The sequence below is a fragment of the Caldimonas mangrovi genome (assembly GCF_023721835.1).
Classification (GTDB): Bacteria; Pseudomonadota; Gammaproteobacteria; order Burkholderiales; family Burkholderiaceae_C; genus Caldimonas; species Caldimonas mangrovi.
Genome location: NZ_JAMKFE010000004.1, coordinates 278,774 through 332,713, shown reverse-complemented (window position 1 = coordinate 332,713; position 53,940 = coordinate 278,774). Strand labels below are relative to the sequence as shown.

The window sequence follows — 53,940 nt, the reverse complement described above, 5'->3', positions numbered from 1 at the left end:
CCGGCAAACGTGGGGTCCTTGCCGGTGCAATGCGCCACGTCGATGCGAAAGCCGTCCACCCCGCGGTCCAACCAGAAGCGCAGCACGTCGTGCATCGCCTGGACCACCTCGGGGTTGCGCCAGTTGAGGTCGGGCTGCTGCGGCAGGAACAGGTGCAGGTAGTACTGCTGGCTGTGCTCGTCCCAGGTCCACGCGCTGCCGGCATTCAATGCGGCGCGCCAGTCGTTGGGCTCGTCGCGCCAGATGTACCAGTCGCGCTTGGGGTTGTCGCGCGAGGAACGTGACTCGACGAACCACGGATGCTGGTCGGACGTGTGGTTGGGTACGAAGTCGAGCAGCACGCGCAAGCCGCGTGCATGCGCTGCCTCGAGCAGCCGGTCGAAGTCGGCCAGCGAGCCGAACACCGGGTCCACGTCACGATAGTCGCTGATGTCGTAGCCGGCGTCGGCCATCGGTGACCGATAGATCGGCGACAGCCACAGTGCATCGACGCCCAGCCGCTGCAGATGGTCGAGCCGGTCGTGCAGGCCGGGCAGATCGCCGACGCCGTCGCCGTTCGCATCGGCGAACGAGCGCGGATAGACTTGATAGATGACCGCGCCCTGCCACCAGGGCAAGGCCGGCTCAGGAGGGGTCGCGGATGCCGGGGAAGCCATGCTTCCCCGTTTGGCAAACGGGATGCCGGGGGCTCAGGGTCTGCCGTGCAGCGCCGGCGGGGCCGCCGTGACCGCCGGCTCCTGCCGGCCCCATACCAGGTCGCGCAGCGACGACAGGGCCAAGGCCAGGAAGGCGATCGCGCAGGCGCGGTAGGTGATGCGAGCCCAGTGCTGTCCGACGCTGCGGAACACCCGGTCGACCAGCGCCGCGCAAATGAAGCACCACAGCACCGATGAGGTCATGAAGCCGGCGAAGAAGACGCCGTATTGGGTGGCCGATGGCTCGTGCACACCGACCGCCCCCATCGCGCTGCCCAGAGCGGCCCAGTAGGCGACGTTCTGTGGGTTGGTCACCGACAACACGACACCGGTGCGCAACGCACGGCGTTTGCCGGGCGCGCGGCCGTCCGGTTGCACCGTGAACTCCTGGTTGGCGGCGCGCCAGGCGTCCCATGCCAGCCACAGCAGGTAGACGACACCCGCGATACCGATCGGAGTGCGCAGCGCCGCGCTCTGCACCAGCAGGCCGACGCCCGCCAGTCCGAGCACGGCCCAAAGCGCGTCGCCGACCAGCGAGCCGACCTGCACCGCGAAGGCCGGACGAAAACCGCCGCGCACCCCCTGGCGCACCGTTTCGGCGAACACGGCACCCGGTGCGGCATTGAACACGAAGCCGAGAACGACGGCGGCGGTGAAGAGCGTGAGCATGGCGGCAAGAATGACGATGAAGCCTCGAACGATAGCATCTCCTGCTTGCCGCGCCGCCGCCGTGCGATGGGCGCACCCACTACACTGCGCCGTCGTTTTCGCCCTTGCCCATGCTCGAAGCCCTGCTCGTTTCCACCGGTGTGGTCGCCGCCAGCGAGATCGGCGACAAGACGCAGTTGCTCGCGCTGCTGCTCGCCGCCCGCTTCCGCAAGCCGCTGCCCATTGCCGCGGGCATCCTCGTCGCGACGCTGGCCAACCATGCCGGCGCCAGCGCCTTGGGCGCGCTGATCCAGAACCTGATCAGCGAGACCGTGCTGCGCTATGGGCTGGGACTGTCGTTCATCGCGGTCGCTGCCTGGACACTGATCCCCGACAAGGTGGACGAGTCGGCCACCACGCTCCGCGGGCACTGGGGCGTGTTCGGCATCACCACCATCGCCTTCTTCCTGGCCGAGATGGGCGACAAGACCCAGATCGCCACCGTGATGCTGGCCGCGAAGTACGACGCCATCCTGACGGTCACGGCCGGCACGACGCTGGGGATGATGCTCGCCAACGTGCCGGCTGTGTACCTGGGTGACAAGGCCGTGAGCTTCGTGCCGTTGCACTGGGTTCGGCGCGTGGCGGCCGCCCTCTTCTTCACGCTCGGCGTGCTGGTGCTGGCCGGAGTGGGCGCCCTGTAGAACGTGACGCCGGCCGGTCAGGCCGCGCTCGGCGCCAGCCGCACCGGCGCCTCGCGGATCGGCAGGTGTACCAGCGCCGCGCCGACCGCCAGCACGATGTCGGCGTACCACATCCAGTCATAGCTGCCGGTCCATTCGAAAGCCTTGCCGCCCAGCCAGGCGCCGAGGAAGCCGCCGACCTGGTGCGACAGCATCACGATGCCGAACAGCATGGCCATGTGCGCCGGTCCGAACAGCTTCGCCACCAGCCCGGCCGTTGGCGGCACGGTCGACAGATAGGTCAGGCCGATCACCGCGGCGAACACCAGCATCACCGCCTCGGTCTTGGGCGACAGCAGGAACACCAGCACCGCCACCGCCCGGGCCGCGTAGACCAGCGACAGCAGCGACTTCATCCGCCAGCGCCCCACGGCCCAGCCCATCGCGAAGCTGCCGACGATGTTGAACAGCCCGATCACCGCCAGCGACCAGGCCCCGACGGCGGGCGGCAACTGGCACGACGCCACCACGCCGGGCAGGTGTGTCCCAATGAACGCCACATGGAACCCGCAGACGAAAAAACCGGCGCACAACATGCGGTAGCTCGGGTCCGCCAGCGCGGTACGCAGCGCCTCGCGCGTACTTTGCGGCCGGTGAGTCGTACCCGTCACGGCGTGCACCGCGTGGCCGCGCAGTACCCAGGCGGCCGGCAGCACGAGCAGCGTGATGAAGGCCAGGCTCTGCAGTGCCGCCACCCAGCCGGCAGCAGCCGTCAACCCTTGCGCGATCGGTGCGAAGACGAACTGCCCGAACGAGCCGCCCGCATTCACGACACCGGTCGCGATGCCGCGTTTCTCGGCCGGCACCAGACGCATCGTGGCGGCCATCAGCACGGACGGCCCGGCCATCCCGGCGCCGCCGGCGGCGAGCACGCCGATTGCAAGCACGAGACCCCAGGTGGTCGTCATGAAGGGGATCAGCGCCGTGCCGAGCGCCACCAGCAGCATGCCGGTCAGCAGCACGCGCCCGGTGCCGATGCGGTCCGCGACCATGCCGGCGAAGGGCTGCGTCAACCCCCACCAGAGCTGGCCGAAGGCGAAGGCCAGGCTGATGCTGGCGATGCCCAGGCCGGTCGCGCTGTTCAGCGGGCTGATGAACAGCGCCATCGACTGACGGGCCCCCATCGTGACCGCAAAGATGCCGGCCGCCGCGAGCAGCACCCAGCCCACACCGACGTGCCGGCGGGCCGGCGGCGCAGAGTCACTCATCATCGTCTCCCGGATCGTCGGCATCGAGCCGTTGCAGGCATTCGTCGACCAGCGCATGCAGTTGCGAGACGCGTTCGCCGCCCAGCCGTTCATTGAGTGCGACTTGGGCCTGCTTCCAGGCGCGTTGTGCCTCGATGCGTTTCGCGAGGCCGGTTTCGGTCGCCACCACCAGACGGCTGCGGGCGTCCTCGCCCGGCCGCAACTCGACCCAGCCTTGGGCGACCAGCGGTTGCAGGTTGCGCGTGAGCGTCGACGCCTCGAGCTGCATGCGCGCGGCCAGGTCCGAAGGCCTGACCGGCCCAAGCAGCACCACGTGCGACAGCAGCGAGTACTGCGTCGTTTTCAATCCCGTGGCGCCGACGAACGCATCGTAGTGGCGGCTGACCCGGCGCGCGATCTGGCGCAGCTTGAGGTTGGTGCAGCCTCGCGGCGCTGCTGCGGGTGTCTGCAGTGGGGATTTTGCGGCCGGCTTCGACATGGCTTATATTGTAGCTACAATACTTGCATATACAATCATCAAGTGCCCTGCATACACCAGGAACATCGATGAGCACGACCGCACCGCATGACGTCCTTGCCGTATGGCAGCAACGCGAAGCCGAATTGCGCGCGCGCTTCGCGAAACCGGGCCTGAGCCGGCTCGATCAGCTGCAGGGCAAGACCGGGCTGGACATCTTTCAGGCCATGATGAATGGCGAGCTGCCGCCCCCGCCGATCACAGAGACGCTGGACTACCTGCTGGTCGAGGCCGAGCACGGCCGCGCGGTGTTCCAGGGCAAGCCGCTGTTCCGTCACTACAACCCGCTAGGGACGGTGCACGGTGGCTGGATCGCCACGCTGCTCGATTCGGCCGTCGCCTGCGCCGTGCACTCGACGCTGCCGGCGGGGAAAACCTACACCACGGTCGAGCTGAAGCTGAACTACGTGAAAGCCTTGACCGACAAGGTGCCACTGGTGCGCGCGATCGGGCAGGTGATCCATGTCGGCGGGCGCATGGGCACCGCCGACGGCCGCTTGGTCGGGCCCGATGGAACCCTGTACGCGCACGCTTCGACCACCTGCTTTATCCTCGAGCTTCCCGCTTCCACTCCCCCCCGATGATGCGACTTCTACACACCATGCTGCGCGTGGGCGACCTGCAGCGATCGATCGACTTCTACACCCGGGTGATGGGCATGCGGCTGCTGCGCACCACCGAGCGCCCCGAGCAGCAGTATTCGCTCGCCTTCGTCGGCTACGGTGCCAACCCCGAACATGCGGAGATCGAGCTGACCTACAACCACGGCGTCGACCGCTACGAGATGGGCTCGGCCTACGGCCACATCGCGATCGAGGTGCCCGATGCCTATGCCGCCTGCGACAAGATCCGTGCGAACGGCGGCCAGGTCACGCGCGAAGCCGGCCCGGTCAAGGGCGGCTCCACGGTGATCGCGTTCGTGACCGATCCGGACGGCTACAAGATCGAACTGATCGAGCGCAAGCCGGGCTGAACGGCCGGCTCAGCGACGCAATGCGGAGGCTTCCTGCGCGAGCCGCGTGATGCGCTTCCAGTCGCCGGCCTTCACTGCGTCGGCCGGCGTCAGCCAAGAGCCGCCGCACACCTTGACGTTCGGCAGCGCGAGGAATTGCGGTGCGGTCTCCGCAGTGATGCCGCCGGTGGGGCAGAAGGCCACGTCGGTGAACGGCCCGGCCAGTGCCTTCAGCAGCGGAATGCCGCCCACGGCCGTGGCCGGGAACAGCTTCAGGAAGTGATAGCCGTCGGCATTGGCGCGCATCACCTCGCTGGCGGTCGCGACACCTGGCAGCAACGGCAGGCCCACATCCTGGCAGGCACGGCCGACCTCCGGCGTGTAGCCCGGGCTGACCGCGAAGTGACAGCCGACGTCCTTTACCGCCTGGGCGTCGATCCCGTTGCGCACCGTGCCGGCACCGACGATCGCCTCGGGCACCGCCTTGGCGATCGCCTCCATGCACTGCAGCGCGACGGGCGTGCGCAGCGTCACCTCCAGCACCCGCACGCCGCCGGCCACCAGCGCTTCGGCCAGCGGCACGGCGTCTTCGACGCGGTCGATCACGATCACGGGAATCACGGGGCCATGGGTGGCGAGTTCGAGTGTGCTCATTGCAGGTTCATCTCTCGTTGGTGTTGCTTCACAGCCAGGTGCAGGCGCCCTCTTCGGCGGTCAGCACGTTGCGGCGCATGCCCGCGAACAGCTCGCGCCCGAGCTGGTAGGCATGCACCTCGGCGAGTTCGTCCGGCAGGGCTGCCACGTCGCGGCGCTCCCATTCGGCGGCGTCGACCAGCGCGTCCAGCGTGCCGCTCACTGCATCGAGTCGGATCACGTCGCCGGTGCGCACCTTGCCGAGCGGGCCGCCGGCCAGCACCTCGGGGCTGACATGGATGGCCGCGGGCACCTTGCCCGAGGCGCCACTCATGCGCCCATCGGTGACCAGCGCGACCCGGAAGCCTTTGCCCTGCAGCACGGCCAGCGGTGGCGTCAGCTTGTGCAGTTCGGGCATGCCGTTCGCGCGTGGACCCTGGAAGCGCACCACGGCGATGAAGTCGCGCTCGAGTTCACCGGCTGCGAAGGCGCGCTGCAAGGCATCCTGGCTGTCGAACACGATGGCCGGCGCTTCGACCACGTGACGGTCGTCCGGGACCGCCGACACCTTGATCACCGAGCGGCCCAGGTTGCCCTGCAGCAGCTTCAGCCCGCCGGTAGCGCTGAACGGCGCGCGCGCGGTGCGGACCACCGTTTCATCGCTGCTCTGCTTGGGCAGCTCGGCCCACGCCAGGTGCCCCTGCTGCAACGCCGGCACGCAGGTGTAGTCGCGCATGCCGCCGGCAGCAACGGTGGTGACGTCGGCATGCATGTAGCCGCCGTCGAGCAGTTCCCGGATCACGAAACCAGGACCGCCGGCCGACTGGAAGTGGTTCACGTCGGCCGCGCCGTTGGGGTAGACACGGCTCAACAGCGGCACCACACCGGAGAGGTCCGAGAAGTCGTTCCAGTCGATCAGGATGCCGGCGGCGCGCGCCACCGCGACCCAGTGGATCAGATGGTTGGTCGAGCCGCCGGTGGCCAGCAACGCGACCATCGCATTGACGATGACGCGCTCGTCGACCATGACGCCGATCGGGGTGTAGCGCCGGCCCTTCAGGTTGTTGAGCGCGGTGCGCACCGCTTCGCGCGTCAGCTCCTCGCGCAAGCCCTCGTGCGGGTGGATGAAGGCCGCACCGGGCACGTGCAGGCCCATCGCCTCCATCAGCATCTGGTTGCTGTTGGCGGTGCCGTAGAAGGTACAGGTGCCCGGCCCGTGGTAGGCCTGGGATTCCGCTTCGAGCAGCTTGTCGCGCCCGACCAGGCCTTGCGCGTATTGCTCGCGTACTTTGGCTTTCTCGCTGTTCGACAACCCGGTGCTCATCGGCCCAGCCGGCACGAACACGCACGGCAGGTGGCCGAAGTGCAAGGCGCCGATCAGCAGGCCGGGCACGATCTTGTCGCAGATGCCCAGCAGCAAGGCCGCGTCGAACACGTCGTGCGTCAGCGCGATCGCGGTGCCCATCGCGATGGTGTCGCGCGAGAACAGGCTCAGCTCCATGCCCGGCAGGCCCTGCGTGACACCGTCGCACATCGCCGGCACGCCGCCGGCCACTTGCGCATTGGCGCCATGGCGGCCTGCTTCGTCGCGGATCAGCGCGGGATAGTTTTCATACGGCTGGTGGGCCGACAGCATGTCGTTGTAAGCGGTGACGATGCCGATGTTCGGGGCGCGCTCGGCGACCACCTTGAATTTCATCGGGTCAGGCAGGGCCGCGTACGCGTGGGCGACATTCGCGCAGCCCATGCGGTCGGCGCCGCGGGGTCGGTTGGCGGCCTGCTCGACGCGCTGCAGGTAGGCGCGGCGGGTGGGCCCGCTGCGCTCGCGTATGCGCTCGGTGACTTCGGTGAGTACGGGGTTCATGTCGCGGGGTAGGTGGATGTAACTTGTTGGTCCATTATTAGGTAACTGAGTTACATCGTCAAATCAGCGCGGTGCCCGCCCGCCGGGTGTCGGGGTCATGCGAAACGCCGCGTTGCGATTCGGGTGGCGCTTGCCATGCAGCCGAAGAAGCCTTCATAGTGGCGGCTTGCTGTCTACGCGCCCACCCGTGTCCCAATCGCCCGAACTCCCGCTTGAATTCGAACCGCTCGCCGTGCGCGACCCCCGCCCGCTGCTCGAGCAGACGCTCGCAGGCTGGGACGCCACCCAGGATCTCTGGGTGTTCGGCTACGCGTCGCTGATCTGGAACCCCGACATCGAGCACGTTGAACGGCGTCTGGCCGACGTGCGCGGCTACCACCGTGCGCTGAAGATGTGGTCGCGCATCAACCGCGGCACGCCGCTGACGCCCGGCCTGGTGTTTGCACTGCTGTCGGGCGGCTCCTGCCGCGGCATGGTGTTCCGTGTGCCGCGCGAGCGTGCACTGCCGGAACTCGACAAGCTGTGGCGACGCGAGATGCCCACCGGCGTCTACGACCCGCGCTGGCTGCCTTGCCGCACATCACACGGCATCGTGCGCGCGCTGGCCTTCACGCTCAGCCGGCAGAGCCCCAATTTCACCGGCGAGCTGCCGCCGGCGCAGTTGATCGCCATACTGCGCAACGCGCGCGGGCGCTACGGCTCGACGCTCGACTACGTGCTGCGCACCGACGTCTGCCTGCATGAACACGGCATACGCGACCGTGCGATCGGCGAGCTGATCGCCGTGGCGCGCGAACACCAGCTGCTGGATCAGGAACCCGAGACCTGCTGAACGGCGGCCGGAGGCGCGTCGTGCGCCTGCCGCAAGCGATGCAGGTCGGCCTGAGTGTCCAGGTCCATCAACACCCCGGGGTCCTGCACCTCCACCGCCGCCGCCGGGTAACGTGCAACGATGCGGCGCGCCCCTTCGTCGCCGGTCAAGGTCGCCAGTTCGGAAAACAGCTCGCCCGAAAACGCCACGGGGTGCCCGCGCCGGCCGAAGTGCTGGGCATAGGCGACCGGGTGGTGCTGCAGCGCCGCCGCCACCGCGCGCAGCGTCGACGCCTTCACGAGCGGCATGTCGCCCGGCAGCACCAGCCAACCGGGCGCGTCGCCGCGTGCCCGCACCCCGGCGGCAATCGAGTAGCCCATGCCCAGTTGCGGGCTGCCCGGCCCGGCTTCCGGCACTTCGATCACGTCCTGAGCAGCGACCCAGCCGTGCGCGACCTCGCGCAGTGCGCGGGTGGTGACCACCACGGCGGGCAGGTGGCTCGCCACCACCTGTGCCAGGGTCGTCCCCAGCACGGTGGAGTGGCCAAACGATTGTGCGAGTTTGTGGCTCTGTCCTGCGAAGCGCGTGCCCGCGCCTGCTGCCAGGACGATCACCACCGGCACGGCTTTCATCCGGTGTTCCTGCTGATTCGGTTGCGACTTCATCGCGGCTTGCTCGCCCCTTTGCGGGAAGCCAGACCGCCGGACCTGCGAGCAGCCCCTGCCCCCGATGGAATCGCACTCCCCGCCCTGGTGGAAGTGGGATCTGCCCCTAAGGGCTTGCCCGGCCTGTCAGCACGCACAGTGGCAGGGAACTTGATTCCTATACTGCTGCACATGAGCAAGATTTCAGACCTGCGCAAAAGCTACGAACGCGCCGAACTCGACGAAACCGCTTCCCTCGGCGAACCGATGGGGCAATTCCGACTGTGGTTCGACGAAGCGCTGGCGGCGCAACTGCCGGAACCCAATGCAATGACACTGGCGACCGTCGGGCCCGGTGGTCGCCCGTCGACGCGTATCGTCCTCATCAAGGGCTGCGACGAACGCGGCATTGTCTGGTACACCAACTACGAGAGCCGCAAGGGGCGCGAGCTGGCCGGCAACCCGTATGCGGCGCTGCAGTTCCACTGGGTCGAGCTGGAGCGGGTCGTTCGCATCGAGGGCCGGGTCGAGAAGGTCAGCGAAGAAGAATCCGAGGCCTACTTCCGCTCGCGCCCGCTCGACTCGCGCATCGGTGCCTGGGCCTCGCCGCAGAGCCAGGTGATCAGCTCGCGTGCGGTGCTGGTGGCCAATGCAGCGAAATACGGCGCTCAGTTCGCGCTGAACCCCCCAAAGCCGCCGCACTGGGGCGGCTACCGCCTGGTGCCCGACCGGTGGGAATTCTGGCAAGGCCGCAAATCGCGGCTGCACGACCGGCTGTGCTATCGACTGCAGGATGGCCTCTGGGTGCGCGAGCGGCTGGCGCCCTGAGCTACTTCGACGGCACCCCGTCGACGATGCGATAGAAGATGCCGTACGGGTCGTTGTCGAGCACCGCAAGCTGCCCTTCGACGACCACCGGGTCGATGCTGTAGCGCACCGGCGTGCGCGTTTTCACCTCGACCAAGCCTTCAGGGCCGGCTGGCACGCAGAAGGCACAACTGGTGGGCACCGCCGACAGCAGGAAGTGCTTCTGCTTGTCGCCGGGTTCGAGCGGCATCATGAAGCCCTGGATCTTGACCGTGCGCTTGTTCAGCGCACGCACACCATCGGGGAACAGCGGCTTGACGCGATTGCGCTCCGTCTTGGTCTTGACCGAGGCGAGCAGCTTCCACGACACCAGGTCGTCGCGCTCCTTCAAGGGCGCAATCGGGCTTTGCGGGCTGTGAAAGCCCGGTCCGGTCCCCAGCGGCGCGACCGGCTGGGATTCCAGCGGCGGACTCAACGGCTGCGCCTGCAGTGCCGGCGACAGCACCGCGCAAAAGATCCAGAGCAGCATCTGCTTCATCGTCGATACCTCGGCGCGGCAAGCGCTCCGTTCATCCATTGATCAATGCTCGTGCCGCATGCCGCAGTACTTGCCGATCGCCAAGCCCTTGCACGTGGCCTGCAATTCCTTCTGGCAGTCGTTTTCGGACTTGCCGGACTCCAGGCAGCGCGCTGCAGCTTCGTGCGCAGCCGCCATCGCACGGTGGCGCTGGACGTCCTTCTTCGCGTGTTCCGACAGCTTCGCGGCACCGCTGGTCTGCGCCGAGACCGGTGCCGACAGCAAGGCCAGCGAAGACAGACACAGCGCAAGGGCTCGTTTCATGAGTGGTTTGCTCCCGAGAAAAAGTTCAACGCGGCGCCTGCAGCAGCCGCGTCACGTCCAGGCGATAGGCCTGCCAGGCAGGCAGGGCAGCGCTCGCGCATGCAAGCGCCAGGGCCGCTGGCGGAATCGCCCATTCCGCCGGTACCCAAGCCCAGCCGTCCAACGGCAGCGAACGCTGGGCCTGCAGGATCGAGCCTAGCAAAGCTGTCAAGCCGTGCCCGAGCGCCAGGCCCATCGCCGTACCGAGTGCCGCCAGCCAGAACGCCTCCATGCCGACCAACCATGCCAGCCGACGCGGCGGTGCGCCGAGCATGCGCAGCATGGCCAGGTCGTTGCCTCGCTCGCGCACCGCGTGATAAAGCCCGATGAACACCGACAGCGCTGCCACCAACAGCAGCACCGCGCCGAAGCCACGCAGCACGTCGGTGCCCACGCCGACCATGCGCAACAGCCGCGCTGTTTCCAGCGCCGGCGCGGCCGATTGCAGCTCGGCCTGGCTGTTGACCCAGCGCGGCAGGCTGACCGCCGCGAGCGGCGTGCGGTAGCGCACCAGCAGCAGTGTCACCTCGCGCTCCTCGGCGAGCAGCTGCCGGTCTTCCTCGTCGACCGCAGTCGCGGCTTCATGCACCTCCCAGACCGACGCGAGGTCGGTGAGGATCAGGCGGTCGACCACCGTGCCGGTCGGGCGCAGCACGCCGGTCACGGTGTACGGCGTGTCGCCGTGCGCCTCGCCTTCGCCGCCCAGGCCGTGCACGCCCGCGAAGCGGTCGCCGGCCTTCAACCCTGCTGTCCGTGCCACCTCGGCGCCGACCACCGCCTCGAGCGGTCGCGACCAGGCCCGGCCATCGGCGATCTCTGCGTGATAGTGCGAAAGATAGTCGGGCGTGGTGCCGACGATGCGGTAGCCGCGATAGCTGTCGCCCAGGGAAATCGGTACGACCTGCCCCACCATGGGGTGCGCACGCAGTTGCGCCACCGCACCGAGGGGGATGTTGCCGGTCGGCACGTCGAGATGGAACACCCCGGCAAGGATCAGCTGCATCGGGCTGCCCTTGGCACCGACGACCAAGTCGATGCCGCTCAGGTCTTTCTGCACCGACGCCTCGATCTGTTCGCTCGCCAGCAGCACGAAACTCACGGCCCCCAGACCCAACGTCAGCAGCAGCAGGTTGAGCAGCGTCACCAGCGGGCGCGACCAGAGGTACGTCCAGGACAGGCGCAGCAGATTCATGGCAGCCGCACCTGCTGCGCTTCGGGCCCGAGCGCACGCACGGCGCGCTCATCGTGCGTCGCGACGACCAGCGCTGCGCCGCCATCCTGTGCAGCCTGCCGCAGCGCTTGCACGACGGCCAACGCCGCTTCATCGTCCAGGCTCGCGGTGGGCTCGTCGGCAAGCAGCAGCGCCGGCCGGCGCACGAGGGCACGGGCCAGCGCAACGCGCTGCGCCTGGCCCACGCTCAGCTCATGCGGGCGGCGGCGGAGCAGCTCCGCCACACCCAGACGTCCCAGCACCTGCTCGACGGCCGCAGCATCCACGGCCGCGCCACCGGCCCACAGGGCCAGTGCGACATTGGCGTGCACGTCGAGGCTGTCGCTCAGGTGCAGGCGCTGCGGCAGAAAGCCGAGCGTGCGGCCGCGCCAGGCGTCGCGCTTGCGTGGCGGCAACGCGCCGACGTCCACGCCGTCGACGCGCACCTGGCCGGCCGCCGGCGTCAGCAGCCCCGCCACCAGGGCCAGCAGCGTCGATTTGCCGCTGCCGGACGCCCCGCGCAAGACCAGCGAGCCGCCACCCGGCACGGTCAGGTCGGGAAACGCCAACTCCGGCCCCTGTCGATAGCGATACCGCAAGCCGCGCAGTTCGATCATCCGCGCCGCACCTTGTCGGCGAAGGTCTTGCGGAACTTCTCGACCTTGGGCGCGACGACGAAGGCGCAGTAGCCCTGGTCCGGGTGGTTCTCGAAGTAGTTCTGGTGGTAGGCCTCGGCGGGCCAGTAGTTGTGCAGCTGGGCGATCTCGGTGACGATCGGCCGGTCGTACAGCTCGGCCGCCACATGGGCCACCACGCCCCGCACCACGGTCTCCTGTCCGGCACTGTGGAAGTAGATGCCCGAACGGTACTGCGTGCCGACGTCGTTGCCCTGCCGGTTCAACGTGGTCGGGTCGTGGATCACGAAGAAGATCTCGAGGATCTCGCGCAGACTGATGCGCGACGGGTCGAAAACGACTTTGACGACCTCCGCATGGCCGGTCTGGCCGGCGCACACCTGTTCATAGCTCGGCTGCCGCACGGCACCGTTCGAGTAGCCCGACTCCACGTCGAGCACGCCTTCGACGCGGTCGTAGACCGCCTCCAGGCACCAGAAGCAGCCCCCGGCGAGAGTGATGGTTTCCGTGTTCGCGGGGTTCGACATCGGTGGCCTCCATGAAAAGTGGCGGGAAGCGGCGAGCTTACCGAAGCCCGGCGTGGGCGTGTATTTCCTGCACAATCCCTGCCCATCGGGTCGTGCCGGCCCGTGGAAGTTCCGTACCTCACCCGTTCCCCTCGATCGCGCTGCGCACCCACATGCTCGAATCCCTGGCCTTCTTCAAGCCCGTGCTCACCGCGTTGCTGCTGCCGCCAGCCTCGCTCATCGTGCTGGTGCTGATCGGCGTGCGGCTGCTGCTGCCCCGCCGCGGCCTGGGTTTTTCGATCGTGCTGCTCGCCTGCATCGGGCTGTGGCTCACATCGACCCAGGGTTTTTCGCACGTGCTGCAGACTTATGTGCTGAAAGCGCCGCGGCCGCTGGGGCCGATCGACCTCGAATCGCTGCGCGACGAGGTGAAGGCCGCCGCCAGGACGGACCCCAAGGGCTCGTCGAGCATCGCCGTCGTTGTCCTCGGCGGCGGCATGGAGCCGCGCGCGCCGGAGTACGGCGTGTCGGACCTGAGCACCACCTCGCTGGAGCGGTTGCGCTATGGCCTGTGGCTGTCGCGCCAGATCGGTGCGCCCGTGGGCTTCAGCGGCGGGCTCGGCTGGGCGCAACTCGACGGCGAGCACCCCGAGGCCCGCATTGCGCAGCGCATCGCGCAGGAAGAGTACGGCCGCAGCCTGAAGTGGGTCGAGGACAGTTCTCGCGACACGCGCGAGAACGCCGGCCGCAGTGCCGCGCTGCTGCGCCATGCCGGCGTGAAGAAGGTGCTGGTCGTCACGAGTGCGTGGCACATGCCGCGCGCCGCGCGGGCGTTTCGCGAAGCGCTCGGCCCGGACATGACGGTGGTGCCGGCGCCAATGGGCTTGTTCGCCCCTCGTTCCGACCGTCTGCTCGACTGGCTGCCGAGCACCGAAGGCCTGGTTCAGAACCGGGTGGTGCTGCGCGAGTTGCTGGGGCTGCTGGCGGACGCCTGACAGCCCGGACCACAGCGGCCACCAATAGAAACCCCTCCAGGCCATTGCAGCCTGAAGGGGTGCGTGGCTCACGCCACGGTTCGGGGCTCCAGAGCGAATCGGTCCGGGGCTCCTGAGCGCAGAGACTGCGCAGGTGAAATACCTGCGTCATGCAGGCACCCCTAAGATAACGAGCGGCGCACCCGCGATCAAGTTCAGCTTTCCAATGGTGCGTGACGCACTCATTGCCCCGCACCATCGGCCGGCGGCGCGGCCATCAACCGGTCGAACAATCCGGCCACCCGCTGCTCGACTTCGGCGTCCATGCGGATCAGCCGGCCCCATTCACGGTCGGTCTCGCCGGGCCACTTGTGGGTCGCGTCCAGGCCCATCTTGCCGCCCAGGCCAGACACCGGCGATGCGAAATCGAGGTAATCGATCGGCGTATGGCCGACCAGCGTGGTGTCGCGCACCGGGTCGACCCGGGTCGTGATGGCCCAGATCACGTCCTGCCAGTCGCGGATGTTCACGTCATCGTCGGTGACCACGATGAACTTGGTGTACATGAACTGCCGCAGGAAGCTCCACAGCCCGAACATCAGCCGCTTCGCGTGGCCCGCATAGCTCTTGCGGATGCTGATGATCGCCAGGCGGTAGCTGCAACCTTCAGGCGGCAGATAAAAGTCGACGATCTCCGGAAACTGCTTCTGCAGGATGGGCACGAACACCTCGTTGAGCGCCACGCCCAGCACGGCGGGTTCGTCAGGCGGCTTGCCCGTGTAGGTCGAGTGGTAGATTGCGTCGCGGCGCATCGTGATGCGCTGCAGCTCGAACACCGGGAACCAGTCCTGCTCGTTGTAGTAACCCGTGTGATCGCCATACGGACCCTCGAGCGCGTGCAGGTAACCGCCCTTCTCTTTCAGCGGTACGCCGTGTTCGGAGACGCCGGTATAGCCGGCCGCCGCGGGCGGAACGTGGCCTTCCAGCACGATCTCGGCACTGGCCGGCACCTGCAGCCGCGATTCGCCTTCGCCGACACCCGAGGCGACCACCTCGGTGCGGCTCCCCCGCAGCAAGCCGGCAAACTGGTATTCGGACAACGTGTCGGGTACCGGAGTCACCGCCCCCAGGATGGTGGCCGGATCGGCGCCCAGCGCCACGGCGATCGGAAACGGCTGTCCCGGCCGCGCCAGGCCGAAGTCGCGAAAATCGAGCGCGCCGCCGCGATGTGCCAGCCAGCGCATGATCAACTGCCGCCGGCCGATCAGCTGCTGCCGGTAGATGCCCAGGTTCTGCCGCCGCCGCGGGTTCGGCACGCTTTGCGGCCCGCGCGTGATCACCAGGCCCCAGGTGACGAGCGGCGCCGCGTCGCCAGGCCAGCAATATTGAATAGGCAGCCGCGTGAGGTCGACTTCGTCGCCTTGCCAGACGACCTCCTGGCAGGGCGCGCTGCGCCCTTCACTCGGCTTCATGTCCCACAACGCCTTGGCCATCTGCAGCAGCTTGCCGGCGTCCTTGAGCCCCTTCGGCGGCTCCGGCTCCTTCAGACTTGCCAGCACCTGGCCGATCTGGCGCAGCTCGGAAACGTCCTGCGCCCCCATCCCGAAAGCGACCCGCTGTGGCGTGCCGAACAGGTTACCGAGCACCGGAAATTTGTAACCGACAGGTTTCTCGAACAACAAAGCCGGTCCGCCCGCTTTCAGCACGCGGTCAGCGAGCGCTGTCATTTCCAGCCGCGTGGACACAGGCTCCTGCACACGGCGCAGCAACCCACGTTCCTCCAGCTTGCCAACAAAGTCACGCAGATCGCGATATTTCATAACCAGAAGAAATTAGAGGTGAATCTCAAAGGCTTGACCGGTTATTTGGCGCATCCCTAGAATCCGCCCGTTCCCCAACTTAGGGGATTACCCGCACCGGTCAACGGTGCGACGCTGCCGATGCAAGTCAGCCGCCGTCCGCGTTGCGCCCCTGCGCAACGCCCCTCGAAGACGCGGCGCATTATCGCTGTCGGGTTCCATGAGCCGCTGCCTGCAGCGCTCGCGGTCGGACCCGGCGGCAGGAAAGGAGTGACATGACAGCGTTCGATTCCTTGCGCACCGTCCTCGTGGAGGCGCGCAACGCAACCGTCAGCTCGGTCACGGTGTTCGCCAAGGACGTCGGCCAGGGCCTGCTGGAGATCAGCCACAGCGGGCTCGCCTTCGTCGGCTTTCTCGTGCTGGCCGCCGCCGTCTTCACGTTCGGCCGGCCGGAATTGCGCCATGCCGTGGAAGTGCAGGCCCTCGGTTGGCTGCAAGCTCGCCAGGAGGCCAGACTCGAGGCTTCGCCCGAAGCCTTCCTGGACAGCCTGATCGAGCCGGAAGCCATCAGCCGGGCCACCGCGACCGACCCCGCCGAGCTGTCGAAGCAGCAAGCGGCCGTCACGCTGTGGCTGTCGCGCCGCTACCGGGTCGCTCCCGAGCCGATCGCCCGCCTCGTGAAGGAAGCCTGGCACGTCGGCCAGCGCTCCGGCGTCGAGCCCACGCTGATCCTCGCGATCATGGCCATCGAGTCCAGCTTCAACCCGTTTGCGCAGAGCTCGGTCGGCGCGCAGGGCCTGATGCAGGTGATGACCCGCGTGCACAACGACAAGTACGAGCCCTTCGGCGGCACGCACGCCGCGTTCGACCCGGTGACCAACCTGCGCGTCGGCGTGAAGGTGTTGCGCGAGTGCATCGCCCGCGCGGGCAGCCTCGAAGGCGGTCTGCGCTATTACGTCGGCGCGGCCAACCTGCCCGACGACGGCGGCTATGCCGCAAAAGTGCTTTCGGAGCAGTCGCACTTGCGCAACGTCGCGGCCGGCCGCCAGGTGCCGATCATGGCGCCGCACACCATCCAGACCGTCCAGACCGAGCCGCCCGCGGTGGAGCCGGCGGCATCGGAGCCCACACTGCAGCCGGCCTACGCTCCCGGCGAAAAGATCACGCAGGCCCCACCGCACCAGGTCGCCTGGGTGCGCTGATCCGCAAACTGCTCTTTCCACCAGGGCCCTTCGGGGCCCTGTGCATTTCATATCCAGTACACTTCGACCGCTGCACAACTGGCGATAGGGCCCAGGCACCGCGAAGGCGGCGCCAGCGCGCCCGAGGTGGTGAACCACCGGGAAGTGCAGCCGGCAGCTTGCCGCTTCAGCCGTTCGCCTGGGCAGCCCTCCGATGACGTCCGTTGCCGCGCCTTCCCTTGCGCGCAGCCGCCGAGTTGAGGGACTTCTTGCCACAAAGAGGACTGCCAATCATGTTTGACCGCTCCACCTCCACTGTTGCCAATGTCGACGCCGAACTCTGGTCTGCCATCCAGCAGGAAAATCGGCGCCAGGAAGAACACATCGAGCTGATCGCCTCGGAGAACTACGCCTCGCCGGCCGTGATGGCGGCGCAGGGCTCGCAGCTCACCAACAAGTACGCCGAGGGCTATCCCGGCAAGCGTTACTACGGCGGGTGCGAATTCGTCGACATCGCCGAACAGCTCGCGATCGATCGGGTGAAGCAGCTGTTTGGCGCCGAGCATGCCAACGTGCAGCCCAACTCCGGCTCGCAGGCCAACCAGGGCGTGTTCTTCGGGCTGCTGCAGCCCGGCGACACGATCATGGGCATGAGCCTGGCCGAAGGCGGCCACCTGACCCACGGCATGCCGCTGAACATGAGCGGCAAATGGTTCAAGGTGGTCAGCTACGGGCTGAACGAGCGCGAAGAGATCGACTACGACGCCATGGAACGCCTGGCGCACGAACACAAGCCCAAGCTGATCATCGCCGGCGCCTCGGCGTACAGCCTGCGCATCGACTTCGAGCGCTTCGCGAAAGTCGCCAAGGCGATCGGTGCGTATTTCATGGTCGACATGGCGCACTACGCCGGGCTGATCGCCGCCGGCGTCTACCCGAACCCGGTGCCCCACGCCGACGTGGTCACTTCCACCACCCACAAGAGCCTGCGCGGCCCGCGCGGCGGCATCATCCTGATGAAGGACCACGTCGCCAAGCCGATCAACAGCGCCATTTTCCCCGGCATCCAGGGCGGCCCGCTGATGCACGTCATCGCCGCCAAGGCGGTGGCCTTCAAGGAAGCGCTGGCGCCCGAGTTCAAGGTCTATCAGCAGCAGGTGCTGAAGAACGCCCAGGCCCTGGCTGAAACGCTGATGCAGCGCGGCCTGCGTATCGTCAGCGGCCGCACCGAAAGCCACGTGATGCTGGTCGACCTGCGCCCCAAGGGCCTCACCGGCAAAGAAGCCGAGGCCCTGCTCGGCCATGCCCACATCACCTGCAACAAGAACGGCATCCCGAACGACCCGCAAAAGCCGATGGTCACCAGCGGCATCCGCCTGGGTTCACCGGCGATGACGACGCGCGGCTTCAAGGAGGCCGAGGCCGTGCAGACCGCCCATCTCATCGCCGACGTGCTCGACAAGCCGACCGACGAGGCCCACACCGCGGCCGTGCGCGCCAAGGTCGGCGAACTGACCCGCCGCTTCCCGGTCTACGGCTGAGCCGTCTCCCCCTCGCCATGCGCTGCCCGTTCTGCGGACATGAAGAAACCCAGGTCGTCGAGACCCGGGAATCGGACGAGGGGGATGTGATCCGTCGCAGGCGGCGCTGCCTGTCCTGCGACACCCGCTTCACCACCTACGAGCGCGCCGAGGTGACGATGCCGTCGGTCGTCAAGAAGGACGGCAGCCGGGCCGAGTTCGACCCGGCCAAGATACGCGCCTCGATGACGCTGGCGCTGCGCAAGCGGCCGGTCAGCCTGGAGCAGATCGACGCCGCGCTGCAGCGCATCGAGCAGAAGCTGCGCTCCAGCGGCGTGCGCGAAGTGAACAGCTCCAAGCTCGGCGAGTTCGTGATGCGCGAGCTGAAGAAGCTCGACAAGGTGGCGTACGTGCGCTTCGCGTCGGTCTACCGAAGCTTCGAGGATGTGGACGAGTTCAGCCGGCTGATCAAGGAGATTTGAGCGCCGGACCTCAGTCTTTGCGGGGGAAGTAGAGCTACTTCCAGCATTCGGCGGCCGTGGCGCTGGCGCCGTCGACGTTGCGCTGCCCCCGGTTGTTCAGTGTCAAGGTGCCGCAGCGATCGCCGACCATCGAACCGGCGGGCACTGCCTGCAGCGTGTAGCCGGTGGCTGACAGCCCGTCGGCCAGTTCGATGGTGTAGCGGGGTGTGCCTTCAGCAGGCGAAGCCTGGAGGGAACCGGGCAGTTCCACCGCTGTGCCGTCACGTGTCTGGTCGTAGCGGTCGTTGGCGGCATAAAAGCGCTGCATGAATTGCGCTGCCTCGAGCAGCACCGTGCGCGCCTCGGCGCGCTGGCCGCGCCGCACGAACTCGGTGTAGCTCGGGTAGGCGATCGCCGCCAGGATGCCGACGATCGCCACGACGATCATGACCTCGATCAGGGTGAAGCCGGCGGATGCCTTCTGCTGGCGGAATTCTTGACGGGCCATGGTTTTCATCTCTTGCTCACTCTATCACTCGGTCAGTTGACGCCACCACCAGCGCTCGGGTGTCGGCAGGGGCAGGCAGGTCGAGGCGTTTGCACCGGAGGCGCCGCTGATGACAAACCGACGCTGCCCAGCCCCGCACGGGCCGTCTCCATTCGGGTCTCCGCTTCCGCCGCTGTCGGAGCACTGACCCAACTGCGCACAACCCGCCTGGCGCAGGATGACGTCCCGGCCGTCCCATCCGCCACCGTGCGCACCGGCCACGATCTGGTCGGAACTGTTGACCACCCCGTCGCCGTTGGTGTCGAAGATCGGCACGGCCGGCATGGCGCCGTTGAGCGGGTTGAGCAGCATATTGACCGCGACGCCGCTGTTCGCGTCCTCGCAAGGATTCAATACGCCTTCAGCCGACGGCGACATGGTCTCGAACAAGGTGTAGCCGAACAGGAACTGCGGCGACAGCAGGTTGCGCTGCCCGGCGACGATGGTCAGGGGCAGTGACCAGCCGCGGTGCAAGGTCCAGTCGAGAGGCGTCGTGGTGACGGTGTAGTAGACGGTGTCGCCGGCACCGCTGATCGTCGTGGTGTCGATGCTCTGGTTGACGATGCTCGTGGAGCTGGTGATGCGATCGGCGCTGGACCAGCCCCAGGTCGTGCCCGAGAGCGTCAAGACCTGCTGGTCCCACAGCCCGTATAGCGTCTGGCGCTGGGTACTCGTCTGGTCACCTTCCTCGTAGAGCTTGCCGGTCCCGACGAGCACCATGTAGCCGCCACGCGGGTGGTTCACGTACTGCGGCGCAGCCATGATGGGCTGGGGATTGTTCGCCGCATCGAGCGCGCGGTACAGCGGGTTGCCGCTGTAGGCGACACGCCAGCCGCTGGACGTGGTCGACGCCAGATCGAACTTCCACACATTGCCCTGCAGGTCGCCGGCGTAGGCGCCCACCACGACCCGGTTGCCGTCGCGGATCAAACGCACGCCGCCCAGCCCGTTGCCGGTGGCGGTGCCGGCCTGGATCTCGGCCATCAGCGCGCCGGTGCTCAGGTTGACGATGAACAGCCGCGCGTTGCCGCTCGCACTGTCCGGGCCGTTGCCGAAGATTGCGGCCCATTGGCCGTTTTTCATCAGGCCGACTTCCACCGGCGCCATCACATGGCCCAGTTCCGCGTTGACGGTGGAGTCGAACTCCCAGAGGACATTGCTCGCGCCCATGCTCGTCATGTTCGTGGTGTCCAGCGCATAGACGGCGCGCGCCCCGGCACCGGTACTACCGACCACCACATTGCGCCACGACCCGCTGAAGTAGGCGTCGCTTTCGGTCTGCTGCCCGTCGACGAAGTAGCGGTGCGTATACGACGAAGAGGCCAGCACCGGCAACGACGACAGGAGTGCCCGAGGGATGAAGGCGAAGGTCTCGCGCCCGGTGTTGTTACTGAACGCGTGCAACATGCCGTCGTTGCCCCCCACGAAGATGGCGCCGGTACGTGCTGCCTTGGCCGTCACGAAGCTGCGATAGGAATCGCGACCGGCGGTGCCCGTGGGCAGGTTCTGGTAGTGCATGTCGACCAGCCCGCCTACATACAGCGGCTGCGAATTCACGAAGTCGCCGAGGCGCGCGTTGCGGCGCCGGTAGGTGGTGCCTTCCTGGCTCGCGTCTCCTCGCAGATAGTTCACCAGTGCGGCCGAAGCCCCTGCGCCGAGTTCCGTGCGCATCGCGGCTGGCAGGGTGTCCCAGGTGAACTCGACGGCGCGCGGCGCCGCCGTGCCACGTGTACCGACGAAGATGTTCCGGTCGGCGTGGGCCGGCAGCGCCGCTTCGGCATTCCAGACTTCTCCCAGCTGTTGCCCGCTCGCGTCGAGTTCGTAGGCCGTCAGGTTGCCCGTCCAGGCCCCTGTACGATAGGTCGGCACGTACTTGCGGTTGCCGGCTTGCAGCGTGGCGGCCGCCGCAGCCACGCCCCCCTCGCTGGCCTCACGGTCGATGATCTCCTGCAGGATGCCGCTCAAGGCGCTGGCGAACTGCTCGGGGTCGCGTGCACTGAGGTAGCGGCCCCGGCTGTTGACCGCGGCATGCCACAGATCGTCCACCGTCGTGGGATGGTTGTTTTGCACCGTCGGCCAGTCCTCGGTGCCGGCCGTGATGGCGGCCAGATCGTCCGGGTAGGTTAGCGTGCCACCGACGCCGAGACCCACGGTGAAGTTCACCATGTGCTGCCAGAATGCCGGGTTGGTCGCGTCGGGTCGCACGCGGTTGCCCAAGGTCCCGTGCAGGTCGCGGTTCCAGTAGTACATCGCCAGATCGGCCAAGGTGCCGCCACCGGCGCTCATGTAGGGCCGGGAGGGCGTGTACTGGTAGCTGGCGCCTCCCGGGCCGGTGACCGTCGGGCCGCTCACGCCGTCGAAATCCCCGGTGCGGCTGGAACTGCGAGCGCCGCCGGTTTCGTTGGCATAGCCGTCCGTCATCAGGATGTGGTACGACTTGCGGCATTCCAGCGCGGCCGAGGTATCGGTGGTGCCCGGCGTGTTGCCCCAAGCGCCACGAGAGTCGGTCCACGAGTAATACTGACCGATGTCGTCCATCGCGCGCTTCAACGGCGTGCCCTGCGTGCTCCAACCTTGACCATGTAGCCACGTGAAGAAGGCTTCCCGGTCGGTGCCGGTAAACCGTCGCACGCCGCGCTCCAGCGTGCCGGTGCTCGCGCGGCCATCGACCGTCGTCTGGCCCTTGTTGATCTTGCCGTAGCCGACGCGCAGGCCCGCATCCGCTTCGAGCCCGGCAAACGCCTGGCTTGAAGCTCCCAGCGCGAGAAACTGCCGTGTACGGTAGTAGGTGAACCAGTTCGCGAAGTTCTGGTATTCCTGAGCCTGGGTACACGTCGCGGTGCTGCCCGACACGCTGCAGTCGGTGCGTCCAGGACCCCGCGTGAACGAGGTCGCGTCCATGATCCTGTAGCGTGTGAAATTGGTGTAGTTGTTGTTCGCGCCGTTCAGCAGGTAGTACGTAGCCGGCGCATACCGTTCTTGGCCGGACAGCGTGCCGCAGGTCGCGCCGGTCCGGTTCGCATCACCGGTGCCCGTGTTGTTGGCATTCCCGTTGCGATTGGAGCGGCACCACTCGACCGTCGAGGGTGCTTCGATCTCGCCGATCAGGTTGACTGCCAGCCCGTTGTTGATGGCATTGGTCTGCTGGGTGCTGGTCCCGACAGCCGGGCGGTTGGTCGGGTAGATCCACGCTGCTCGAGGATTCGCCGGCTCGAACTGCGTGCCGTCTGCGCTGTACCAGGGGTGGTAACGGATCTCCGGGTTGTAGTAGACCGTATTCCAGGCCGGCGAGCGCATGCGGGCGGCGATCAGGTCGTTCGTGCGGGTCGGAATGACCTGCGGGTTGTAGCTGGAGTTGTCCGACAGCACCCGTGCACGGCGATCCTGGTGATGGAACGCCATGCTGTAGCTCTCGACGTTGTTCGGCAGCGACGAGTCCGGCATGAACTGCCATTGCATGGAACCCGAATCGTCCAGGGTGTAGACGATGTTCGGATGCGCCGGGTTGGACGTGCGCGTGAGGAACGGCATCTGTGACGGTGCGGCCCATGCCGGCACGGCTTGCAGGCCGCTCAGCACGGCCGCCAGCACGGTGACGGCACGACCCGTCGCGACGCGGCGGGGCGCTTGTTTGGTCGAGGCGTTCATGTCACTCATCCTTGTCTGGGAATCGAGCGGTTTGCTGGGCGGAAGTCGCTTCATGGCAAGGCCCGGATGGTCGACTGAACAGTGGCCATCGCACCTGCCACCGCCAGCCCATCGTCGTCGCGTCGGAAGTCGGGGCTGTAGCCACGCGCCGTGATGCGGAACAGCTTCACCTCTTCGACGGGGAAGCCGCCCTGATCAAGGGGCGATTTCGAATCCGGCTTGGGAGACGCGCTACCGAAGGCATCCAGATAGTTGATCTGCTTGACCATGCACTGCGGCGTCACCGCATAGCTGAGGTTGTCACCCAGAAAATCGTCGGGCACCGCATTTGCAGCTTCCCAGTTGGTCTCGTTGCGCCACTCGTCTTCGGTTCCGCCATAGATCACGGCGATACCGAGTTCCTCTTCCGCCATGATGACGCGGTGCACCTCGCCCTCGCAGTAGCGAAGCGCCAGTTCGGCGGACTGGAACGCGAGGTTCTGCGCACGCATGTTCTGGCTGACCATGTCGCCGAACAGCGATGTGCGAATAGCGACCGCCGAGCTGACGCCGATCACCACGACCAGGATCAGCGCAATGACCAGCACCACGCCCCTGGACGACTGGCGCCCGACCGGGCGGCCCGCCCGGTTTCGATGTGCGGCGAACCGCGGTGTCGAAGCGTTCATCTGCATGCCTTTGGTTTCAAGGATTCACGACGGACGTGCGATTGCGCAGGCTGATCGTCGTGACCATCGCGCGCCGGATGCGTTGGTCGGCCTGCGTCGCAGTGTTGCCGTCGCAGTCGATGTACGGCGTGCCGGCTTGGTCGGCCGCGTTGTCGTCGGTGCGCAGGACCAGGCACAGGCGGACGCTCGTGACGGCGCACCAGGAGTTCGCTGCCAACGACCCCACCGTGCATGCGGCCAGCTCATCGGCTTCGAGGTAGCGAACCGATTCGCCGGTGAAAGCCGGGGGGTCGAAGAGCGTCGGGCCGGAAGGAATATCGTTGTTGACGGCAGCCACACCGTAGCGAATGCGCATGCTCTCGACGTTGTCGACCAGCACTTCCGGGCCGCCGCCGCCATTGCCACGGCAATACAGGGCCGGGTTGCCGGTCGCCGGGCTCACCGCCACGTAGAAGCGGTTGTCCACCCAGGCCCCGGCCGGCACAGCCGTGGCACCCAGGCAATCTCGCACCACTCCGCCGGGCTGCGTCCCGTCGTAGCGCACGACGATGGCATCGTTGTCGCCACCACCGCCGCAGGCAAGGCTGGCGACGTCGGCGACATCCGGATTGCTGAAACCATCGCGGCAACCGAACAGCATGCCGGCCGACGTGTCGAGCGAAGGCACGGCCGAGTCGGGCTGCCAGAAGCCGGCCATGCGCAGGTGCTGCGTCACGAGGCTCATCGCGATCTGCCCCTCATCGGTCAGGCGAGACTGCGCGTCGTGCTTGCGACCGGACAAACCGGTGCCGGACACGGCGATCAGGATCGCCCCGAGGATGACCGCGGCGATCGCGAGCGAGACGAGGATCTCGAGCAGGCTGCGGCCAGCCGACCGGCGCAGGAGGGAAACCGGCACGGGCTTGCTCATAGCGCGATCCTCATCGGCATACATTGCGGCAGCGGCGCGTCGGCATCTATGCCGTCACATTGCGAGGAGAAGGAGGCGGCGTCGCTGTCTTCGTCACTGCCCGGCGCCTCCGGGTCCAGCCACAGCACCCAGATGTTGTAGACGTTTGCGGCGGCCGCATCCTGCTGCACGAACAGCGCCCCTCCGGGCAGTGCCAGACGCACCGTGTTGCGCATCTGTGCCAGGTCGAGTGCCGCCATTTCGGCGCTGGTGCAGCGGGTCGTGTCGGCACACGTCGGTATCGTGACGGCCTCCGCTTCGCGATCGTAGGCCTCGGTGTACACGTACTGCCCGGCAATGGCGCCGGTCACGTTGGCCCGCATGCGGTCGGACAGGTCGATCGCCAGTTGGGTCGCCACCCCCCGGAATTGCGACATCTTGCCGTACTTGAACGCCACCGCATGCAGGCCCGCCATGGCCAGCATGCCGAACGACAGGATCAGGATGGCGACGAGCACCTCGATCAAGCTGGCGCCTCTGGCGCGCCCCAGGGCGCCGACGGACACGGTTCGCCGATTCATGCTCATACGCACACCTCGCCATCGGCCATGCGCGTGGAGCCGACGAAATTGACACACACCAGACGGCTCAAACGGGTGTAGTCGTCGGTGCCCTCGGGAACGGTGGGGCGGAACATGAAGCTGCCGGCGGCCCCCACTGCCACGCCACTGGCAAGAAAGGTAATGGCCGTCGTACCGACCCGCGTGATGCCGCCGCTGTTGACAACCGCGTCGTGTACCTGCACCACGACGTCGGTATCGTCGACCACGCCGGTGGCGCCACGATCGACAAAAACGACCCACCCGGTGGCCCAGTCGCCATCCGCCGCACAGGCGGGCGTTTCGGCCTGCGGGTCTTCTGTCCGGCAGACCGTGACGGGGGCCCCGCGCTTGATGGCTTCAGCGCGGGCCAGGCGCAACGCACTGGCCACTTCGCTGACCTGTCCGATTACCGCACGCCCCGCGACGAAGCTCTGAAAGCTGGGCACGCCGATAGCCACGAGAATCGCGGTAATGCTGATCACCACGAGTGCCTCGATCAGCGTGAAGCCGGCAGATGGTTTGCTTTTCATGGTCACCTTCTGGGTTGGTGCGACTGTAGTCCTGCCCCGGAAGCCTCACAATTCGAGCGCGACGACTGGTCCTCGTCGTGTGACGAATGGCGCCCGCCGCCCTCGCACCTTCCACAAGCCGAGAAACAATTCACGCCATGAGCGAGTCCGATGTTGCTGGAATGCGTCAAGCGCTCGGCGAGGCGCGCAACGCGCAGTTGCTTTGCCCGCCCAACCCCGCCGTAGGTTGTGTGTTGGTGCTGCCCGATGGCGTGAGGATCGCGGCGCACACGAGGGCAGTTGGCCAGGCCCATGCAGAAGCCGCCGCGCTGGAAATCGCACGAGAAATGGGCCGCTCGCCAGAAGGAGCGACAGCCTACGTCACGCTTGAACCGTGTTCTCACCACGGCCGCACGCCACCGTGCGCCGATGCGCTGGTGGCAGCTCGCGTTGCCCGAGTGGTGGTTGCGGTGGCCGACCCCAATCCGCTCGTGGCGGGCCGCGGCATCGAGCGCCTGCGCGCGGCCGGCATCCAGGTCGATGTCGGACTGCTGGCCGACGAAGCGCGCGAGCTGAACCTGGGCTTCTTCTCGCGCATGGTGCGTCGGCGTCCCTGGGTGCGCATGAAGATCGCCGCATCGCTGGACGGCCGCACGGCCCTGGACGATGGCACCAGCCAGTGGATCACCTCGCCCGAAGCGCGCGCGGACGGCCACCAGTGGCGGGCGCGCGCCGGTGCGCTGCTCACCGGCATCGGCACGGTGCTCGAGGACGACCCGCGCCTGGACGTGCGTGAAGTCGAGACGCCCCGGCAGCCGCTGCGCGTGGTGGTCGACTCGCGCCTGCAGACACCGGCGTCGGCCCGCATCCTGCAGCCCCCCGGTGACGTGCTCGTCTACGCCGCAAGCGAGGAGACCGCGCGCGCCGGCCCCTTGCGCGCGACCGGAGCGGAGGTCGCATGCCTGCCGAATCCCCATGGCAAGGTCGATCTGTTGGCGATGCTGAACGATCTGGCCGCACGGGGCGTCAACGAGCTGCATGTCGAGGCCGGGCACAAGCTCAACGGCTCCTTCGTGCGTGAAGACCTGGTCGACGAGTACCTGGTGTATCTGGCGCCCCGACTCCTGGGGCGCGGGCGGGACATGCTGGACTTCGGCCCCCTGGTCGCGTTGCGTGACGCGCCGCAGCTGGAGTTCCTGGAGATCGAGCGCATCGGTCCGGACCTGCGCATCCGCGCGCGTCCCCCCGGGCGCGACCGGTTCTGAGCGTCACCGACGCCCGCGCCTGCGACAATCTCGCCCATGTTCACCGGCATCGTCATCGGCCTCGGCCACATTCGTTCCGTTTCCACACTCGGCAGCAGCTCCGGGCACGGTAAGCGCCTGTCGATCGAGGCGCCGCCCGGCTTCCTCAACGACGTTCAGCTCGGCGACAGCATCGCCCTCAACGGCGCCTGCATGACCGTCACGAGCTTCGATCGCGAACGGCATACGTTCACGATCGAGATCTCGGCCGAAAGCCTGTCGAAGACCGCCGGCCTGGCCGACCCGGGCCCTGTCAACCTGGAAAAAGCGCTGCGCGCGCACGACCGGCTGGGCGGCCACCTGGTCAGCGGGCACGTCGACGGGCTGGGCAGCGTGACGCATTTCGCGCCCGTGGGCGAATCATGGGAGCTGCGGGTGCTGGCGCCGCGGGAACTGGGCCGCTTCCTGGCGTACAAGGGGTCGATCACCGTCAACGGCGTCAGCCTGACGGTCAACCGCATCGCCGACCAGCCCGAAGGCTGCGAGTTCAGCATCAACCTGATCCCGCACACGGTGCAGAACACCACGCTCGGCACGCTGCAGCCGGGCAGCCGCGTCAACCTGGAAGTCGACCTGATCGCGCGCTACGTCGAGCGCATGCTGAGTGCGGGAACCGCCCCCAACACCTGAACGCCCTTGGGGCGCCCACCTACAATGGCGCCCATCATGCCGATTTCCCCCGTTCCCGAGATCATTGCCGAGCTGGCTGCCGGCCGGATGGTCGTGCTTGTCGATGAAGAAGATCGTGAAAACGAAGGCGATCTGGTGCTGGCGGCCGAACACGTGACGCCAGCGGCAATCAACTTCATGGCCAAGCACGGCCGTGGCCTGATCTGCCTGACGCTCACGAAAGACCGCTGCGAGCGGCTGCAACTGCCGCCGATGGCAAGCCGCAACGGCACCAAGCACGGCACCGCGTTCACGGTCTCGATCGAGGCTGCCACCGGTGTGACCACCGGCATCTCGGCGGCCGACCGCGCGCGCACCGTGCAGGTGGCCGTCGCCAAGGAAGCCAAGGCCAGCGACCTGGTCCAGCCGGGCCACATCTTCCCGCTGCAGGCCCAGGAAGGCGGCGTGCTGATGCGCGCCGGCCACACCGAGGCGGGCTGCGACCTGGCCGGGATGGCGGGCTTGACACCGGCCGCCGTGATCTGCGAGATCATGAACGACGACGGCACGATGGCGCGGTTGCCGGATCTCGACATCTTCGCGCGCGAGCATGGCCTGAAGATCGGCACGATCGCCGACCTGATCGAGTACCGCAGCCGCAACGAGTCGCTGATCGAGCGCGCCGGCGAGCGGACGTTGTGCACGCCTCATGGCGAGTTCCGGTGCGTTGCTTTCCGCGACCGCTCCGAGGGCCTGCATCTGGCGCTCGTGAAGGGCCGGTGGAAAGAAGCCGACGAGGTGCTGGTGCGAGTGCACGAGCCGCTGTCGGTGTTCAACCTGCTCGACGCCGGCGAATGCCAGCACTCGTGGCCGCTGGGCAAGGCGCTTGCGCGGCTGCAGCAGGAGCCGGCCGCGGTGGCGGTGCTGCTCAACTGCGGCGAGTCGGTCGACGACCTGCTCGACCACTTCCGCGACGACGCGGTGCCGCGGCCCGCGGCGCGCGGCCAGATGGACCTGCGCACCTACGGTATCGGGGCGCAGATCCTGCGCGACCTCGGCGTGGCGCGCATGAGGCTGCTCGGCAGCCCGCGCCGCATGCCCAGCATGGTGGCCGGCTATGGTTTTGAAGTGACTGGTTTTCTCGGGCCGGAGCCGCGTTGAAGCGCTCTGCCTCTTTCCTCTCTCGAAGGACTTCCCATGCAAGGCGCTGACAAAGGCCAGGCCCCATCTCTCGACGGCAAGGACCTGCGCATCGGCATCGTCCAGGCGCGCTTCAACGAAGCCATCACGGGCAAGCTGGCCGAAAACTGCCTGGCGCAGCTGCATGATCTCGGCGTGGCGTCCAAGCACATCCAGCACGTGACGGTGCCGGGTGCGCTGGAAGTGCCGCTGGCGCTGCAAGCGCTGGCCGACGGCGAGCGCTTCGACGCGCTGATCGCGCTGGGCTGCATCATCCGCGGCGAGACGTATCACTTCGAGCTCGTCGCCAACGAAAGCGGGGCCGGCGTCACGCGTGTATCGCTCGACTACCAGGTGCCGGTGGCCAATGCCATCCTCACCGTCGAGAACGAAGCGCAGGCCTGGGCCCGTGTCGAGGAAAAAGGCCGTGACGCCGCCCGGGTGGCGGTCGAGATGGCGAACCTGTTGGAAGATTTGTCGTGACCTCTCCTGAAAAGAACCCGGCCAAGCCGGCCGCGAAGCGCGCGCCGCAGAAATCGGCACGCCGTCGCTCGCGCGAGCTGGCGCTGCAGGGCCTGTACCAGTGGCTGGTGTCCGGCTCGGACGCCGGCGAGATCGAGGCGCACGTGCGCGAGATCGAAGGCTACGACAAGGCCGACCGCGCGCACTTCGACGCCCTGCTGCACGGCTGCATCCGCGAAGCGGCCGACCTCGACGCCATCCTGACCCACCACGTCGACCGCAAGACCACCGAGCTGTCGCCGGTCGAGCATGCGGTGCTGATGATCGGCGCGTACGAGCTGAAGCACTGCATCGACGTGCCGTACAAGGTGGCGATCAACGAAGCGGTGGAGCTGGCCAAGAGCTTCGGCGGCACCGACGGCCACAAGTACGTCAACGGCGTGCTCGACAAGGCCGCGGTCGACCTGCGCCCGGTGGAGGTCGAGGCCGCGCGCAACGCCCGCCGCTGACACGCGCGCCCACCGTCATGAAACTCGCTGCGCGTACCGGGCTCATCGAGCCGTTCTACGTGATGGAGTGCGCGAAGGCCGCCGCCGAGATCGCACGCAGCCCCGTGTGCGACCCCGCGCAGGGCGGCCGGCCGATGATCTACCTGAACATCGGCGAACCCGACTTCACCGCACCGCCGCTGGTGCAGGAAGCCGCCGAGCGCTGCGTGCGCGGCGGCCTGACGCAGTACACGCCGGCCCTCGGGCTGGAAGCGCTGCGCGAACGCATCAGCACCTGGTACGCCGAGCGCTTCGGCGTGGCGGTGCCGGCCCGGCGCATCGTGCTGACGGCCGGTGCCTCGGGTGCGCTGCAGCTCGCCTGCCTGGCGCTCGTGGACGCCGGCGACGAGATCCTGATGCCGGACCCGAGCTACCCGTGCAACCGGCATTTCGTCGCCGCGGCACACGGCCGGGCGGTGATGGTCCCGAGCGGCCCCGATGCGCGCTTCCAGCTGACGGCGGCATGTGTCGAGAAGGCCTGGGGCGAACGCACGCGCGGCGTGCTGCTGGCGTCGCCGTCCAACCCCACCGGCACGTCGATCCACCCGGACGAGATGCGACGCATCGCCGAGCAGGTACGCGCTCGCAGCGGCGTGACGATGGTGGACGAGATCTACCTCGGCCTCAGCTTCGACGACACCTATGGCCACAGTGCGCTGGCGCTGGGCGACGACGTGATCACCGTCAACAGCTTCTCGAAGTACTTCAGCATGACCGGCTGGCGGCTGGGCTGGCTGGTGGTGCCGGACGAACTGGTGCCGGTGGTCGAGAAGCTCGCGCAGAACCTTTACATCTGCCCGTCCGCCGTCGCGCAGCACGCGGCCCTGGCCTGCTTCGAGGCCGAGAGTCTGGCCGAGTACGAACGCCGCCGCCGCGAATTCAAGGCGCGGCGGGACTTCCTGGTGCCGGCGCTGGAGCGGCTCGGCCTGCGCGTGCCGGTCCTGCCCGACGGCGCCTTCTATGCCTGGGCCGACTGCTCAGCGCATCACGCCAGCAGCTGGGACTTCGTGTTCGACCTGATGCAGCGGGCACAGCTGGCGGTGACGCCCGGGCGCGACTTCGGCACAGCGGACACGCAACGCTACCTCCGCCTGTCCTATGCCAGCCGGATGGACCTGCTGGAAGAAGCAGTTGACCGGCTCGAAAAACTTCTTCGCTAAAGCGTCAAGACGCGGATCGTCACAGCAAGTTACCCAATGGGCCGATTTGCGGGGCTTTTGTCACGCTTCCCGTTATTGAGCCCCCCTATCGCTTGGTCTAAGCTGCCACCGTGGAATTCCAGAAGACCGTCTTCGCGATGACGCCCGAACAGGCCCTCGAGGCCGAGCGTGCCGCCCTGGGCCGGTCGCGTCACGACGACAGCCGCTTCAGCGCCCCGGTTCCGCTCGGCTCCGACGCCGGCGACTCTTCCATCCTGGACCCGGTGCAGGAGCACGACCTGCCGACCATCGGCCACATCGGCCGCTACGCGCTGAAGTACCGGCTCGGCGAAGGCGGGCTGGGCACCGTGTACGCCGCACAAGACCCCCTGCTGTCGCGCCTGGTCGCCATCAAGACGCTGAGCCTCGAGCTTTCGCCGGAAGCGCGCGAGCAGTTCAACGCGATGTTCCTGAACGAGGCCCGCGCCGCCGCGGGCCTGAACCACCCGCACATCGTCACGGTGTTCGATGCCGGCACCAGCCCGCAAGGCGCGTACATCGCGATGGAGCTGCTCAAGGGCAAGGATTTGCGCCAGCTGCTGAAGGAAGGCTGGCGCCCGACCCCGGTCGAAGCCGCGCTGCTGGTGCGCCGCATTGCCGACGCGCTGTCGTATGCGCATTCCAAGGGCGTGGTGCACCGCGACGTGAAGCCAGCCAACATCTTCATGGTCGGACGCACGCAGCCCAAGGTGCTGGACTTCGGCATCGCCCGCGTCGCCAGCCAGCAGGACGGCTCGGGCTTTGACGATTTCGCCGCCGGCTCGCCCTACTACATGGCACCCGAGCAGGTGCGCCACGCGCCGGTGGACCGGCGCGGCGACGTGTTCTCGCTCGGTGTGGTGCTTTACGAACTGCTGACCGGCACCAAGCCCTTCACCGGCGCAACGCTGACCGAAATCGCCACCGCGGTGGCCACGCGCACGCCGGCACCGGCTCACGAGGTGAATCCGTCGGTGCCGACGGCGCTGTCGCTGATCGCCGCCCGGGCGATGGAGAAGGAGCCCGATCACCGCTACCGCTCGGCACGCGTGTTGTCGCGCGAGCTGCGCCATTGGCTCGACGAACAGGCAGAAGCGGCTCAGCAGGATGAACTCGAGGCCGACTCCCGCCGCTCGCGCCGCAAGCGCCGCGCCCTCGCCGTCGCCGCAGCGGTGGTGGTGGCCCTGACCACGGTCGTCAACCTCGCCGGCATGTTCGACGAGCCCGCACCGGTGGAGCCCGTCGCGACCGAGAGCGCTCCGTTGGTGGCCGAGGCCGCCTCGGCCGCCGAACTGCCAGCCTCGATGGCGCTCGACGCAGCCGAAACGCTGGTGGCCCCGGCAGTGGCCGCCTCCGACGTCGTGGTGGCCGAAGCGACGACCGACCCCGCCTCGGCGGCGGTGTTGCCGACGGCAACGGCGCCTGCCGCGCCGGCAGCGGCGGCGAAGCCCCCCGTCGAGAGCGCCCGCGAGCGCCGTGCGCGTGAGCGCGAGGCGAATCGCGCCGGCGCGAGTTCCGCCGCCCCTGCTGCGGTCGCCACCGGCCAGGTCCACCTGGCGATCAGCCCCTGGGGACATGTCGAGGTCGATGGCGCGCCGGCCGGCACCGTGCCGCCGCTGGGCTCGCTGACGCTGTCCGAGGGCCGGCACACGATCACCGTGCGCAACGACGCCTTCCCGCCGCACAGCGTGACGGTCAACGTCACGTCTGGGCAACCCGTGACCATCAGACACAAGTTCGGATCATGAGACTGCTGTGGATATTGGCGACCGCTTTGTCGGTGCTGCTGGGCGGTTGCGCGCAGATGCCGGCCCAGACGATGGGCATCACCGAGTTGGCCGAACGCCCTGCGGAAGGGGCGCTGCTGGCCGGCATCCGGGCCTACGAGGATGGCCAGTACCCGCAGGCCGAGAAGCGCCTGAACGAAGCGGTGCAGGCCGGGTTGACATCGGCGAAGGACCGGGCGGCGGCGCACAAGTACCTGGCGTTCATCTACTGCACCAGCCAGCGCGCTGCGCAGTGCGAGGCCGCTTTCCGGGCGGCCCGCGGTGCCGATGCGGGCTTTGCGCTGAGCAAGTCCGAGGCCGGCCACCCGCTGTGGGGCGCGGTCTACGCCCGCTCGCAGCGATAATTCGCTGTTTTCGTCTGCCTGCGCCGGCCGCTCGCCGGTGCCACCTTCGCTGCATGACCGACCCCTGGAGCCAGCCGGCTCGACCCTATGCCTTCCCGGTGCGCGTTTACTGGGAAGACACCGATGCCGGCGGCGTCGTCTTCTATGCGAACTACCTGAAGTTCTTCGAGCGGGCCCGCACCGAGTGGCTGCGCGAGCGGGGCTACAGCCAGGAGCGCATGCGGCAGGAAACCGGCGCGGTGTTCATCGTGGTCCATACTGCCGTGCGTTACGTGCTACCGGCGCGGCTCGACGACCTGCTGCAGATCACCGTCGAGGTGCGCGAGGCGGGCAAGGCGTCGATGGTGATCGCACAGCAGGCGTGGCGCGATGGATGCTTGCTGGCCGAGGGCGATATCAAAATCGGCTGCGTCGACGCGGCGACATTCCGGCCGCGGCGTCTTCCCGCAGAGATCCTTCAGGAAACAACTACATGAATCAGGACTTGTCGATCGTTCAACTGGTGCTGCACGCGAGCTTGATCGTGCAGCTGGTGATGGTGCTGCTGCTGGTGATGTCGCTGGCGAGTTGGACCATCATCTTCGGCAAGTACTTCGGCCTGGGCCGCGTGCGGGGTCTGAACGACGAGTTCGAGCGCGAGTTCTGGTCGGGCCGCAACCTCAACGACCTGTACAACCTGGCGTCCGACAGCCCCCGCAAGGGCGGGCCGATGGAGCGCATCTTCGCCTCCGGCATGCGCGAGTTCCTGAAGCTGCGCGAACGTCGCGTGAACGACGCCGGCGCACTGCTCGACGGCGCGCGCCGCGCGATGCGCGCGAGCTTCCAGCGCGAGCTCGACGCAGTGGAATCGCACTTGTCCTTCCTGGCGACCGTCGGCTCGGTGGCCCCCTACATCGGCCTGTTCGGCACCGTGTGGGGCATCATGCACGCCTTCACAGGCCTGGCCAACCTTCAGCAGGTGACGCTGGCCACCGTCGCACCCGGCATCGCCGAGGCGCTGGTCGCCACCGCGATCGGCCTGTTCGCGGCGATTCCCGCGGTGGTCGCCTACAACCGCTTCGCCCGCGACATCGACCGCATCGCCATCAAGCTGGAGACCTTCATCGAGGAGTTCTCCAACATCCTGCACCGCAACATCGGCCACGCCCCCGGCGTGCCGGGCCAGCCGGGAGTGCACTGACCATGCCGGCGGTGACTGCACGTGCCGGTTCGCGCCGGCGCACCATCAGCGAGATGAACATGGTGCCCTTCATCGACGTGATGCTGGTGCTGCTGATCATCTTCATGGTCAGTGCGCCGCTGATCACCACCGGCGTCGTCGACCTGCCCACCGTGGGCAAGGCGTCCAGCAAGCCCGATCGCGTGATCGAGGTGGTGGTCGGCGTCGACGAAGCATTGAAACTTCGCGTCGACGGCAAGGACCAAGGCTCGGTCACCCTGGCCCGCCTGGTGGGCGAGGTCCGGGCGGCCCAGAAAGGCGCGCAGAACGCGCCGGTGGTCATTTCGGCCGACAAGGCGGCCAAGTACGACGCAGTGGTCAAGGTGATGGACCGTCTGCGCCAGGGCGGCGTCGAGCGGGTCGGCCTGCTGACCAAGACCACCGGATGAGCCTCGCGAACACCGAAGTACCGGCATGAACGCTTTCACCCACAGCCGAGACGACCTGATGCCGCCGGCGCCCGACCGGCGCGGGCGCGGGCTGCTGCTCGCGCTGCTGATGCACGTGCTGCTGGTGGCCGGCCTGGCCATCGGCGTGAACTGGAAATCGAGCGAGCCCGACGCCGTCGAGGCCGAGCTGTGGGCTGCCGTGCCGCAGGCTGCAGCACCGGCGCCCGAACCCGAGCCGCCGCCCAAGCCGGTCGTCGAGGAAAAACCGGTGCCGCCCAAGCCGCCGCAGCCGGTCGAGCGCCAGGAACCCGACCGCTCGGCCGAGATCGCGCTCGAAAAAGAACGCGAGCGGCGTGAAAAGGAAAAGCGCGAAGAGGCCGAGCGCCGTGAGAAGGAAGAGCAGCGCAAGCGTGAGGAAGCAGAAAAGCGCAAGCAGGAAGAGGCCGAGAAGCGCAAGCTGGCCGAACAGCGCAAGCTCGACGAGCAGCGCAAGGCCAAGGAAGAAGCCGAGCGCAAACGCCTGGCCCAGGAGCAGGAGAAACGCCTGCAGGCCCAGCGCGAAGAGCGCCTGCAGCGGCTGATGAACCAGGCCGGCACCGGCACGCAACAGACCGGCGTGGCGCAAGGCGGCGCTGCCGGCTCGCCGTCGCCCAGCTACGCGGGCAAGTTGAAGGCGCACATCCGGCCGCATATCGTGTTCACCGACACATCGGTCGGCAACATCGTCGCCGAAGTGGTGGTGACGGCAGCCCCCGACGGCAAGATCCTCACTTCGCGCCTGGTGAAGCCGAGCGGCAACGCCGAGTGGGACGAGGCCGTCCTGCGCGCCATCGAGAAGGCGCAGACGCTGCCGCGCGACGACAACGGCCGCGTGCCTTCCCCGATCGAGATCACCTTCCGGCCGCGCGACCTGTAGCGGCGTGGCGCTCGACGAAGGCCCGGTCGATGCGGTCCTTCCAGCGCCACACCCAGCGACCCGCCCAGCACCAGCGCCCCCACGACGCGATCGCATAGCGCTCGCCGCACGACAGCAGGTTCAACGACCGCCGCTGCGGCCGGTAGCGGTGTGGGACGCGCCCTTCCAGCCAGGCGTGCAGATTGCGCGCGAGCGGCGGCCCCGCGCGCACGGCGTAGACGCCGCTCTTCGGGTGCGGGCAGTCGATCCGCGTGGCCACGTCGCCTGCGGCGAACACCTCCGGGTGCGACACCGACTGCAGGGTCGCTCCGGTGGCGATGAACCCGTCGTGCGTCAGTTTCAACCCGCTGGCGCGCAGCCACGGGGGCGCCGCAGCGCCCACCGCCAGCAGCACGACACCGTGCTGCAGCAAGGCGCCGGTGGACAGCGCGAGTTCGCGCGGCCCGATGTGCGTGCAGGCGGCGTCATGGCACGCGACACCGAGCCGCTCCAGTTGCTGCCGCACCCGACGGCGTGTGGCCGGCGGGTAGCCCGGCACGGGCCCCTGCCCGCCGCTCACCAGCACCACCGGGGCGCGTGACGGCAGGCGGTGGCGCAGCGCCATCGCGAGCTCGGCACCGCCGGCCCCGCCGCCCACGACGACGACCGCCTCGCCGCGCGCTGCCGACCGCGCGACCCGGTCCCATTGCGCCACCAGCCGTTCCAGCGGCCGCAGCGCCAGCGCATGTTCGGCGGCGCCGTCGATCGCGTCGCACGGCGACACCGAGCCGACGTCGACGCTCAGCACGTCGTAGCCGAGTACGTGGCCGTCGTCCAGCCGCACCTGGCGGGCATCGGCCTCGATGGCAGCCGCGCTGCGCTGCAGCCACTCGATGTGTCCGTCGCGCACCAGCGGCAGCAGGTCGATGCGGCATTCGTCCAGCGCATAGTGGCCCGCGGCCCAGCCGGGCAGCATGCCGGTGTAGATCTGGTGCCGCTGCGGCGATACCAGCGTGGCATGCACACCGGCCCATGGCCCGGCCGCAAGGGCCTGCAGCACCGCGAGATGGCTGTGGCCGGCACCGAGCAACAGCAGCCGTTTCATCGCGATGCCGGGTCGGCCGCCACGGCGAGCCGCCTCATGCGCCGGCCCTCCGCCGCCAGGTATGGAAGCGCTCGACCCAGCGCAGCAAGGCGACCGGCTGGTGCGCCTTCCTCCACGCGCCCGCGACGTACTTGCTCGACTCGGCGAGCGTCGGGTACGTGTGGATGGTGCCGAGGATCTTGTTCAGCCCCAGGCCATGCTTCATGGCCAGCACGTATTCGGCGAGCAGGTCGCCGGCATGTTCGCCGACGATGGTGGCGCCCAGGATGCGGTCGCTGCCACGGGCGGTCAGCAGCTTGACCCAGCCGTGTGCGGCACCGTCGGCGATGGCGCGGTCGAGGTCGCCGATGTCGTAGCGCACCACCTCGACGTCGAGGCCCTGCTCGCGTGCGTCCTGCTCGCTGAGGCCCACGCGCGCCACCTCGGGGTCGGTGAAGGTGCACCACGGGATCACCGAATAATCGACCTTGAACCGGCGCACGCTGCCGAACAGCGCGTTGACAGCCGCATACCAGGCCTGGTGCGCCGCGGTGTGGGTGAACTGGTAGGGCCCGGCGACGTCGCCGGCAGCATAGATGTTGGGGTACAGCGTGGCCAGGTAGTCGTCGGTCTCGACGGTGCGTTGCACGGGAATGCCCAGTTCTTCCAGGCCGAAACCGGTGAGCCGCGGCTTGCGGCCGACGGCGCACAGCAGCCGGTCGAACGCGATGCGCCGGGGCGCGCCTTCGTGCTCGACCACCAGCCACCGCGTGCCGCCGTCACGTTCGCAGCGCAGCGCCCGGTGGCCCGTCAGCACCTGCACGCCGTCACGTTCCAGCGACTGCCGCACCACCAGGGCCGCGTCCTCGTCCTCCTTGGCCAGCAGCCGCGGCGCCATCTCGACTTGCGTGACTTGCGAACCGAGTCGTGCAAAGGCCTGCGCCAGCTCGCAGCCGATCGGCCCGCCCCCCAGCACGACCAGGCGCGACGGCAGTTCGGCCAGCGTCCACAACGTGTCGGAGGTCAGGCAATCGACCGCGTCGATACCAGGCAGCGGCGGCACGTAGGGCTCGGCCCCGGTCGCGATGACGATGGCGCGGGTCGTCAGCCGCTGCGTCTCGCCGGCCTGGGTGGCGATCTCCACCGTCCACGGGTCGACGATCTTCGCGCGGCCCTCGACCACGTCGACACCGAGCCCGGTGTAGCGCTCGACCGAGTCGTGCGGCTCGACGTCGCGGATCACGCGGTGCACCCGGGCCATCACCTCGGTGAAGTCCAGCGCCGGTGCCGTGTCGCGCAGCCCGTAGCGCGAGGCGTGCCGCATCTGGTGCGCCAGCTTGGCCGAACGGATCAGCGCCTTGCTCGGCACGCAGCCGTAGTTGAGGCAGTCGCCGCCCATCTTGTGCGACTCGACCAGCGTGACCTTGGCCTTCACGGCGGCGGCGATGTAGGCCGACACCAGCCCGGCCGCGCCGGCGCCGATCACGACCAGGTTGCGGTCGTAGCGCTCCGGCTTGCGCCCCGCCCAGCGGGCATAGACGCGCCGCCGCCGCCAGGCGTCGATCACCTTCCTGGCCAGCAGCGGAAAGACGCCAAGCAGCACGAAGGAGCCGACGATCTGCGGCGACAGGATGCCGCGCAGCGACTCGATCTTCGCCAGCTGGGTGCCCGCGTTGACGTACACCACGGTGCCCGCCAGCATGCCGAGCTGACTGACCCAGAAGAAGGTGCGGGCCTTCATCGCCGTCAGCCCCATCAGCAGGTTGATGACGAAAAACGGCACCAGCGGCACCAGTCGCAGCGTGAACAGATAGAACGCGCCTTCGCGCTCGATGCCGCGGTCGATCTGCGCGAGGCGCGGGCCGAAGCGGCGCTGCACGACGTCGCGCAACAGGTAGCGCGACGCGAGCAGGGCCAGCGTGGCGCCGAGCGTCGACGCGAACGACACGATCACCGTGCCGGCGAGCAGGCCGAAGACGGCGCCGCCGGCCAGCGTCATGATCGCCGCACCGGGCAGCGACAGCGCCGTGACGGCAACGTACACGAGGAAATAGCCGCCGCCGACCCGCCACGGGTGCTCGGCGTACAGCTCGGCCAGGCGCGCCTGGCTGTGTTTCAGCTGCTCGAGGCTGAAGTAGCGCTGCAAGTCGAGCGCGAAGAACAAGACCACCGCAACAGCCAGCAGCAGCCACAACAGCAGACGTTGGGCAGACATCATGGCCTCCTTATCGGTCGGCAAAGGCGTGCCATCCGGCCGCGATGCGGGTCGCGATCGTCAGCCCGCACAGCGTCGCAAAGCCGTAGGCCCACCCCGCGAAATACTGCGGCCACAGGCACATCAGGCTGAAGCACAGCAGCGTCTCGCTGCCCTCGGTCAGGCCACCGAGGTAATAGAAGCCCTTGTCGGGGTAGGCCGTGCTGGCGAGCCCGCGCTTGGCCGCCAGCACCGCATAAGCGAGAAAGCTGCTGCCGGTGCCGATGAAGGCTGCGAGCAGCACCGCCGCCGGCAGCGCGTTGGCGGGCGGGTCGGCCAGTGCGAAGGCCAGCGGGATGCTGGCGTAGAACAGGAAATCGAGCGTGATGTCGAGGAAGGCACCGCGGTCGGTCGGCGTCCCTGAGCGTGCGACCGAACCGTCCAGCCCGTCGAGCGCGCGGCTGAGCCACAGCAACGCGAGCCCCCCGAGAAAGGCGCCGCTCGCAATCGCCGTGGCGGCCGCGACGCCGAGGCCGAAGGCCGTCCAGGTCACGTGATCTGCTGCAACGCCGCGAGCGCCGAGCCATTGCCCTGCCGCGTCGAGCACCGGGCGCAGGCGGGCGAGCAGGTGGCGGTCAAGCATCGCGCCCCTCCCCTTCTGGTACCGCCAGTTCCACCACCCGTGCGCCGGCCGGCACGTCCGCCGGATCATGCGTGACCAGCACGGTCGGGATGCCCAGTTCGCGCACCTGACCGAACACGAAGCGCCGAAAGCGCGCGCGCGTGCCGGCATCGAGCCGCGAGAACGGTTCGTCGAGCAACAGCGCTTGCGGCCGTGCCAGCAGGGCCCGCAACACCGAGACGCGCGCACGCTGGCCGCCGGACAGGCTGGCCGGCCGGCGTGGGCCGTAGCCGGCGAGTTCGGCCTTTGCGAGCGCGGCCTCTGCCGCTGCGATGCGTTCGACGCCGCGGCCCGGTGGCACCGCGAACAACAGGTTGTCGAGCACGCTCATGTGCGGGAACAGCAGGTCGTCCTGGAACAGGATGCCCACGCGCCGCTGCGCCAGCGGCAGTGTGTCGATGCGGCGGCCTTCGAGCGTGACGCTGCCGACGGCCTGCACGCCGTCGTGCAGCGTGCCGCACAGCCAGGCCAGCAGCGTCGACTTGCCGGCGCCGCTGGGGCCCATCACTGCCAGCACTTCACCGGGGCCGACCTCGGCATCCAGCCCGTCGACCAGCGTCGACATGCCGAGCGCGAGGCGGACGCCGCGGATCACGAGGCTCATGGGGTGCGCCTCCCGACGGCTGTGGCGGCACCGAAGGCCAGCAGCGGCAGGACGGACTGCAAGGCGGCGAAGGCAGCCAGCAGGCTGCGCTGGCCACCCGAGGCCAGCGTGACGGCCTCGGTGGTGACCGTCGCGATGCGGCCAGCCCCGACGAACTGCGTCGGCAGGTACTGCGCCACGCTGACCGCGAAGCCGACCGCCAGCGCCGCGGCGATCGGCGTGCGCAGGATCGGCCATTTGACCTGCCACAGGTGCGACCAGGTGCTGCGCCCGAGCGAACAAGCCGTCCAACGGTAGCGCTCGTCGTAAGCGCGGTATGCCGGTGCCAGCGCGACCCACACGTAGGGCGCGGCGAACAGGGTATGGGCCCACCAGACGCCGGCCCAGCGCCCGTCGAGGTCGCAGGCGAGCGCGAGCCGGTACAGGCCCAGCGAGACGAGCAGCGACGGCAGCACCATGGTCGCGTAGACCGCCGGTGCTGCACCGGTGTCCCACCGTGCCGGCGCGGTTTCCATCCAGCCGACAACCAGCGCCATCGCGGCGCACGACGATGCCAGCGCGAGCGTGAAGGTGGTCCCGACGCTGCCGCCGCTGGCCAGTGCGCGGCCCCAGGCGTCCAGCGTCCACGCCTGCGGCAACAGCGATGGAAAACTCCACACGCCCGCGACCGACACGAACAGCAAGGTCGCAGCCACCGCCGCGTAAAGCGCCGCCAGTGCCGTCCATGCCGCAGCCCCGGATGCCCCGCCGTCCACCGCGCCGCGCCGCCCCGACGCACGCTGCCCGCGTGCCACGCGACCCAGCGCCCTGGCCAGACCCCATGCCGCGCCCATCATCACGACCCAGCTCAACGACAGGACGCACACCGCCGCCCCGCCCCGCGCCTGCAGGTCGGCATCGGGATCGAGCAGCCACTGCCAGGCCAGCACCGCGAGCGTGGGCGGCGTCGTCGGCCCGAGCACCAGCGCCATGTCGACCCCCGTGAGCCCGTACGCCAGCACCGCGGCGAGCGGCCATGCGAGGCGTGGCATCAACTGGGGCCACAGCACGTGCCGCCAGGCCGCGATGCGTCCATAGCCCATCGACGCGCAGACCTGCCGCTGCTGCTGCCATTGCGCGCCGGCGCCGGCCTGCGCCAGCAGCGCGGCGACGTTCCACAGCAGGAAGGGCACTTCCTTGCACACCAGCGCCGCGATCAGGGCCAAGCCCCACGGGTCTTGCACGGTTGCCACGTCCGGCGGCCAGGCCCAGCCGGCGGCCGGCGCCCACAGGCGCGCGAGCACGCCGCTGGGCATCCACAGCAACGCGAAACCGACGGCGAACGCCACGTGCGGCACCGCCAGCGCCGGCCCGAGCAGGCGCAGCAACCGCGGCCAGGCCGGGCCGGCGTGCAGCCGTGGCACGGCCCACCAGACGATCGCCAGCGACAGTGCGCTGCTCGCAGCTCCGATCCACACGCTCACGGCCCAGGCCGGCGCGAACTGCCGGTCACGCCACAGAGCGGGCCATGCGCCAGCCTGCAGCGCCTGCCCGAGGCCGAGGCCGACGGCTGCGGTGAGCGGCAGCAGGAACACCGCGACGATCAGCGTCCGCAGGCCCGCCGCGGTCGCCGGCCGCCAGCTCACGCGCCGTAACGACGCGTCCATTCGCGCTCGATCGCTTCGACCCAGGACGCATGCGGCTCGGGCAGCGCCGGCGCCGGTTCGGCCACCATGCCGGGCGCGCGCGCGGCGTCGAACAGCTTGCGTTCGCCCGCCGGCAACGCGTGTGTCGCCAGCACGGTCGGGTCGCCCCAGTACCGGATGTCGGCCTTGCGAGCCTGCGCCAGCGGCGACAGCAGGAAATTGATCGCCACCTGTGCCCCCTCGCGCGAGCGCGCGTTGAACGGGATGGCGATGAAGTGCGTATTGCCGATCGTGCCCGCGCGGTGCTGCCAGCTGACGGTGGTCGACGGCAACTGCCGCTCGGCGACGTGGTTGGCCGCCGCGTTGGGGTTGAAGGTCAGCGCGATGAGCAACTCGCCGTCGGCCAGCATCTGCCGCAAGGCGCCGTCGTTGGCCGGGAAGGCACGGCCCTGGCGCCACAGCGCCGGGTGCACGGCGTCCAGCCAGGCCCACAACGGCGCGGTGACGGCGCTGGCATTCGCCGGCGGCACCGGCCGGTACAGCGGCTCGCGGTCGCTGCTCAGCTCCAGCAGCACCTGCTTCAGGAAGGTGGTGCCATGAAAGTTCGGCGGCTTGGGATAGGTGAAGCGGCCGGGATGGCGGCGCACGAAATCCGCCAGCTCCTGCACGCTGCGCGGAGGCTGCGGCACGCGCCGGCCGTCGCCATAGAACGTGAGCTGGGCCATGCCCCACGGGGCCTCCAGGCCTTCGACCGGCTCGGAGAAGTCCACGGTGGTAGTCGGCTTGCCCTGCGTGTCGACGAAGGCGTGGTTCGGCAGTTGCTCGGCGAACGGGCCGAACAGCAGCTTGTCGCGCTTCATCGCAAGGAAGTTCTCGCCGTTGATCCACACCGCGTCGACCGACCCGCCACTGGTCTTGCCTGCGTCCTTCTCGGCACGCACGCGGCGCACCACCTCGGCGGCGTCGGCGATCTTCACGTGTTCGAGGGTCACGCCGTGGCGCGTGCGCAGCTCGGCTGCAGCCCATTGCAGATAGGCGTTGATGCGCTCGCTGCCGGCCCAGGCGTTGAAGTAGACGGTCTGCCCGCGCGCTGCCGCTTCGATGCCCGGCCATTCGGCACGCTGCGTCCAGGCGGGCAGGCCGATCACGGCGGGAACGGCGAGCAGGGTGCGGCGTGACAGGCGCATGAATGTCTTTCAGTGGTCTGCGGCGTCGGCCAGGACGATCAGGTCCGTCACGCCGGGGTCGATACCCGCCTGCATCAGCAGCGTCGTCACCTGCCCCCGGTGGTGCGTCTGATGGTTGAAAAAATGGCTCAGCGCCTGCCAGAAGGGGTGGCTGCGCTGCAGGCCCCGGGTGTTGGCGTAGCGCATCGGCATCGCGACGATGTCGGGCGTCAGGGCCTGCGCGAACGCGACGATCGCGGCGTCCATCGTCTCGCGGTGCTGGCGCATCGCGTCGAAGTCGGTGAACAGCTGCATGTCGAGTCCGGTGAATTCTGGCAGCGCGAGCACTTCGTCGCTCAGCATGGGGAACGCGGGCCCGAACGCCGCAAAACGCCCGAGCCAGATCTTGTCGGCAACGAACAGGTGGTTCAGCGTGCGGTGGATCGAGCCGAAGAACGCGCCGCGGTCGCGCTTGCGCTCGGCGTCGTCCAGGCGCGCAGCAGCGGCATACAGCTGTTCGTTGATCCACCGGTTGTAGCGGGCCATCCAGGCGTAGTGGGCCGCGAGCGTGGGCGTTTCGGACATGGTGTCACCTGTCGTGCGGTGACCGAGTGTAGGGGCTGTCGGCAGCCCCCGGGGGTCACGCTGCGCGCGCCGCGCCGAGTGCCGGCCAGTTGCGCAGCAGCAGCCGGTCGGCCGACCAGCGGCCCGGACCCCACAGCGACAGGCCGAGCAGCAGGCTGCCCCAGAACACGTGCTGCTGCAGCGCGGCCTCGGGAATGTCCGGCAGGCTGGCCACCGCCACTGCATTGACGACGAACAGCCCGAGCGCCGCGAAGCGCCCGCCCAGGCCCAGCGCCAGCAGCACCGGCAACACCAGCTCACCGCCGGTGCCGAACACGGCCGCTGTTTCGGGGCTCAGCAGCGGCACGTGGTATTCGTCGGTGAACAGCGCGACGGTGATCTCCCAGTCGCGCAGCTTGGTCAGGCCCGACAGGAAGAAGACCTGGGCGATGTACAGCCGCGCGACGAGCTGCGCCGCGGGCTGCAGCGATTCGAGCGCGGTCACGAAACGAGCCCACAGCGGGGCGATCCGGGTGGCAAGGGTGTTCATGGAAGCCTCTCTTTTTCGGCAACGGGTTCGACACGTGACAGCCAGCCGAGCTGCAGCGCGCGCACCAGCCAGGCCTGAAACTCGAAATCGGCGCCGGCCATCTCCAGGGCAGCGGCCAGCGTCTTGTGATCGAGCAGCGCCTGCATGAAGCGCTGCGTGGCGGCGTCCAGTGCGACCACCTGCGCACGCCAGCCGACGCGATGCACCAGCGCCGCTTCGCCGCGCCGCCGGGCGCGTGCCTCGCGCACCGCCGCGAAGTCGGCGCCGCCATGGTGGGCCAGCCAGATCGTGACGATCGGGTGGCCGGACACCTGCAGCGCGACCGGTGGCTGCAGCTGCAGCCGCAACGCCTGCGGCTCGTGCAGGCCCAGGCACTGCAGTGAACCGGCGTCGAAGCGGTCGGCGGCGGCCTGCTCGGCCCCATGCACCGCCCAGTCCAGGCGCGCCGCATCGGGCAGATAAGGCCACTCGTGCCACTGCACGTCGGTTTCCAGCATCGCGGGCAGGTGGGCCCCCCACTGCGCCAGGTCGCCCCGTTCGGGTGCTTGGCGGCGCCATGCGGCGCGGGCAAGCTGCGCGAAGTTCTCTTCGCCCAGCATGGCCTGCACGGTGGGATAGGCACCGGCCAGCGCCCGTTCGGCACTGGCCGACGCGTTGGCCCGATAGGCGAGCACCGCGCGGTCGCGGCTCGCGCCGCCCTGGCGCACCCAGCCGCCCAGCGCCGTGGCAGGCGCGTCGTGCATCAAGGTGCGCAGCAGCAGTTGCTGGCGCAAGGCCTCGCGTCGCACGGCGTCGTCGGCACTCATGCCGGCTCCTTCGCGGCGCAGCGGTCGAGGCAGGCGTCGGCGAGTGCCGCTTCGCCGAGCAACACGTCGAGCGCCGGCAGGCCGGTGTCCCATTCGACCAACGTCGGCACCGCACCGAAGCGTTGCAGCGCATGGCGGTAGACCGCCCACACGCCGGGACGCACGCGGCTGCCGTGGTCGTCGATCACGATGTCGTCCAGCTCGCAATAGCCGGCCAGATGGATTTCGCCGACGATGCCGGGCGGCAAGGCGTCGACGAACCGGCAGCAGCTCGCCACCGGGTCGGCCTCGCCGGCGTTGAGTGCGTTGACCATCAGGTTGTTGACGTCGAGCAGCATCGCGCAGCCGGTGCGGCGGCACAGCTCGGCGAAGAACTGCGGCTCGGTCAGGCTGTCGTCGGCCCAGGCGAGGTAGGCCGACAGGTTCTCGACCGCCAGCGGCCGGCGCAGCCGCTCCTGCACCTGCTGCACGTTGGCGGCCATCAGCGCCAGCGACGCCGGCGTGAACGCCACCGGCAGCAGATCGTTGGCATGCACCGGCGCCTCGTGCGCGCGCCGCGGTGCGCGCGCAAAGCTCGCATGGTCGGACACCCGCACCGGCTCGATGCGCTCGACCAGGCGAGCCAGCCGCTCCAGGTGCCAGGGGTCGAGCCCGGCAGCGGAGCCGAGCGACAGGCCGACGCCGTGCAGGCTCACGTCGTAACGCGCGCGTGCGTCGTGCAGCACCGCCAACGCGGCGCCGCCGTCGGCGAAGAAGTTCTCCGAGTGGACCTCGACAAAGCCCAGCGACGGCGTGCGCTGCAGCACCTCGCGGTAGTGTGGCTGCCGCAGGCCGATGCCGGCCTGCGGCGGGGTGCCTGTGCTGCGCACGTTCACGCCCCGCCCCGATCACTTCTTCATCATCGCGGTCTTGTCCTTGGCCTCGGCCAACGACAGGCCGCCCATCTGCTTGCACGTGCCCTTGGCGACGTACTTCCACTCGCCGGCGTCCATGTCGGCCTTGGACTGGCCCGCACACGAATGGGTGCCGGCGAGATTGGCGCAGTCGTTCTGGCCGGCCTTGGCGATGCCGTAGCACTTCTCCTTGCCCTTGTTGTCGTCGGCCGCAGCGGCGCCGGAAACGAGGCCGAGCGCCATCACGGAAGCCAGCGCGGATGAAACGAGTTGCTTTTGATTCATGAAATCTCTCCTGGGTAGACATGGTGGATCCGTCGATCCGCGGCACCGCATGCACGCGCTGCCGCTCGACGACCGTCTGTCGCAGGGACCGAGAACTTCCTTACACTGGCGCACCTGCTTCCACTGGTGACTTCCTGAAAATGCAGATGCCGCCCCCATTGCCCGACTTCTCGCGCGAGGTCGAAGCGTTGCGGCCGCAGCTGCTGCGGTTCGCCCGGCTGCAGCTGCGCAACGACGCGTGGGCCGAGGACGCGGTGTCCGAGACCTTGGTCGCCGCCCTGGAAAAGCCCAGGGCCTTCGGTGGCCGCTCGCAGCTGAAGACCTGGCTGGTGGGCATCCTCAAGCACAAGGTCGTCGACCAGATGCGCCGGCACAGCCGCGAATGCAGCTGGGAGCCGGCCGACGAAGATGGCAGCGACGGGCTCGAAGACCTGCTGTTCGCCGCCGACGGTCATTTCCGCGAGCCGCCGCCCGAGTGGGGCGACCCCGAAAGCGTGCTGAAGCAGCGCCAGTTCATCGAAGTGCTCGAAGCCTGTGTGGAGCACCTGCCCAACCAGCTGGGCCGGGTGTTCCTGATGCGCGAGTGGCTGGAGCTGGACAGCGCCGAGATCTGTAAGGATCTGGGCATCACCTCGACCAATCTGTGGGTCATGCTGCACCGGGCACGCATGCGCCTGCGCGAGTGTCTGCAGATCAAATGGTTCGGAGTTCAGGTCTCATGAAGTACCCGCTGCGTCGCACCTGCCGAGAAGTCGTCCGCCTCGTGCTGGCGCGCGAAGACCGCGACCTGCCCTGGCTGGAACGCGTGGCGGTGCGCCTGCACATGCAGGTGTGCCAGGCCTGCCCGCGCTTCGAGCGCCAGGTCGCGCTGATGCGTGGTGCGATGCGGCAGTGGCGGCACTACGCCGAGCAGGACGAATAACGCGCGGCCACGCTGGGCAAGTCGGTGCGATCGTGCGGGGGAGGTCCGCTCAACCGCGCGACCTGGTGCCATTGCCCATCGTGTCGAACACGCTGCTCGACGCGAACAAGCGCGAATCGAGCCGGCTCGAGACCACATCGGGCGAAGCATAGAAGCGCACCCGATTGCGACCGGCACGCTTGGCCTCGTAGAGTGCCTCGTCGGCCTGGTGCAGCAGGTCGAGCACGTCGACCTGGCCCTGGCGCAGGGCGGTCGCCGACGCATACGCGACACCGACGCTCATCGTGCAGCTGAGAAAGCTGCGGCCGGTGTCGATCTCCAGCGTCTCGAAGCTGCGTCGCAGCCGGTCGGCGAACACCCGCGCACCGGGCACGTCGGTGCCGGGCAGCACGAGGCAGAACTCCTCGCCGCCGAGTCGCGCGAACACGTCGGTCTCGCGCTTGGCCCGTTGCACCAGTTGCGCCAGGGCCTTCAGCACCAGGTCGCCGGCATGGTGGCCGTGTTCGTCGTTGACCTGCTTGAAGTGGTCGACGTCCAGCATGAGCACCGCCACGGACTGTCCCAGTTCGGCCGACAGCGACGCCAGGCGACCGGTGCATTCCTCGAAACCGCGCCGGTTCAACGCACCGGTCAGCGGGTCGCGCACGGCCTTCGCGCGCAACTGCTCGGCCAGCCGAAAATTGACCAGCAGCACATACAGCAGCACCAGTGCGCCGGTCGACACGAAGGCAAACGCCACCAGCACCGCATTGGCGTAGGCGATCACCGCGCTTGGGTCGCCGGCACCGGCAGCGGCCAGGATGCCACCACGCCAGGCCCAGCCGGCCGCCTCGACGATGGCGCACAGCATCAGGCCGACGAACAACCCGTGGAAGCCGCGCCGTGTGTGGCGAATCGCGATCCAGGCGATCCACAGCCACAACCCGGTGATCAGCACCGAGGTGGCGACACTGTTGGCAAGCGGTTGGCCGGTGACTTCCAGGGCCAGCCCGAGCGCGCCTTGCGCCGCGACCAGGATCGCCACCCAGGCCAGGCTCGGCCGGCGACCGCAGAAGCGCCGCAGACCTTCGCCGATGAGCCCGATGCCGAGCACCAGCAAGGCGTCGCCGAGCACATAGAGCCCGCGCTGCCACGGCAGCGTGCCCTGCATCTGGCTGCCGGCCAGCACCATGCCGGCGAACACGATCACGGCCGCAGCGCCCCACAACCGGGGCCCCGGTGCGTCGACCAGACGGCCCAGCACCCACAGCAGCACCGCGGCGATCAACAGCAACAGGCTGAAGACGAAGGTCAGGCCCCAGTATTGCGGGGGCCCGAGCACCAGCGAGTCGATCACGCTGCTCCCCCTGCTTCGGCACGCCAGCCGGGAGCGGCCGCGCCGGTGCCGGGGGCGCCGGCCGGCGCGGCGACGGTGCAGTTGCGCCCGGCCGCCTTCGCCTGGTAGAGCGCCTTGTCGGCACGGCGCAGCAGGTCGTCCCAGTGGGTGTCGGCTTGTGCCTGCACGGCCACGCCGATGCTGACGCTCAGGCGCAACGACTGGCCGTCCGGCAGGCGAAAGGCATGCTGCTCGATGTGCATGCGCAGCCGTTCGGCGGCCGCGTAGGCCTGTTCGTCGTCGGTGCCGGGCAGCAGCACGACGAACTCTTCGCCGCCCAGGCGGCCGACCGGATCGGCCGACGGGAAGTGCTCGGTGAGCAGCTGCGCGAAGGACCTCAGCACGTCGTCCCCCCGGGCGTGGCCATGGCTGTCGTTGACCGCCTTGAAATGGTCCAGATCGCACGCGAGCAGCGCGATCGGCCGTCCGATCCGGCGCGCGAACGACAGTGTCGTGGCGGCAGCTTCTTCGATGCCGCGCCGGTTGAAGATGCCGGTCAACGGATCGCGCACCGTCAGCCGGGCCAGCGCCTCGTTCATGCGCGCGGTCATCAGCAGCGCCAACCCGGTCACGACGGCCAGCAGCATGATGGTGGTGACCGCCCCTGCGATCGCGGTCAGGTGCTGCACCAGCGCGGCGTCGAGCGGCAGCGGCAGCACCGACACCATGGTACGGGCCAGCGCCAGCGCCGCGACCGTGCCGAAGCCGGCCTGCAGATACAGACGTACCTCGCGCAGCGTGCTGCCGGACACATGCCGCAGCGCCAGCAGTGCCGCCGTCATCAGCACGAAGATGCCGATGGTGCGCACGTTCATGCGCACCTCCGGGCTGGGCACGACGGCGGTGAAGAATGCGTTGACCACCAGGCTGGCCAGCACGACGCTGCCGGCCAGCGCCCACGGCCGCGAGCGCCGCAGGTACTGGCGCAGCCCGATCAGCAGCAGGCCGTAGCCGGTCAGCAAAATGGGCTCGCGCAATACCAGCAGCAGCGCCGGCAACGACTCGCTGCGCCCGACCAGTGCGCTGCCGACGCCCAACGGCACGAACGCCAGGGCCCAGTATTGGGCGCCGTCACTGTCCGGCACCCAGCGGATCGTGAGACCGAGCAGCGCGGCCAGGACGAATCCCAGGACGGCACTCGTGATCGAGACAATGGAAAGATCCAAGGGGAGAAAGACGCTCTGTAGGGAATGGCAGGCGGAAATGGCGGGCGGCCCCCGCCGAAGTGGCTGCAGTATGCCAACCCCGTCACGCACCAGCAAGGCGCGGGCCCACCGGCGTTTAGCGAGAAATGCGGCGCAAGGCCGCCGCTTCTGCAGGCTTGGCCTCTTGCCGGGCCCGGCATAGTGGCAGGCACCGGACTTGCGCGCGTGCTTGCGCGTGTCCCACGAAAACGAGGTTGCCCATGTCCTCCACCGAGCCGCTGCCGCTGATCGACCCGACCCTGCCGATGCCGCTGGACGAACTGCCCGCAGCGCGTGCCACGCCGCACGCCGGCTCCACCGCGCGGGAGAAGACGCGCCACGCCGCCTTCCGCTGGCCGACGCCGCCGTTCGGTGCCTACCCGGAAGCCACCGAGCAGCAGCAGCCGCTGCGCTGCGAGATCGAAGGGCTGAACGGCCGTCAGATGGCCGGCCGGCTGATCTTCTTCGTGCCCGACGAGAGCGTGGTGCACATCCAGGTTCCGCCGGCGCGCACGACGATGCCGGTGCAGTTCGCCCACTTCAAGGCGCTGCGCGTGCTGGAGGTGCTGCGGCCGATCGGCATTGCGCGCAACGACCCGCATGCCGACATGCTCGATCTGCGCCCACGCATGCCGTTCCGGGCGCACGCGACTTCCGGCGCGGACATCGAAGGCGAGACGGTCGGGCATGTCGAGACCGACGACGGCCTGTTCCTGTTCCCGCCCGCCGACGAGCAAGGCGGCGTCGCGCGGCTGTTCGTGCCGCGCCATGCCTACCGATCGGTCGAGGTCGGCGCGCGCATCGGCGAGTTGCTGGTGGCGCAGAACGCGACCACCTCCGACCAGGTCGAGGAAGCGGCTGCGCAGCAACAGGAGATGCGCGATCGCAAGCTGGGCGACATTCTCGTCACGAGCAAGATCGTCACGCCCGAAAAGCTCGTCGCAGCGCTCGACCAGCAGTCGCGCATGCCGATGGTGCGCATCGGCGAGGCGCTGGTCTCGCTCGGGTTGATCGACGACAAGCAGTTGAAGGAGGCGCTGTCCCAGCAGAAGACCGACCGCTCGACGCCGTTGGGCGAACTGCTGGTGCAGAAAGCGCTGGTGTCGCGCCAGGACCTGCAGACCGCGCTGGCGCACAAGATGGGCTACCCGCTGGTCGACGTGGCGCAGTTCCCGGTGGACCTGGAAGCGCTGCGCAAGGTGCCGTTCGCGGTGGCTGCGCGGCTGAACGCGCTGCCGCTGATCCTGCGCAGCGGCCGCCTGGTGGTCGCCCTGGAAGACCCCTCGCGGCGCGATGCGCTCGAGGAACTGGAGTTCATCAGCCAGCTCAAGATCATCCCGGCGCTGGCCCAGTTCGGCTCGCTGGCCACAGCCGTGCAGACCTCGTACGAGAAGCTCGGCGCCGATGTCTGGACCAGCCGCGGCACGATCGACGCGACCGGCCTGCTCGAGATGGAGCCGATGGACACCGGCAAGCTGATCGAGTCGCTGGAAAAGGACAGCTCCGGCGACGAGGAAGAGGCGCAGATCGAGCAGTCCGACAACTCGCTGGTGCGGCTGCTGAACAACATGATCGTCGAGGCGCACGGGCAAGGCGTCTCCGACATCCACATCGAGAGCTACCCGGGGCGCGAGAAGGTCAAGGTGCGCTTCCGCAAGGACGGGCTGCTGCAGAACTACCTGGAACTGCCCCACACCTACCGCAACGCGCTGATCTCGCGCATCAAGATCATGTGCGACCTCGACATCTCCGAACGCCGCAAGCCGCAGGACGGCAAGATCAATTTCTCGCGCTTCGTCTCGAACCAGAAGCTCGAGCTGCGCGTGGCCACCATCCCGACCAACAACGGCCTCGAGGACGTCGTGATGCGCATCCTCGCCAGCGCCAAGCCGCTGCCGCTGGAGAAGCTGGGCCTGTCCGAGCACAACCTGAAGCACCTGAAGGAAGCGGTCGAGCGCCCCTATGGCCTGGTGCTGTGTGTGGGCCCCACCGGCTCGGGCAAGACCACCACGCTGCACTCGGCGCTGAGCTTCATCAACGTGCCCGAGCGCAAGATCTGGACGGCCGAAGACCCGGTCGAGATCACCCAGCCCGGGCTGCGCCAGGTGCAGGTCAATCCGAAGATCGACTGGACCTTCGCGAAGGCGCTGCGCGCCTTCCTGCGCGCCGATCCGGACGTGATCATGGTCGGCGAGATCCGCGACGAGGAGACCGCGAAGATCGCGGTCGAGGCCTCGCTCACCGGCCACCTGGTGATGTCGACGTTGCACACGAACAGCGCGCCCGAAACCGTCACGCGCCTGCTCGACATGGGTATGGACCCGTTCAACTTCGCCGATTCGCTGCTCGCGATCATCGCGCAGCGCCTGGTGCGGCGGCTGTGCAACGAATGCCGCCAGACCCGCCCGGCCACCGAGGAAGAGGTGGAGGAACTGCTGGCCGACTACCTGCATGTGTGCCCCACCGACGACCCTCAGTTCGACCGCGAACGCGTGCTGTCGGGCTGGGTGCAGCGCTACGGCCGCGACGGCCGGCTGGCGCATCACCACAGCCCCGGGTGCGCGAAGTGCGGCAACACCGGCTTCAAGGGCCGTGCCGGCCTGCATGAGCTGATGGTGGCGTCGAGCGAATTGCGGCGGCTGGTGCAGACGGGCGCGCGCGCCGAGCAGCTGATGCACCAGGCCATCCGCGAAGGCATGCGCACGCTGCGGCAGGACGGCATCGAGAAGGTGCTGCAGGGTGTCACCACGCTGACGGAAGTGCGTTCGACCAGCAACGCGTAGCGTCCGCGCGACGGTGCCCACCGGCAAGCGGGCGCGTCTCGCGTGCCGGGTTGCAACGGAACGGCCCGTGGGCGGCCGTTTCGGCCTCCGGCCCAGCAGCCGGCGTTCCCGCCCCGCGTTGCAAAGCCGCACGCCGCTAGCCCGCCATTGCACCTGCTTGCAATGCGGGCAACGGCCCGCCCTCATGCTCCTGCGCTTCATGCCCGTCCTGCGGCACGATCACCAGGAGCCTCCTCTCATGTCGATCCGGCATACAGCTTTCGGCGCGGCCTTGTGCGCCGGCCTTTGCGGCGCTTCGCCTGCCGCATCGCTCGAACTCGTCATCGATCGCCCCGGCGGTGCCGCGGCCGGCTTCGACGTGGTGTCCAGTCTCGACGACGAGCGCTTCGCTTTCGGTGCCCTCGTCGCGCCGGCCGGCGCCACCGTGCGCTACACCTTCCTCGGCTCGGAAGCCGGGCGAGCCAACCTGTTCGGCGTGGCCGGCGACGCTTTCACGGCCGCTTCGTCGCCCGGCGACGTACTGGCGCAGACGCTCGACAGCACGGCCCTGCTGCAGTTCGGCTTCGCCAGCGCCGGCGACGACCGCGAATCCGTGGTCGTCAACGGCCGCCTGCGCTCGGAGTTCGCGATCTTCGGCGACGGTGCCGCCCCGGTGCAGACGCGGTATGGCAGCTTCCAGTACGTGCTGGGTTTCGACGACGGCGGCCCGGACGCGGACTACGACGACCTGGTGGTCGGCGTCAGCGCGGTGCCGGAGCCCGGGAGTTATGCGTTGATGGCCGCAGGCCTCGGGCTGTGCGGCCTGGCCGCTCGTCGCCGGCGCCAACGCGGCTGACGCTTCAGCCGCGGGGTGCAGCCGGCCACGCGGCCATCGCGCTGTCGATGACCCGGCGCAGCTTGCTCAACGGTTCGCCGCTCTTCGCCTGCACCGCCAGGCCGCAGAGCACCGAAACGAACAGCCCCGCCAGCTGCGCCGGTGCGGCCTCGACCGGCAGCTCGCCGTCGCGGGCGGCCTGTTCGATGCGCTGGCGCAGCAGGCGTTCGGCCCCCCGCAATGCGTCCTGCAATGCCTGCTGCACACCGGGCGGCGTTGTCGTCCCGCCGGTGTCCGCCAGCCCGTTGACGATGAAGCAGCCGCCGGGCATCGCCGGATCGGCAAACAGCTTGGCCATCGATCTCAGATAAGCCTCGACGGCCGCACGCCCCTCGCCTTCGGCCGACAGCACCCGCACCGGTGGCGCCAGCCGCTCGTCGCGGTAGCGCGCCAAGGCTTTCAGGTAGAGCTGCTCCTTGTCGCCGAACGCGGCATACAGGCTGGGCTTGCTCAAGCCCATCGCCTCGGTCAACTCGCTCAGCGCCGCGCCCTGGAAGCCGTGCTTCCAGAACACCCGCAGCGCGTTCTCCAGCGCTTGGTCCTCGTCGAAGGCTCGCGGCCTTCCGCGCAATCCGCTCATACGCTTTTCGTCACCAGGATCGAGTTGACGAATATTGTACTCATCGGTATATTTAATACCGATCGGTACATATATGCCGACACCCTCTTCACTCTTCGACAGGAACACCCCATGGGACGACTGAATCACAAGACCGCCCTCATCACCGGCGGCACCACCGGCATCGGCCTGGCGACCGCCAGGCTGTTCCAGCAGGAAGGCGCACGCGTCGCGATCACCGGGCAAGACGAAGGCCGGGTTGCGCAGGCGGCGGCCCTGCTCGGGCCCACCGCGCTGGCGTTGCGGGCCGACGTCGCGTCGCGCA

The 53,940-nt window shown here is 68.5% G+C and carries 59 protein-coding genes and 1 riboswitch (2 of these 60 only partly in view); of the genes, 26 read left to right on the top strand and 33 right to left on the bottom strand.

Annotation, left to right across the window (positions count from 1 at the left end; translation table 11 throughout):
- Together M8A51_RS09055 and M8A51_RS09050 are read right to left on the bottom strand one after the other, a co-directional pair.
- Positions 1–656, bottom strand: the beginning of a protein-coding gene (locus M8A51_RS09055) for an alpha-amylase family glycosyl hydrolase (RefSeq protein WP_251777881.1). Its footprint begins 901 nt before the window's first position; the window shows 656 of its 1,557 coding nt (coding positions 1–656); the start codon lies at positions 654–656; its stop codon lies off the left edge, out of view.
- Positions 657–689: 33 nt separating this feature from the next.
- Positions 690–1,364 (bottom strand): LysE family transporter, encoded by a 675-nt coding sequence (locus tag M8A51_RS09050; protein ID WP_251777880.1) that lies wholly within the window; start codon positions 1,362–1,364, stop codon positions 690–692.
- A gap of 110 nt (positions 1,365–1,474) precedes the next feature.
- Here M8A51_RS09050 and M8A51_RS09045 point away from each other — a divergent pair, with 110 nt between their 5' ends.
- The gene (locus tag M8A51_RS09045; RefSeq protein ID WP_251777879.1) at positions 1,475–2,047 is read left to right on the top strand and encodes a TMEM165/GDT1 family protein; all 573 of its coding nucleotides are present in this window, start codon (positions 1,475–1,477) and stop codon (positions 2,045–2,047) included.
- Positions 2,048–2,064: 17 nt separating this feature from the next.
- Here the strand turns inward: M8A51_RS09045 and M8A51_RS09040 are convergent, their stop codons facing one another.
- Positions 2,065–3,294, bottom strand: a complete 1,230-nt coding sequence (locus M8A51_RS09040) for an MFS transporter (protein ID WP_251777878.1) — start codon at positions 3,292–3,294, stop codon at positions 2,065–2,067.
- On the bottom strand, positions 3,287–3,772 hold the full coding sequence (locus M8A51_RS09035) for a MarR family winged helix-turn-helix transcriptional regulator (protein WP_251777877.1): 486 nt from the start codon (positions 3,770–3,772) through the stop codon (positions 3,287–3,289). The genes M8A51_RS09040 and M8A51_RS09035 overlap by 8 nt, the downstream gene beginning before the upstream one ends.
- 68 nt (positions 3,773–3,840) lie before the next feature.
- Here M8A51_RS09035 and M8A51_RS09030 point away from each other — a divergent pair, with 68 nt between their 5' ends.
- Positions 3,841–4,395 (top strand): PaaI family thioesterase, encoded by a 555-nt coding sequence (locus M8A51_RS09030; protein WP_251777876.1) that lies wholly within the window; start codon positions 3,841–3,843, stop codon positions 4,393–4,395.
- On the top strand, positions 4,395–4,784 hold the full coding sequence (gene gloA / locus M8A51_RS09025; protein ID WP_251777979.1) for a lactoylglutathione lyase: 390 nt from the start codon (positions 4,395–4,397) through the stop codon (positions 4,782–4,784). The genes M8A51_RS09030 and gloA overlap by 1 nt, the downstream gene beginning before the upstream one ends.
- Positions 4,785–4,793: 9 nt before the next feature.
- Here the strand turns inward: gloA and M8A51_RS09020 are convergent, their stop codons facing one another.
- Both M8A51_RS09020 and edd read right to left on the bottom strand, forming a co-directional pair.
- Positions 4,794–5,417, bottom strand: a complete 624-nt coding sequence (locus M8A51_RS09020) for a bifunctional 4-hydroxy-2-oxoglutarate aldolase/2-dehydro-3-deoxy-phosphogluconate aldolase (RefSeq protein WP_251777875.1) — start codon at positions 5,415–5,417, stop codon at positions 4,794–4,796.
- Between the two features lie 28 nt (positions 5,418–5,445).
- On the bottom strand, positions 5,446–7,260 hold the full coding sequence (gene edd, locus M8A51_RS09015; protein ID WP_251777874.1) for a phosphogluconate dehydratase: 1,815 nt from the start codon (positions 7,258–7,260) through the stop codon (positions 5,446–5,448).
- A gap of 187 nt (positions 7,261–7,447) precedes the next feature.
- Here edd and M8A51_RS09010 point away from each other — a divergent pair, with 187 nt between their 5' ends.
- Positions 7,448–8,092 (top strand): gamma-glutamylcyclotransferase, encoded by a 645-nt coding sequence (locus M8A51_RS09010; RefSeq protein ID WP_251777873.1) that lies wholly within the window; start codon positions 7,448–7,450, stop codon positions 8,090–8,092.
- Here the strand turns inward: M8A51_RS09010 and M8A51_RS09005 are convergent.
- Entirely contained in the window at positions 8,071–8,736 is a 666-nt protein-coding gene (locus M8A51_RS09005; protein ID WP_251777872.1) for a nucleotidyltransferase family protein, read from the bottom strand. The two genes, M8A51_RS09010 and M8A51_RS09005, sit on opposite strands and share 22 nt — an antisense overlap.
- Positions 8,737–8,907: 171 nt before the next feature.
- On the opposite strand from M8A51_RS09005, the gene pdxH reads away from it, so the two are divergent.
- A complete protein-coding gene (gene pdxH, locus M8A51_RS09000; RefSeq protein WP_251777871.1) occupies positions 8,908–9,543 on the top strand; it encodes a pyridoxamine 5'-phosphate oxidase in 636 nt (211 codons plus the stop codon).
- 1 nt (position 9,544) lies between these two features.
- Here the strand turns inward: pdxH and M8A51_RS08995 are convergent, their stop codons facing one another.
- The 5 genes from M8A51_RS08995 to msrA are packed head-to-tail and all read right to left on the bottom strand — an operon-like array spanning position 9,545 to position 12,774.
- The gene (locus M8A51_RS08995) at positions 9,545–10,060 is read right to left on the bottom strand and encodes a DUF3299 domain-containing protein (protein WP_251777870.1); all 516 of its coding nucleotides are present in this window, start codon (positions 10,058–10,060) and stop codon (positions 9,545–9,547) included.
- A gap of 42 nt (positions 10,061–10,102) precedes the next feature.
- Positions 10,103–10,363, bottom strand: a complete 261-nt coding sequence (locus M8A51_RS08990) for a hypothetical protein (RefSeq protein ID WP_251777869.1) — start codon at positions 10,361–10,363, stop codon at positions 10,103–10,105.
- Between the two features lie 25 nt (positions 10,364–10,388).
- Positions 10,389–11,594 (bottom strand): ABC transporter permease, encoded by a 1,206-nt coding sequence (locus M8A51_RS08985; protein WP_251777868.1) that lies wholly within the window; start codon positions 11,592–11,594, stop codon positions 10,389–10,391.
- Entirely contained in the window at positions 11,591–12,229 is a 639-nt protein-coding gene (locus tag M8A51_RS08980) for an ABC transporter ATP-binding protein (RefSeq protein WP_251777867.1), read from the bottom strand. The genes M8A51_RS08985 and M8A51_RS08980 overlap by 4 nt, the downstream gene beginning before the upstream one ends.
- Positions 12,226–12,774: a peptide-methionine (S)-S-oxide reductase MsrA gene (gene msrA, locus M8A51_RS08975; protein ID WP_251777866.1), complete on the bottom strand. Its 549-nt coding sequence runs from the start codon at positions 12,772–12,774 to the stop codon at positions 12,226–12,228. Before msrA ends, M8A51_RS08980 begins: the two co-directional genes overlap by 4 nt.
- A 152-nt stretch (positions 12,775–12,926) precedes the next feature.
- Between msrA and M8A51_RS08970 the strand changes: the two genes are divergently transcribed.
- On the top strand, positions 12,927–13,748 hold the full coding sequence (locus M8A51_RS08970; protein ID WP_251777865.1) for a YdcF family protein: 822 nt from the start codon (positions 12,927–12,929) through the stop codon (positions 13,746–13,748).
- 221 nt (positions 13,749–13,969) lie between these two features.
- Here the strand turns inward: M8A51_RS08970 and ubiD are convergent, their stop codons facing one another.
- Complete coding sequence (gene ubiD, locus M8A51_RS08965) at positions 13,970–15,547, bottom strand: 4-hydroxy-3-polyprenylbenzoate decarboxylase (RefSeq protein ID WP_251777864.1); 1,578 nt, start codon at positions 15,545–15,547, stop codon at positions 13,970–13,972.
- A gap of 254 nt (positions 15,548–15,801) precedes the next feature.
- On the opposite strand from ubiD, the gene M8A51_RS08960 reads away from it, so the two are divergent.
- From M8A51_RS08960 to nrdR, 3 genes are all read left to right on the top strand, one after another.
- Complete coding sequence (locus M8A51_RS08960; protein ID WP_251777863.1) at positions 15,802–16,728, top strand: lytic transglycosylase domain-containing protein; 927 nt, start codon at positions 15,802–15,804, stop codon at positions 16,726–16,728.
- A 64-nt stretch (positions 16,729–16,792) separates the two neighbouring features.
- A riboswitch (ZMP/ZTP riboswitch) is annotated at positions 16,793–16,919 on the top strand.
- An 81-nt stretch (positions 16,920–17,000) separates the two neighbouring features.
- Positions 17,001–18,248 (top strand): serine hydroxymethyltransferase, encoded by a 1,248-nt coding sequence (gene glyA, locus M8A51_RS08955; protein ID WP_251777862.1) that lies wholly within the window; start codon positions 17,001–17,003, stop codon positions 18,246–18,248.
- Between the two features lie 17 nt (positions 18,249–18,265).
- Positions 18,266–18,709, top strand: coding sequence for a transcriptional regulator NrdR (gene nrdR / locus M8A51_RS08950; protein WP_251777861.1), 444 nt, complete (start codon positions 18,266–18,268; stop codon positions 18,707–18,709).
- Between the two features lie 34 nt (positions 18,710–18,743).
- Here nrdR and M8A51_RS08945 read toward each other — a convergent pair whose 3' ends face one another.
- The 6 genes from M8A51_RS08945 to M8A51_RS08920 are packed head-to-tail and all read right to left on the bottom strand — an operon-like array spanning position 18,744 to position 25,572.
- Positions 18,744–19,196: a type IV pilin protein gene (locus M8A51_RS08945; protein WP_251777860.1), complete on the bottom strand. Its 453-nt coding sequence runs from the start codon at positions 19,194–19,196 to the stop codon at positions 18,744–18,746.
- 24 nt (positions 19,197–19,220) lie between these two features.
- Positions 19,221–22,883, bottom strand: a complete 3,663-nt coding sequence (locus M8A51_RS08940) for a pilus assembly protein (RefSeq protein WP_251777859.1) — start codon at positions 22,881–22,883, stop codon at positions 19,221–19,223.
- Positions 22,884–22,933: 50 nt separating this feature from the next.
- Positions 22,934–23,557 (bottom strand): pilus assembly PilX family protein, encoded by a 624-nt coding sequence (locus tag M8A51_RS08935; protein WP_251777858.1) that lies wholly within the window; start codon positions 23,555–23,557, stop codon positions 22,934–22,936.
- A gap of 10 nt (positions 23,558–23,567) precedes the next feature.
- Entirely contained in the window at positions 23,568–24,461 is an 894-nt protein-coding gene (locus tag M8A51_RS08930; RefSeq protein ID WP_251777857.1) for a PilW family protein, read from the bottom strand.
- Complete coding sequence (pilV, locus tag M8A51_RS08925; RefSeq protein ID WP_251777856.1) at positions 24,458–25,021, bottom strand: type IV pilus modification protein PilV; 564 nt, start codon at positions 25,019–25,021, stop codon at positions 24,458–24,460. Before pilV ends, M8A51_RS08930 begins: the two co-directional genes overlap by 4 nt.
- A 2-nt stretch (positions 25,022–25,023) precedes the next feature.
- A complete protein-coding gene (locus M8A51_RS08920; RefSeq protein WP_251777855.1) occupies positions 25,024–25,572 on the bottom strand; it encodes a GspH/FimT family pseudopilin in 549 nt (182 codons plus the stop codon).
- A 137-nt stretch (positions 25,573–25,709) separates the two neighbouring features.
- Here M8A51_RS08920 and ribD point away from each other — a divergent pair, with 137 nt between their 5' ends.
- The 12 genes from ribD to tolA all read left to right on the top strand — a co-directional run bounded on the left by ribD (position 25,710) and on the right by tolA (position 35,486).
- Entirely contained in the window at positions 25,710–26,816 is a 1,107-nt protein-coding gene (ribD, locus tag M8A51_RS08915; protein ID WP_251777854.1) for a bifunctional diaminohydroxyphosphoribosylaminopyrimidine deaminase/5-amino-6-(5-phosphoribosylamino)uracil reductase RibD, read from the top strand.
- Between the two features lie 36 nt (positions 26,817–26,852).
- Positions 26,853–27,485 (top strand): riboflavin synthase, encoded by a 633-nt coding sequence (locus tag M8A51_RS08910; RefSeq protein WP_251777853.1) that lies wholly within the window; start codon positions 26,853–26,855, stop codon positions 27,483–27,485.
- Positions 27,486–27,521: 36 nt separating this feature from the next.
- Positions 27,522–28,625 carry a bifunctional 3,4-dihydroxy-2-butanone-4-phosphate synthase/GTP cyclohydrolase II gene (gene ribBA, locus M8A51_RS08905; RefSeq protein WP_251777852.1) on the top strand — a complete coding sequence of 368 codons (1,104 nt, stop codon included), beginning with the start codon at positions 27,522–27,524 and terminating at the stop codon, positions 28,623–28,625.
- A gap of 36 nt (positions 28,626–28,661) precedes the next feature.
- The gene (gene ribH / locus M8A51_RS08900; RefSeq protein WP_251777851.1) at positions 28,662–29,126 is read left to right on the top strand and encodes a 6,7-dimethyl-8-ribityllumazine synthase; all 465 of its coding nucleotides are present in this window, start codon (positions 28,662–28,664) and stop codon (positions 29,124–29,126) included.
- The gene (gene nusB / locus M8A51_RS08895; RefSeq protein ID WP_251777850.1) at positions 29,123–29,614 is read left to right on the top strand and encodes a transcription antitermination factor NusB; all 492 of its coding nucleotides are present in this window, start codon (positions 29,123–29,125) and stop codon (positions 29,612–29,614) included. The genes ribH and nusB overlap by 4 nt, the downstream gene beginning before the upstream one ends.
- Positions 29,615–29,631: 17 nt before the next feature.
- A complete protein-coding gene (locus M8A51_RS08890) occupies positions 29,632–30,813 on the top strand; it encodes a pyridoxal phosphate-dependent aminotransferase (protein ID WP_251777849.1) in 1,182 nt (393 codons plus the stop codon).
- Between the two features lie 110 nt (positions 30,814–30,923).
- Positions 30,924–32,579 (top strand): serine/threonine-protein kinase, encoded by a 1,656-nt coding sequence (locus M8A51_RS08885; protein WP_251777848.1) that lies wholly within the window; start codon positions 30,924–30,926, stop codon positions 32,577–32,579.
- The gene (locus tag M8A51_RS08880) at positions 32,576–32,962 is read left to right on the top strand and encodes a TssQ family T6SS-associated lipoprotein (RefSeq protein WP_251777847.1); all 387 of its coding nucleotides are present in this window, start codon (positions 32,576–32,578) and stop codon (positions 32,960–32,962) included. The genes M8A51_RS08885 and M8A51_RS08880 overlap by 4 nt, the downstream gene beginning before the upstream one ends.
- Before the next feature lie 53 nt (positions 32,963–33,015).
- Entirely contained in the window at positions 33,016–33,438 is a 423-nt protein-coding gene (gene ybgC / locus M8A51_RS08875) for a tol-pal system-associated acyl-CoA thioesterase (protein ID WP_251777846.1), read from the top strand.
- Positions 33,435–34,142, top strand: coding sequence for a protein TolQ (gene tolQ / locus M8A51_RS08870; RefSeq protein WP_251777845.1), 708 nt, complete (start codon positions 33,435–33,437; stop codon positions 34,140–34,142). Before ybgC ends, tolQ begins: the two co-directional genes overlap by 4 nt.
- A gap of 2 nt (positions 34,143–34,144) precedes the next feature.
- Complete coding sequence (gene tolR / locus M8A51_RS08865) at positions 34,145–34,570, top strand: protein TolR (protein ID WP_251777844.1); 426 nt, start codon at positions 34,145–34,147, stop codon at positions 34,568–34,570.
- A 25-nt stretch (positions 34,571–34,595) separates the two neighbouring features.
- On the top strand, positions 34,596–35,486 hold the full coding sequence (gene tolA, locus M8A51_RS08860) for a cell envelope integrity protein TolA (RefSeq protein WP_251777843.1): 891 nt from the start codon (positions 34,596–34,598) through the stop codon (positions 35,484–35,486).
- On the opposite strand, the gene M8A51_RS08855 is transcribed toward tolA, so the two are convergent.
- Genes M8A51_RS08855 through M8A51_RS08805 form a run of 11 tightly spaced genes read right to left on the bottom strand, consistent with a single transcriptional unit; the run spans position 35,461 to position 45,918 of the window.
- On the bottom strand, positions 35,461–36,570 hold the full coding sequence (locus M8A51_RS08855; protein ID WP_251777842.1) for an FAD-dependent oxidoreductase: 1,110 nt from the start codon (positions 36,568–36,570) through the stop codon (positions 35,461–35,463). The genes tolA and M8A51_RS08855 overlap by 26 nt on opposite strands.
- Before the next feature lie 34 nt (positions 36,571–36,604).
- Positions 36,605–38,764: an FAD-dependent oxidoreductase gene (locus M8A51_RS08850; RefSeq protein WP_251777841.1), complete on the bottom strand. Its 2,160-nt coding sequence runs from the start codon at positions 38,762–38,764 to the stop codon at positions 36,605–36,607.
- 10 nt (positions 38,765–38,774) lie between these two features.
- On the bottom strand, positions 38,775–39,386 hold the full coding sequence (locus tag M8A51_RS08845) for a CDP-alcohol phosphatidyltransferase family protein (protein ID WP_251777840.1): 612 nt from the start codon (positions 39,384–39,386) through the stop codon (positions 38,775–38,777).
- Positions 39,379–40,029 (bottom strand): ATP-binding cassette domain-containing protein, encoded by a 651-nt coding sequence (locus M8A51_RS08840; RefSeq protein WP_251777839.1) that lies wholly within the window; start codon positions 40,027–40,029, stop codon positions 39,379–39,381. Before M8A51_RS08840 ends, M8A51_RS08845 begins: the two co-directional genes overlap by 8 nt.
- The gene (locus M8A51_RS08835) at positions 40,026–41,675 is read right to left on the bottom strand and encodes an ABC transporter permease (RefSeq protein WP_251777838.1); all 1,650 of its coding nucleotides are present in this window, start codon (positions 41,673–41,675) and stop codon (positions 40,026–40,028) included. The genes M8A51_RS08840 and M8A51_RS08835 overlap by 4 nt, the downstream gene beginning before the upstream one ends.
- The gene (locus tag M8A51_RS08830) at positions 41,651–42,841 is read right to left on the bottom strand and encodes an ABC transporter substrate-binding protein (RefSeq protein WP_251777837.1); all 1,191 of its coding nucleotides are present in this window, start codon (positions 42,839–42,841) and stop codon (positions 41,651–41,653) included. The genes M8A51_RS08835 and M8A51_RS08830 overlap by 25 nt, the downstream gene beginning before the upstream one ends.
- A 9-nt stretch (positions 42,842–42,850) precedes the next feature.
- Entirely contained in the window at positions 42,851–43,405 is a 555-nt protein-coding gene (locus tag M8A51_RS08825; protein ID WP_251777836.1) for a DinB family protein, read from the bottom strand.
- A 55-nt stretch (positions 43,406–43,460) separates the two neighbouring features.
- On the bottom strand, positions 43,461–43,934 hold the full coding sequence (locus M8A51_RS08820; protein WP_251777835.1) for a DoxX family protein: 474 nt from the start codon (positions 43,932–43,934) through the stop codon (positions 43,461–43,463).
- On the bottom strand, positions 43,931–44,740 hold the full coding sequence (locus tag M8A51_RS08815) for an HvfC/BufC family peptide modification chaperone (RefSeq protein WP_251777834.1): 810 nt from the start codon (positions 44,738–44,740) through the stop codon (positions 43,931–43,933). Before M8A51_RS08815 ends, M8A51_RS08820 begins: the two co-directional genes overlap by 4 nt.
- On the bottom strand, positions 44,737–45,615 hold the full coding sequence (locus tag M8A51_RS08810; protein ID WP_251777833.1) for a DUF692 domain-containing protein: 879 nt from the start codon (positions 45,613–45,615) through the stop codon (positions 44,737–44,739). Before M8A51_RS08810 ends, M8A51_RS08815 begins: the two co-directional genes overlap by 4 nt.
- 12 nt (positions 45,616–45,627) lie before the next feature.
- On the bottom strand, positions 45,628–45,918 hold the full coding sequence (locus M8A51_RS08805; protein ID WP_251777832.1) for a BufA1 family periplasmic bufferin-type metallophore: 291 nt from the start codon (positions 45,916–45,918) through the stop codon (positions 45,628–45,630).
- A gap of 146 nt (positions 45,919–46,064) precedes the next feature.
- On the opposite strand from M8A51_RS08805, the gene M8A51_RS08800 reads away from it, so the two are divergent.
- Both M8A51_RS08800 and M8A51_RS08795 read left to right on the top strand, forming a co-directional pair.
- On the top strand, positions 46,065–46,640 hold the full coding sequence (locus M8A51_RS08800; protein ID WP_251777831.1) for a sigma-70 family RNA polymerase sigma factor: 576 nt from the start codon (positions 46,065–46,067) through the stop codon (positions 46,638–46,640).
- Entirely contained in the window at positions 46,637–46,840 is a 204-nt protein-coding gene (locus M8A51_RS08795) for an anti-sigma factor family protein (RefSeq protein ID WP_251777830.1), read from the top strand. The genes M8A51_RS08800 and M8A51_RS08795 overlap by 4 nt, the downstream gene beginning before the upstream one ends.
- Positions 46,841–46,889: 49 nt before the next feature.
- On the opposite strand, the gene M8A51_RS26500 is transcribed toward M8A51_RS08795, so the two are convergent.
- Entirely contained in the window at positions 46,890–48,176 is a 1,287-nt protein-coding gene (locus M8A51_RS26500; protein ID WP_251777829.1) for a GGDEF domain-containing protein, read from the bottom strand.
- Positions 48,173–49,381 (bottom strand): GGDEF domain-containing protein, encoded by a 1,209-nt coding sequence (locus M8A51_RS08785; protein ID WP_251777828.1) that lies wholly within the window; start codon positions 49,379–49,381, stop codon positions 48,173–48,175. Before M8A51_RS08785 ends, M8A51_RS26500 begins: the two co-directional genes overlap by 4 nt.
- Positions 49,382–49,620: 239 nt before the next feature.
- Here M8A51_RS08785 and M8A51_RS08780 point away from each other — a divergent pair, with 239 nt between their 5' ends.
- The gene (locus M8A51_RS08780; protein ID WP_407062215.1) at positions 49,621–52,182 is read left to right on the top strand and encodes a GspE/PulE family protein; all 2,562 of its coding nucleotides are present in this window, start codon (positions 49,621–49,623) and stop codon (positions 52,180–52,182) included.
- Positions 52,183–52,420: 238 nt separating this feature from the next.
- The gene (locus tag M8A51_RS08775; RefSeq protein WP_251777827.1) at positions 52,421–53,017 is read left to right on the top strand and encodes a PEP-CTERM sorting domain-containing protein; all 597 of its coding nucleotides are present in this window, start codon (positions 52,421–52,423) and stop codon (positions 53,015–53,017) included.
- Between the two features lie 4 nt (positions 53,018–53,021).
- Here M8A51_RS08775 and M8A51_RS08770 read toward each other — a convergent pair whose 3' ends face one another.
- Positions 53,022–53,636, bottom strand: a complete 615-nt coding sequence (locus M8A51_RS08770) for a TetR/AcrR family transcriptional regulator (RefSeq protein WP_251777826.1) — start codon at positions 53,634–53,636, stop codon at positions 53,022–53,024.
- 111 nt (positions 53,637–53,747) lie between these two features.
- On the opposite strand from M8A51_RS08770, the gene M8A51_RS08765 reads away from it, so the two are divergent.
- Positions 53,748–53,940 carry the start of an SDR family oxidoreductase gene (locus M8A51_RS08765; RefSeq protein ID WP_251777825.1) on the top strand. It continues 557 nt past the right edge of the window, so only the first 193 of its 750 coding nucleotides appear in the window; the start codon lies at positions 53,748–53,750; its stop codon lies beyond the right edge, outside the window.

What these genes read in the sequence shown, in the direction of transcription:
- M8A51_RS09050 (WP_251777880.1), bottom strand. Translation starts at nt 1,364, where the DNA reads ATGCTCACGCTCTTCACCGCCGCCGTCGTTCTCGGCTTCGTGTTCAAT.
- M8A51_RS09045 (WP_251777879.1), top strand. Translation starts at nt 1,475, where the DNA reads ATGCTCGAAGCCCTGCTCGTTTCCACCGGTGTGGTCGCCGCCAGCGAG.
- M8A51_RS09040 (WP_251777878.1), bottom strand. Translation starts at nt 3,294, where the DNA reads ATGAGTGACTCTGCGCCGCCGGCCCGCCGGCACGTCGGTGTGGGCTGG.
- M8A51_RS09035 (WP_251777877.1), bottom strand. Translation starts at nt 3,772, where the DNA reads ATGTCGAAGCCGGCCGCAAAATCCCCACTGCAGACACCCGCAGCAGCG.
- M8A51_RS09030 (WP_251777876.1), top strand. Translation starts at nt 3,841, where the DNA reads ATGAGCACGACCGCACCGCATGACGTCCTTGCCGTATGGCAGCAACGC.
- gloA (WP_251777979.1), top strand. Translation starts at nt 4,395, where the DNA reads ATGCGACTTCTACACACCATGCTGCGCGTGGGCGACCTGCAGCGATCG.
- M8A51_RS09020 (WP_251777875.1), bottom strand. Translation starts at nt 5,417, where the DNA reads ATGAGCACACTCGAACTCGCCACCCATGGCCCCGTGATTCCCGTGATC.
- edd (WP_251777874.1), bottom strand. Translation starts at nt 7,260, where the DNA reads ATGAACCCCGTACTCACCGAAGTCACCGAGCGCATACGCGAGCGCAGC.
- M8A51_RS09005 (WP_251777872.1), bottom strand. Translation starts at nt 8,736, where the DNA reads ATGAAGTCGCAACCGAATCAGCAGGAACACCGGATGAAAGCCGTGCCG.
- pdxH (WP_251777871.1), top strand. Translation starts at nt 8,908, where the DNA reads ATGAGCAAGATTTCAGACCTGCGCAAAAGCTACGAACGCGCCGAACTC.
- M8A51_RS08995 (WP_251777870.1), bottom strand. Translation starts at nt 10,060, where the DNA reads ATGAAGCAGATGCTGCTCTGGATCTTTTGCGCGGTGCTGTCGCCGGCA.
- M8A51_RS08990 (WP_251777869.1), bottom strand. Translation starts at nt 10,363, where the DNA reads ATGAAACGAGCCCTTGCGCTGTGTCTGTCTTCGCTGGCCTTGCTGTCG.
- M8A51_RS08985 (WP_251777868.1), bottom strand. Translation starts at nt 11,594, where the DNA reads ATGAATCTGCTGCGCCTGTCCTGGACGTACCTCTGGTCGCGCCCGCTG.
- M8A51_RS08980 (WP_251777867.1), bottom strand. Translation starts at nt 12,229, where the DNA reads ATGATCGAACTGCGCGGCTTGCGGTATCGCTATCGACAGGGGCCGGAG.
- msrA (WP_251777866.1), bottom strand. Translation starts at nt 12,774, where the DNA reads ATGTCGAACCCCGCGAACACGGAAACCATCACTCTCGCCGGGGGCTGC.
- M8A51_RS08970 (WP_251777865.1), top strand. Translation starts at nt 12,927, where the DNA reads ATGCTCGAATCCCTGGCCTTCTTCAAGCCCGTGCTCACCGCGTTGCTG.
- ubiD (WP_251777864.1), bottom strand. Translation starts at nt 15,547, where the DNA reads ATGAAATATCGCGATCTGCGTGACTTTGTTGGCAAGCTGGAGGAACGT.
- M8A51_RS08960 (WP_251777863.1), top strand. Translation starts at nt 15,802, where the DNA reads ATGACAGCGTTCGATTCCTTGCGCACCGTCCTCGTGGAGGCGCGCAAC.
- glyA (WP_251777862.1), top strand. Translation starts at nt 17,001, where the DNA reads ATGTTTGACCGCTCCACCTCCACTGTTGCCAATGTCGACGCCGAACTC.
- nrdR (WP_251777861.1), top strand. Translation starts at nt 18,266, where the DNA reads ATGCGCTGCCCGTTCTGCGGACATGAAGAAACCCAGGTCGTCGAGACC.
- M8A51_RS08945 (WP_251777860.1), bottom strand. Translation starts at nt 19,196, where the DNA reads ATGGCCCGTCAAGAATTCCGCCAGCAGAAGGCATCCGCCGGCTTCACC.
- M8A51_RS08940 (WP_251777859.1), bottom strand. Translation starts at nt 22,883, where the DNA reads ATGAACGCCTCGACCAAACAAGCGCCCCGCCGCGTCGCGACGGGTCGT.
- M8A51_RS08935 (WP_251777858.1), bottom strand. Translation starts at nt 23,557, where the DNA reads ATGCAGATGAACGCTTCGACACCGCGGTTCGCCGCACATCGAAACCGG.
- M8A51_RS08930 (WP_251777857.1), bottom strand. Translation starts at nt 24,461, where the DNA reads ATGAGCAAGCCCGTGCCGGTTTCCCTCCTGCGCCGGTCGGCTGGCCGC.
- pilV (WP_251777856.1), bottom strand. Translation starts at nt 25,021, where the DNA reads ATGAATCGGCGAACCGTGTCCGTCGGCGCCCTGGGGCGCGCCAGAGGC.
- M8A51_RS08920 (WP_251777855.1), bottom strand. Translation starts at nt 25,572, where the DNA reads ATGAAAAGCAAACCATCTGCCGGCTTCACGCTGATCGAGGCACTCGTG.
- ribD (WP_251777854.1), top strand. Translation starts at nt 25,710, where the DNA reads ATGAGCGAGTCCGATGTTGCTGGAATGCGTCAAGCGCTCGGCGAGGCG.
- M8A51_RS08910 (WP_251777853.1), top strand. Translation starts at nt 26,853, where the DNA reads ATGTTCACCGGCATCGTCATCGGCCTCGGCCACATTCGTTCCGTTTCC.
- ribBA (WP_251777852.1), top strand. Translation starts at nt 27,522, where the DNA reads ATGCCGATTTCCCCCGTTCCCGAGATCATTGCCGAGCTGGCTGCCGGC.
- ribH (WP_251777851.1), top strand. Translation starts at nt 28,662, where the DNA reads ATGCAAGGCGCTGACAAAGGCCAGGCCCCATCTCTCGACGGCAAGGAC.
- M8A51_RS08890 (WP_251777849.1), top strand. Translation starts at nt 29,632, where the DNA reads ATGAAACTCGCTGCGCGTACCGGGCTCATCGAGCCGTTCTACGTGATG.
- M8A51_RS08880 (WP_251777847.1), top strand. Translation starts at nt 32,576, where the DNA reads ATGAGACTGCTGTGGATATTGGCGACCGCTTTGTCGGTGCTGCTGGGC.
- ybgC (WP_251777846.1), top strand. Translation starts at nt 33,016, where the DNA reads ATGACCGACCCCTGGAGCCAGCCGGCTCGACCCTATGCCTTCCCGGTG.
- tolQ (WP_251777845.1), top strand. Translation starts at nt 33,435, where the DNA reads ATGAATCAGGACTTGTCGATCGTTCAACTGGTGCTGCACGCGAGCTTG.
- tolR (WP_251777844.1), top strand. Translation starts at nt 34,145, where the DNA reads ATGCCGGCGGTGACTGCACGTGCCGGTTCGCGCCGGCGCACCATCAGC.
- tolA (WP_251777843.1), top strand. Translation starts at nt 34,596, where the DNA reads ATGAACGCTTTCACCCACAGCCGAGACGACCTGATGCCGCCGGCGCCC.
- M8A51_RS08855 (WP_251777842.1), bottom strand. Translation starts at nt 36,570, where the DNA reads ATGAAACGGCTGCTGTTGCTCGGTGCCGGCCACAGCCATCTCGCGGTG.
- M8A51_RS08850 (WP_251777841.1), bottom strand. Translation starts at nt 38,764, where the DNA reads ATGTCTGCCCAACGTCTGCTGTTGTGGCTGCTGCTGGCTGTTGCGGTG.
- M8A51_RS08845 (WP_251777840.1), bottom strand. Translation starts at nt 39,386, where the DNA reads ATGCTTGACCGCCACCTGCTCGCCCGCCTGCGCCCGGTGCTCGACGCG.
- M8A51_RS08840 (WP_251777839.1), bottom strand. Translation starts at nt 40,029, where the DNA reads ATGAGCCTCGTGATCCGCGGCGTCCGCCTCGCGCTCGGCATGTCGACG.
- M8A51_RS08835 (WP_251777838.1), bottom strand. Translation starts at nt 41,675, where the DNA reads ATGGACGCGTCGTTACGGCGCGTGAGCTGGCGGCCGGCGACCGCGGCG.
- M8A51_RS08830 (WP_251777837.1), bottom strand. Translation starts at nt 42,841, where the DNA reads ATGCGCCTGTCACGCCGCACCCTGCTCGCCGTTCCCGCCGTGATCGGC.
- M8A51_RS08825 (WP_251777836.1), bottom strand. Translation starts at nt 43,405, where the DNA reads ATGTCCGAAACGCCCACGCTCGCGGCCCACTACGCCTGGATGGCCCGC.
- M8A51_RS08820 (WP_251777835.1), bottom strand. Translation starts at nt 43,934, where the DNA reads ATGAACACCCTTGCCACCCGGATCGCCCCGCTGTGGGCTCGTTTCGTG.
- M8A51_RS08815 (WP_251777834.1), bottom strand. Translation starts at nt 44,740, where the DNA reads ATGAGTGCCGACGACGCCGTGCGACGCGAGGCCTTGCGCCAGCAACTG.
- M8A51_RS08805 (WP_251777832.1), bottom strand. Translation starts at nt 45,918, where the DNA reads ATGAATCAAAAGCAACTCGTTTCATCCGCGCTGGCTTCCGTGATGGCG.
- M8A51_RS08800 (WP_251777831.1), top strand. Translation starts at nt 46,065, where the DNA reads ATGCCGCCCCCATTGCCCGACTTCTCGCGCGAGGTCGAAGCGTTGCGG.
- M8A51_RS08795 (WP_251777830.1), top strand. Translation starts at nt 46,637, where the DNA reads ATGAAGTACCCGCTGCGTCGCACCTGCCGAGAAGTCGTCCGCCTCGTG.
- M8A51_RS08780 (WP_407062215.1), top strand. Translation starts at nt 49,621, where the DNA reads ATGTCCTCCACCGAGCCGCTGCCGCTGATCGACCCGACCCTGCCGATG.
- M8A51_RS08775 (WP_251777827.1), top strand. Translation starts at nt 52,421, where the DNA reads ATGTCGATCCGGCATACAGCTTTCGGCGCGGCCTTGTGCGCCGGCCTT.
- M8A51_RS08770 (WP_251777826.1), bottom strand. Translation starts at nt 53,636, where the DNA reads ATGAGCGGATTGCGCGGAAGGCCGCGAGCCTTCGACGAGGACCAAGCG.